Origin of the sequence: Shewanella sp. SR1, assembly GCF_020447145.1 — a bacterium.
Lineage (GTDB): Bacteria > Pseudomonadota > Gammaproteobacteria > Enterobacterales > Shewanellaceae > Shewanella > Shewanella baltica.
Map to the genome: position 1 here is coordinate 1 of NZ_JAJAEF010000016.1, position 57,671 is coordinate 57,671.

The 57,671-nt window shown below is 45.2% G+C and carries 50 protein-coding genes (1 of these 50 running past the window's edge); 28 read left to right on the forward strand and 22 right to left on the reverse strand.

Annotated elements, in window-relative coordinates; translation table 11 throughout:
- Nucleotides 1-287: 287 nt before the first annotated feature.
- On the forward strand, nucleotides 288-785 hold the full coding sequence (locus KV201_RS14845) for a hypothetical protein (RefSeq protein WP_071939038.1): 498 nt from the start codon (nucleotides 288-290) through the stop codon (nucleotides 783-785).
- Nucleotides 786-861: 76 nt separating this feature from the next.
- Here the strand turns inward: KV201_RS14845 and KV201_RS14850 are convergent, their stop codons facing one another.
- A complete protein-coding gene (locus tag KV201_RS14850) occupies nucleotides 862-1,410 on the reverse strand; it encodes a DUF1415 domain-containing protein (RefSeq protein ID WP_071939037.1) in 549 nt (182 codons plus the stop codon).
- Nucleotides 1,411-1,437: 27 nt separating this feature from the next.
- A complete protein-coding gene (locus tag KV201_RS14855) occupies nucleotides 1,438-2,031 on the reverse strand; it encodes a LysE family translocator (protein ID WP_011846408.1) in 594 nt (197 codons plus the stop codon).
- Between the two features lie 399 nt (nucleotides 2,032-2,430).
- On the opposite strand from KV201_RS14855, the gene KV201_RS14860 reads away from it, so the two are divergent.
- Nucleotides 2,431-3,150: a DUF4136 domain-containing protein gene (locus KV201_RS14860; protein ID WP_264175267.1), complete on the forward strand. Its 720-nt coding sequence runs from the start codon at nucleotides 2,431-2,433 to the stop codon at nucleotides 3,148-3,150.
- A 261-nt stretch (nucleotides 3,151-3,411) separates the two neighbouring features.
- Here the strand turns inward: KV201_RS14860 and KV201_RS14865 are convergent, their stop codons facing one another.
- Nucleotides 3,412-4,233, reverse strand: a complete 822-nt coding sequence (locus KV201_RS14865; RefSeq protein WP_006085311.1) for a DUF2797 domain-containing protein — start codon at nucleotides 4,231-4,233, stop codon at nucleotides 3,412-3,414.
- Between the two features lie 369 nt (nucleotides 4,234-4,602).
- Here KV201_RS14865 and KV201_RS14870 point away from each other — a divergent pair, with 369 nt between their 5' ends.
- Together KV201_RS14870 and KV201_RS14875 are read left to right on the forward strand one after the other, a co-directional pair.
- Nucleotides 4,603-5,757, forward strand: coding sequence for an alpha/beta hydrolase (locus KV201_RS14870; RefSeq protein ID WP_226059795.1), 1,155 nt, complete (start codon nucleotides 4,603-4,605; stop codon nucleotides 5,755-5,757).
- A gap of 100 nt (nucleotides 5,758-5,857) precedes the next feature.
- The gene (locus tag KV201_RS14875) at nucleotides 5,858-6,745 is read left to right on the forward strand and encodes a DMT family transporter (RefSeq protein WP_226059796.1); all 888 of its coding nucleotides are present in this window, start codon (nucleotides 5,858-5,860) and stop codon (nucleotides 6,743-6,745) included.
- Between the two features lie 145 nt (nucleotides 6,746-6,890).
- On the opposite strand, the gene KV201_RS14880 is transcribed toward KV201_RS14875, so the two are convergent.
- Entirely contained in the window at nucleotides 6,891-7,391 is a 501-nt protein-coding gene (locus KV201_RS14880) for a glycine cleavage system protein R (RefSeq protein WP_226059797.1), read from the reverse strand.
- A gap of 200 nt (nucleotides 7,392-7,591) precedes the next feature.
- On the opposite strand from KV201_RS14880, the gene KV201_RS14885 reads away from it, so the two are divergent.
- From KV201_RS14885 to KV201_RS14905, 5 genes are all read left to right on the forward strand, one after another.
- The gene (locus KV201_RS14885) at nucleotides 7,592-9,850 is read left to right on the forward strand and encodes an ABC transporter permease subunit (RefSeq protein WP_011846412.1); all 2,259 of its coding nucleotides are present in this window, start codon (nucleotides 7,592-7,594) and stop codon (nucleotides 9,848-9,850) included.
- A gap of 59 nt (nucleotides 9,851-9,909) precedes the next feature.
- Nucleotides 9,910-11,568: a phosphate ABC transporter permease PstA gene (pstA, locus tag KV201_RS14890; RefSeq protein WP_006081066.1), complete on the forward strand. Its 1,659-nt coding sequence runs from the start codon at nucleotides 9,910-9,912 to the stop codon at nucleotides 11,566-11,568.
- A gap of 33 nt (nucleotides 11,569-11,601) precedes the next feature.
- The gene (gene pstB, locus KV201_RS14895; RefSeq protein WP_226059798.1) at nucleotides 11,602-12,420 is read left to right on the forward strand and encodes a phosphate ABC transporter ATP-binding protein PstB; all 819 of its coding nucleotides are present in this window, start codon (nucleotides 11,602-11,604) and stop codon (nucleotides 12,418-12,420) included.
- Nucleotides 12,421-12,501: 81 nt separating this feature from the next.
- Nucleotides 12,502-13,212 carry a phosphate signaling complex protein PhoU gene (phoU, locus tag KV201_RS14900; RefSeq protein WP_006081068.1) on the forward strand — a complete coding sequence of 237 codons (711 nt, stop codon included), beginning with the start codon at nucleotides 12,502-12,504 and terminating at the stop codon, nucleotides 13,210-13,212.
- Between the two features lie 493 nt (nucleotides 13,213-13,705).
- A complete protein-coding gene (locus tag KV201_RS14905) occupies nucleotides 13,706-14,788 on the forward strand; it encodes a DUF3137 domain-containing protein (RefSeq protein ID WP_226059799.1) in 1,083 nt (360 codons plus the stop codon).
- Nucleotides 14,789-15,213: 425 nt separating this feature from the next.
- On the opposite strand, the gene KV201_RS14910 is transcribed toward KV201_RS14905, so the two are convergent.
- From KV201_RS14910 to KV201_RS14935, 6 genes are all read right to left on the reverse strand, one after another.
- Nucleotides 15,214-15,531, reverse strand: a complete 318-nt coding sequence (locus KV201_RS14910; RefSeq protein WP_011846416.1) for a hypothetical protein — start codon at nucleotides 15,529-15,531, stop codon at nucleotides 15,214-15,216.
- A 372-nt stretch (nucleotides 15,532-15,903) separates the two neighbouring features.
- On the reverse strand, nucleotides 15,904-16,881 hold the full coding sequence (locus KV201_RS14915) for a transposase (protein ID WP_226059800.1): 978 nt from the start codon (nucleotides 16,879-16,881) through the stop codon (nucleotides 15,904-15,906).
- Between the two features lie 295 nt (nucleotides 16,882-17,176).
- Nucleotides 17,177-17,548 carry a hypothetical protein gene (locus KV201_RS14920; RefSeq protein ID WP_226059801.1) on the reverse strand — a complete coding sequence of 124 codons (372 nt, stop codon included), beginning with the start codon at nucleotides 17,546-17,548 and terminating at the stop codon, nucleotides 17,177-17,179.
- 126 nt (nucleotides 17,549-17,674) lie between these two features.
- A complete protein-coding gene (locus KV201_RS14925; RefSeq protein ID WP_226059802.1) occupies nucleotides 17,675-18,037 on the reverse strand; it encodes a hypothetical protein in 363 nt (120 codons plus the stop codon).
- Nucleotides 18,038-18,064: 27 nt separating this feature from the next.
- Nucleotides 18,065-18,496, reverse strand: a complete 432-nt coding sequence (locus tag KV201_RS14930; protein WP_226059803.1) for a hypothetical protein — start codon at nucleotides 18,494-18,496, stop codon at nucleotides 18,065-18,067.
- Nucleotides 18,497-19,381: 885 nt separating this feature from the next.
- Entirely contained in the window at nucleotides 19,382-19,777 is a 396-nt protein-coding gene (locus KV201_RS14935; protein ID WP_006085321.1) for a VOC family protein, read from the reverse strand.
- Nucleotides 19,778-19,964: 187 nt separating this feature from the next.
- Between KV201_RS14935 and KV201_RS14940 the strand changes: the two genes are divergently transcribed.
- From KV201_RS14940 to KV201_RS14950, 3 genes are all read left to right on the forward strand, one after another.
- A complete protein-coding gene (locus KV201_RS14940; RefSeq protein ID WP_226059804.1) occupies nucleotides 19,965-20,546 on the forward strand; it encodes a DUF502 domain-containing protein in 582 nt (193 codons plus the stop codon).
- Nucleotides 20,547-20,943: 397 nt separating this feature from the next.
- Nucleotides 20,944-22,920: a BCCT family transporter gene (locus KV201_RS14945; RefSeq protein ID WP_006081074.1), complete on the forward strand. Its 1,977-nt coding sequence runs from the start codon at nucleotides 20,944-20,946 to the stop codon at nucleotides 22,918-22,920.
- Between the two features lie 165 nt (nucleotides 22,921-23,085).
- A complete protein-coding gene (locus KV201_RS14950; RefSeq protein WP_006081075.1) occupies nucleotides 23,086-23,448 on the forward strand; it encodes a YajD family HNH nuclease in 363 nt (120 codons plus the stop codon).
- A gap of 55 nt (nucleotides 23,449-23,503) precedes the next feature.
- Here the strand turns inward: KV201_RS14950 and KV201_RS14955 are convergent, their stop codons facing one another.
- Nucleotides 23,504-23,737, reverse strand: coding sequence for a DUF1289 domain-containing protein (locus KV201_RS14955; protein WP_006085323.1), 234 nt, complete (start codon nucleotides 23,735-23,737; stop codon nucleotides 23,504-23,506).
- A gap of 164 nt (nucleotides 23,738-23,901) precedes the next feature.
- On the opposite strand from KV201_RS14955, the gene KV201_RS14960 reads away from it, so the two are divergent.
- The 6 genes from KV201_RS14960 to KV201_RS14985 all read left to right on the forward strand — a co-directional run bounded on the left by KV201_RS14960 (nucleotide 23,902) and on the right by KV201_RS14985 (nucleotide 31,449).
- Nucleotides 23,902-25,260, forward strand: a complete 1,359-nt coding sequence (locus tag KV201_RS14960) for a methyltransferase (protein ID WP_226059805.1) — start codon at nucleotides 23,902-23,904, stop codon at nucleotides 25,258-25,260.
- A 253-nt stretch (nucleotides 25,261-25,513) separates the two neighbouring features.
- Nucleotides 25,514-26,563 carry a 3-oxoacyl-ACP synthase III gene (locus tag KV201_RS14965; protein WP_028760522.1) on the forward strand — a complete coding sequence of 350 codons (1,050 nt, stop codon included), beginning with the start codon at nucleotides 25,514-25,516 and terminating at the stop codon, nucleotides 26,561-26,563.
- A 168-nt stretch (nucleotides 26,564-26,731) separates the two neighbouring features.
- A complete protein-coding gene (locus tag KV201_RS14970; protein WP_226059806.1) occupies nucleotides 26,732-27,640 on the forward strand; it encodes an alpha/beta fold hydrolase in 909 nt (302 codons plus the stop codon).
- Nucleotides 27,640-29,490, forward strand: a complete 1,851-nt coding sequence (oleC, locus tag KV201_RS14975) for an olefin beta-lactone synthetase (protein ID WP_226059807.1) — start codon at nucleotides 27,640-27,642, stop codon at nucleotides 29,488-29,490. Before KV201_RS14970 ends, oleC begins: the two co-directional genes overlap by 1 nt.
- A gap of 441 nt (nucleotides 29,491-29,931) precedes the next feature.
- Nucleotides 29,932-31,131, forward strand: a complete 1,200-nt coding sequence (gene oleD / locus KV201_RS14980; RefSeq protein WP_226059808.1) for a 2-alkyl-3-oxoalkanoate reductase — start codon at nucleotides 29,932-29,934, stop codon at nucleotides 31,129-31,131.
- A gap of 78 nt (nucleotides 31,132-31,209) precedes the next feature.
- Complete coding sequence (locus KV201_RS14985; protein ID WP_226059809.1) at nucleotides 31,210-31,449, forward strand: DUF3624 domain-containing protein; 240 nt, start codon at nucleotides 31,210-31,212, stop codon at nucleotides 31,447-31,449.
- A gap of 38 nt (nucleotides 31,450-31,487) precedes the next feature.
- Here KV201_RS14985 and KV201_RS14990 read toward each other — a convergent pair whose 3' ends face one another.
- Nucleotides 31,488-33,107, reverse strand: coding sequence for a peptide MFS transporter (locus KV201_RS14990; protein ID WP_226059810.1), 1,620 nt, complete (start codon nucleotides 33,105-33,107; stop codon nucleotides 31,488-31,490).
- A gap of 544 nt (nucleotides 33,108-33,651) precedes the next feature.
- Between KV201_RS14990 and KV201_RS14995 the strand changes: the two genes are divergently transcribed.
- The 10 genes from KV201_RS14995 (at nucleotide 33,652) to KV201_RS15040 (ending at nucleotide 49,177) form a co-directional block, all read left to right on the forward strand.
- Nucleotides 33,652-34,224 (forward strand): hypothetical protein, encoded by a 573-nt coding sequence (locus KV201_RS14995; RefSeq protein WP_226059811.1) that lies wholly within the window; start codon nucleotides 33,652-33,654, stop codon nucleotides 34,222-34,224.
- 294 nt (nucleotides 34,225-34,518) lie between these two features.
- The gene (locus tag KV201_RS15000; RefSeq protein ID WP_006081085.1) at nucleotides 34,519-35,505 is read left to right on the forward strand and encodes a TerC family protein; all 987 of its coding nucleotides are present in this window, start codon (nucleotides 34,519-34,521) and stop codon (nucleotides 35,503-35,505) included.
- A gap of 234 nt (nucleotides 35,506-35,739) precedes the next feature.
- Nucleotides 35,740-37,278, forward strand: a complete 1,539-nt coding sequence (locus tag KV201_RS15005; protein WP_226059812.1) for a hypothetical protein — start codon at nucleotides 35,740-35,742, stop codon at nucleotides 37,276-37,278.
- A gap of 253 nt (nucleotides 37,279-37,531) precedes the next feature.
- The gene (locus tag KV201_RS15010; protein ID WP_226059813.1) at nucleotides 37,532-38,410 is read left to right on the forward strand and encodes an ABC transporter ATP-binding protein; all 879 of its coding nucleotides are present in this window, start codon (nucleotides 37,532-37,534) and stop codon (nucleotides 38,408-38,410) included.
- Nucleotides 38,411-38,422: 12 nt separating this feature from the next.
- Entirely contained in the window at nucleotides 38,423-41,980 is a 3,558-nt protein-coding gene (locus KV201_RS15015; protein WP_226059814.1) for a M1 family aminopeptidase, read from the forward strand.
- A 193-nt stretch (nucleotides 41,981-42,173) separates the two neighbouring features.
- The gene (locus tag KV201_RS15020) at nucleotides 42,174-43,895 is read left to right on the forward strand and encodes a phospho-sugar mutase (protein ID WP_226059815.1); all 1,722 of its coding nucleotides are present in this window, start codon (nucleotides 42,174-42,176) and stop codon (nucleotides 43,893-43,895) included.
- Between the two features lie 172 nt (nucleotides 43,896-44,067).
- The gene (locus KV201_RS15025; RefSeq protein WP_006081088.1) at nucleotides 44,068-44,451 is read left to right on the forward strand and encodes a VOC family protein; all 384 of its coding nucleotides are present in this window, start codon (nucleotides 44,068-44,070) and stop codon (nucleotides 44,449-44,451) included.
- A 101-nt stretch (nucleotides 44,452-44,552) separates the two neighbouring features.
- Nucleotides 44,553-45,002: a GyrI-like domain-containing protein gene (locus KV201_RS15030; protein WP_226059848.1), complete on the forward strand. Its 450-nt coding sequence runs from the start codon at nucleotides 44,553-44,555 to the stop codon at nucleotides 45,000-45,002.
- A 109-nt stretch (nucleotides 45,003-45,111) separates the two neighbouring features.
- On the forward strand, nucleotides 45,112-45,783 hold the full coding sequence (locus tag KV201_RS15035) for a YafY family protein (RefSeq protein WP_226059816.1): 672 nt from the start codon (nucleotides 45,112-45,114) through the stop codon (nucleotides 45,781-45,783).
- A gap of 487 nt (nucleotides 45,784-46,270) precedes the next feature.
- A complete protein-coding gene (locus KV201_RS15040) occupies nucleotides 46,271-49,177 on the forward strand; it encodes a TonB-dependent receptor (protein WP_226059817.1) in 2,907 nt (968 codons plus the stop codon).
- Nucleotides 49,178-49,504: 327 nt separating this feature from the next.
- Here the strand turns inward: KV201_RS15040 and KV201_RS15045 are convergent, their stop codons facing one another.
- The 10 genes from KV201_RS15045 to panP form a co-directional block, all read right to left on the reverse strand.
- The gene (locus tag KV201_RS15045; protein WP_226059818.1) at nucleotides 49,505-50,797 is read right to left on the reverse strand and encodes an aerolysin family beta-barrel pore-forming toxin; all 1,293 of its coding nucleotides are present in this window, start codon (nucleotides 50,795-50,797) and stop codon (nucleotides 49,505-49,507) included.
- 773 nt (nucleotides 50,798-51,570) lie between these two features.
- Nucleotides 51,571-51,873 carry an AzlD domain-containing protein gene (locus KV201_RS15050; RefSeq protein WP_226059819.1) on the reverse strand — a complete coding sequence of 101 codons (303 nt, stop codon included), beginning with the start codon at nucleotides 51,871-51,873 and terminating at the stop codon, nucleotides 51,571-51,573.
- Nucleotides 51,870-52,727 (reverse strand): AzlC family ABC transporter permease, encoded by an 858-nt coding sequence (locus KV201_RS15055; RefSeq protein WP_006081092.1) that lies wholly within the window; start codon nucleotides 52,725-52,727, stop codon nucleotides 51,870-51,872. The genes KV201_RS15050 and KV201_RS15055 overlap by 4 nt, the downstream gene beginning before the upstream one ends.
- A 214-nt stretch (nucleotides 52,728-52,941) precedes the next feature.
- Entirely contained in the window at nucleotides 52,942-53,778 is an 837-nt protein-coding gene (locus tag KV201_RS15060) for an AraC family transcriptional regulator (RefSeq protein ID WP_006081093.1), read from the reverse strand.
- Between the two features lie 253 nt (nucleotides 53,779-54,031).
- Complete coding sequence (locus KV201_RS15065) at nucleotides 54,032-54,688, reverse strand: Vat family streptogramin A O-acetyltransferase (RefSeq protein WP_226059820.1); 657 nt, start codon at nucleotides 54,686-54,688, stop codon at nucleotides 54,032-54,034.
- A gap of 130 nt (nucleotides 54,689-54,818) precedes the next feature.
- Nucleotides 54,819-55,127: a hypothetical protein gene (locus KV201_RS15070; RefSeq protein ID WP_226059821.1), complete on the reverse strand. Its 309-nt coding sequence runs from the start codon at nucleotides 55,125-55,127 to the stop codon at nucleotides 54,819-54,821.
- A gap of 354 nt (nucleotides 55,128-55,481) precedes the next feature.
- Complete coding sequence (locus KV201_RS15075; RefSeq protein WP_012588051.1) at nucleotides 55,482-55,934, reverse strand: hypothetical protein; 453 nt, start codon at nucleotides 55,932-55,934, stop codon at nucleotides 55,482-55,484.
- 311 nt (nucleotides 55,935-56,245) lie between these two features.
- Nucleotides 56,246-56,452, reverse strand: coding sequence for a hypothetical protein (locus KV201_RS15080; protein WP_226059822.1), 207 nt, complete (start codon nucleotides 56,450-56,452; stop codon nucleotides 56,246-56,248).
- A gap of 23 nt (nucleotides 56,453-56,475) precedes the next feature.
- On the reverse strand, nucleotides 56,476-57,072 hold the full coding sequence (locus tag KV201_RS15085) for an HAD-IB family hydrolase (RefSeq protein ID WP_226059823.1): 597 nt from the start codon (nucleotides 57,070-57,072) through the stop codon (nucleotides 56,476-56,478).
- Between the two features lie 411 nt (nucleotides 57,073-57,483).
- On the reverse strand, nucleotides 57,484-57,671 hold the 3' end of the coding sequence (panP, locus tag KV201_RS15090; RefSeq protein WP_226059824.1) for a pyridoxal-dependent aspartate 1-decarboxylase PanP. The gene runs 1,462 nt beyond the window's last position; 188 of the gene's 1,650 nt are visible here — the last part of the coding sequence; its start codon lies beyond the right edge, outside the window — the gene reads right to left on this strand; the stop codon is at nucleotides 57,484-57,486.

Sequence of the window (57,671 nt, forward strand, 5' to 3'; positions counted from 1 at the left end):
GACAAGCTAGCAAGAAATTACGCCAGTATGGTGTCACTGGCGTTTATGTTAATGTGGCTGCCGATGTATTGCTGAACAATATTTGTACAGCAAAGATCAACAGACCCTAGTGTCTATACAAATTAAATGCGGTTGCTTCACTCTTGTTATTTTAAGATACAGATTATCCAAGCATTAAAATTTCTACTTAAAGATGCTGTTGGAGCGTCTATGAGTTTTACTGGTAGTGCATTGTCGGGTAATGTTAATTCACTTGCTATAGGTATTTATGAAGAGTTGACAGAGTAATGTTAAAAAATAAAGATGATGAAATTGTTGGTTTTTTTCCAACGAAAAAATGGATAGCTGTTTTTTTAGTGGTAACTATGTTGCTGACTCTAGCTACTGCGATTTCTTGCATTACAGTTTTTTCTATGCATTTAGATGTTGGCCCTGAGTGGATGGTTGGTATTTTATCATTCATGGCCATTCTATTCAGCATGATAAACTTTGGCGTGACAAGAGGATCTTTTGTTTGCTGGAAAGTGCTGGAATACTATGCATTGCTATTATCAATTATCTCAATTCCTTCATTGTTAATGGCAAAAACAGCCGACTTATTGATGTTTTTTTCAATTAACAGTTTGATGCTATTCAGTGCTTTTTACCTCATCAGAAGTCATTCATATCAAAAGTTAGTTCAATATCAATTCGATCATTTCTCCGACATAAAAGAGGCAAAAGAAGCTGTAGAGGAAGAAATGAAGAGAAATAGGAAGCGTCAGAAAAGTCATAATACAAGATAAAATGCTTCGAAGATCCCTTGAAAGAGCACTGTTACCACAGTGACAGTTGGCCTCAGTTATTTCTGAGGCGCTTAAGCTATTTCCCCATGCACTCTGCTAACAACTTAACGAAAAAGTCGCTGCCTTTGCGTTCGCAAAAGGCGATGTTGCGTTCTGGGATGGTTTCGGGATCTGTGTAGCTGGCAAGAGCGAGCTCCATGCTGGCTTCGCGGATGATGTGCAGGGTTGGGTAGGGCGCGCGGTTGGTGAAGTTGGCTGCCCCGTCCTGTGGCTCACCATCGAAACAATAGTCTGGGTGGAAGGTGGCGAGTTGGTAAGTGCCTTCGTACTCGTGTTCGATAAGCGTATCGGTTGCCATGTCGACGAGGTCGAGATAGGCATAAAAACCCTCAAAACCTCGGGGCAGAATAAACAGCGTGGTTTCGGCTTCGGGGTGGGCGTCGAGGTATTGGCACTCTTCAATCAATGCCTTAAGCACGAGTTTGACTTTGGTTTGTTCCACCACCAGATACCGAATACTGCCGCGCTCGACTTCTTGTCTGGCGAAGGGGCAAATATTGTATTTCATGATCACTTTTTTGACCCAGTTGTCGGTTTGTTCAATGATCATGTCGATTTCGTTCATGGTGGTCGTGGCTCGTGCTGACAAAAATTAGGGGGCGATCATAGGGATGATAGACGCCACAAGCAAGACTGCCATCGTGATATTGAAGATCTTCTGTTGGCGCTGGTTCTTCAAAATGCGCTTAAGGGCCACGCCAAAACCAAGCCACACAATGGCGCAGGGGAAGGCGACACATAAAAATACCGTCGCGATAGTGATGACCTGCGGAGTTAAATCTTGCTGTACTGACGTGAATGTCGCAATTGCGCCCACCGCCATGATCCAGCCCTTAGGATTCACCCATTGAAACGCCGCAGCTTGGATAAAGCTGAAGGGTTTGGCAATGGCTTTGCCTTCCATCTTGCTACTGCTGTTGGCGATAAGCCAAGACAGATACAAAAGGTAACCTATGCCGACGACTTTAATCACTTGATGGATGATAGGATAGCTTTGGAAGAGCGCGCTTAAGCCCAAACCAATCGCGAGGATCATGGTTGGGAAGCCAAGGCTTATTCCCAGCAGATGCGGAATACTGCGTTTTACGCCGAAGTTAACCCCTGAGGTCATCAGCATAATGTTGTTCGGCCCTGGGGTTATCCCCGATGAGAAGGCGAATAGCGCGATAGCGAGTATTAACTCCATAGATAGATCTCACACCTTTCATTTTCGTTGTATGGCATTGTGATTAATGGCGATATTTCGGCTGCGACCGTCGCATCTGCCTGCGCAATATTGTGTGGCTAGCAGGCTTTTTACGGCGTTTGATTGCAGCGCAGGCGAGGCATTCTAGCGGTTAAATATTGCCGCGCCTATACGGCATAGCGAGTTTATAAACGAAAAAGAATAACAAAATAGGTTGAAGCACTAAGAGGCTCAATATTGAATGGAGAGTATTAGCGCAGGCTGGCGATTTCCCAGTGATGGCGAGAACATCAACCTATATTGGAATATGCTGATTTAACACTATGATGCATATCAACTTTCAGTTTTACCAATAGCGACTATCCTTAGACAGAATTTTATAAAATGAGGGAACAGTGCATGATCAATCCGCTGCATAACGCGTTACATCGAGAGCGAAGTGGAGAGCTTAATCGGGGCCTAAGTCGAAGGCTGGATCTAAGCCTAAGTCGAGGACTAAATCTAGATATTAGCCGAGTGCTCAATAGGTATTTAGCTGTGTTAGTGCTGCTCTTCACGGGCGTTTTAGGTCTTACAGGGTGCGTGACTGTGACGGATAACGCGGCGCAGCCGCTGCGAACCACAGTCGTGATGTCTGGCGATCTCAGTGAATTACCACCAACCGCCATGACGTACACTTGGCATCCCAAGTTTCAAAAAATTATCACAGACAAGCGCTTAGAGCCGCAGCAAGTGTTACAGCACATGCAAGATGTCTTAAAGCAAAGCTTGCAAAATAAAGGATATCGCTGGGTTGAAGACCCACAACTGGCGGATTTTCAGGTCGGGTTTGGTGTCGCCATGGGCACTGAAATGAGCGATGAGCAAATTCTGGCGGTAACAGGCTTGGTTGCTGGGCTTTCGACCGACGGTGTGAACACTAAAAAGTATGACAAAGGCACTGTGGTGATAGCACTGTTTAAGCCGACTAAAATAAAGGGCGGCGGTGACGAGCCCATTTGGCGTGTGCTTGCCCAAGGTTTTGGCAACATTAAAAAGATGGATGAGCTAACCGAAAACTTCGACAGTTTAATTGCCAGCATGGTGGCCAATATACCATCGGTTAATGTGGCTCCTTAGTCAGCGTTTTAGTCTTGCTTCGTTTCAGTGCTAGCCGAATGAGTCAGCATCTTGATAGGAGCATTCGTCAGATAAACGGGATTAGTAAACGGCATTAGTGCTTAATTGAGCGGCTCGGTCCCACATTTGTGGCGCTAGCTCCCATTTTTGAATGGTGAGGCATGGTATTTTAGTGACAGCCATCTCAATAAAGGGCGCGACAGTGAAAACTGCCGCGCTTTTTCATTTTAACGGGGTAAGTCCCGTTTCGATTTCAGGCTATCAGTCGTGCTCGACGCTGATTTCGTAGGATGAAAACTTACGAATGTTAATCACGCCGGTATCGAACATTAAATACTGACCTTTAATCCCCTGCAAAATCCCGCTCACCACCCCGTTTTTATCGAAGTTGTGGGAAGTGATCTTCTTAGGAAAAGTGTCGATGGGATAATGAATCGGCTGAATCGTTTCATCTAAACGCTCGATACTGTAATCGCCTTTTTGCATACCGATTTCATGCAACTTAGCCTCAATTTGCGGGATCAGTTCTGCAGCTTTCGCATTCAAATCGATATCGTCGGCGTGGCCCTTTAACATGGCTTGCCAATGGGTTTTATCGTTCACCAGTTTCGCCAATTCAACTTCGACCAGACCTGAGAGTTGTCTTGTCGACACTTTAAAAATCGGCAAACCTTGGGTGGCACCTTGGTCAATCCAACGGGTAGGCAGTTGCGTGTGGCGGGTGATGCCGACTTTAACGCCCGAAGTATTCGCCAAATACACATAATGCGGCACAAAACAGTGGCTCTGGGCCCACTCGGGTTCGCGGCAAGTGCCTTGGTCGTAATGGCAAGTTTCCGGCTTCATGATGCACATATCGCAACTCGCCAGCTTTTGCATACAGACAAAACAGTGGCCCTGCGAGTAACTCTTCTTGCTCTTTTTACCGCAGTTACAGCAGAAGATATTGCCCGTGTGGGTCAAGGTTAATTGCTTGCCTATCAATGGATTGAGCGGGAGTAACTCATCACCGACAACGAGTTGATATTGCACTTGTTGCGCGTCATCTAACTGTACGCGCATCTTCTTTAGCGTTCCTAACATGGTAATCCTAATGTGTTGCGTTCTGGTGCAGCTTAGTCGCTCATCATGCGGTCTAGTGCACGCTTTCGTTATATCGTCATTGCGTGGCCGTCAGTATACAAGATTATCCAAGCCAGTTTAGATAGGATTTTTCGATAAGTAAGGCGATAAGTGAATCGGTAAGTGAATCGATAAGTCAGTCAATAAGCGAGCCGATTAATGGCGTTAATGACCAGAGTCGATTGAATTAGTCGATTGAATGAGCTGATTGAGTGAGTCTTTGAAATTGTACTCAACTCCATAGTCTTAATTAGACTTTTTGAGGGTAATGATTTGAGTCTTATGATGAAAACCAGTAAGTTACCCAGCATTACAAATGGAGGTGTACTTATGCGGTTGGTTTTAGTGCTGATGTTTTTCTTTTCAACGGCTGTCTTCGCACAGAAGGATAAGACGGTAATTCATTCAGAAATCTTGAATGATGACATCAACTTACAAATCCATTTGCCAGATACCTATGCGCATTCCAACGATTTTAACTATCCGGTATTAATCGTATTAGATGGCTCTACCCAATTTGAGCATGTGGCGGCGAATGTCGGCTTTTTAAGTACTTATGCCATTATTCCGGAAATGATCACTGTTGGCGTGAGTTCGGATCAACGGATGAAGTATTTCACGCCGACTCAAATCGATAAATTTAAAGACAGCTCTGGTGGTGCTGAACAGTTCAGGCAATTTTTAGAGCAAGAGCTGCTCAGTACATTAGGTAAAAAATACCGCACCTCAGATTATCAAATACTCACGGGTCACTCCTTCGCTGGGCTGTTTACGAGTTATGTGGCTATGACGCCAAATAGCCAATTTGATGCGGTGATTTCAATCAGCCCCAGTTTATGGTGGGACAGTAATTGGCTAGTGCTTAAGTCGGCAGAGTTATTACCAGCTAAGCGTGCAAAACCACTGCGCTGGTTTTTGAGTATGGCAAGTGAACCCAATGAAATGGCGAGCGCATTTGCGGCGCAAATTAAGCTGTTGCAAGACGGCTTAGGCACAAACCCCACGGGTAGCACATCAAAGCCATTGCATTGGTTTTACAAACACTTCCCCGATGAAACCCACGACAGTACGCCGCTTGTTGGCAATATTGAGGCGTTAAAAACCCTTTTTGCCGGTTGGAATGCCGTCCCTGAAATTGCCGTTATGCCACTCAAGGACATAAAACACTTCTATCGACAAAAGAGCGCTGAGTTTGGCTATGAATTTCCACTCTTTGCTCAGCAATATAATGTTTATGGACTCAAAGCCACTTATGAACAAAAAACAGCTTGGGGCGTTGAAATTCTCGCAGAGGGGACGCGCGTGTTCCCTTATTCTGAGGTGTTATGGGACAGTTTAGCGACCGCCTATGATCTGGATGGGCAGCTTGAGCAGGCGATAAAAGCCTCCGATAAAGCCGTGCTACTGGCAAAACAAACGGATTCCGTGTTTTTAAATGAGATCCTCAGTCAAGCTAAACACTTGCAGTTGCGAGCGAAAAAGTAACCGCTCCAAGAGAGGACTTAACTACAAAGTTGCAACATGTTTGGACAAGTCTCACGCGGCTAGGTAATCTTGTGATCTTTTTGTTCGCTGAGAATTTATCTTGCCTGCCAACCTGTTATTACTGCTTGCCGCCGCGATTTGGGGCTTTGGATTTGTCGCCCAAACCTTAGGCATGGAACATCTTTCCCCCTTTGCGTTTAATGGTATTCGCTTTTTAATGGGGACGTTTAGCTTAGTGCCTTTGGTGTGGTACTTGCGTCGGCAAAATAAGCTGCATGTGAGTGCGCCAAAGGATTTAGTGCGCGGCAGTTTGCTGGTCGGGGTTTTACTGTTTGCGGGCGCGTCATTTCAACAGGTCGGTTTGCAATACACCACAGCAGCGAACGCGGGTTTTATCACTGGCTTATATATAGTGTTAGTGCCTGTGCTTGGGTTAGCACTAAAACATACAACAGGCTTGAATACTTGGCTTGGCTGCGCGATTGCCGCGGTCGGTTTGTATTTTTTAAGCGTTAAAGATGGCATGAGCATAGGTTATGGCGATGCCTTGCAGTTGGTGGGCGCCTTGTTTTGGGCATTGCACATTTTGGCGGTGGATCATTTTGCCAAGCGGATTTCGCCCGTGGTGTTAGCCATGATGCAGTTTTTTGTCTGCGGTGTGCTGAGTTTGATGGTGTCGGCGGTAATTGAAGTCACCACGCTCGATGGCGTGATGGCGGCTTGGGGTTCACTTTTCTATGCTGGGCTGATTTCGGTGGGGATTGCCTATACCTTGCAAGTGTTGGCGCAGAAAAATGCGCATCCTGCCCATGCGGCGATTATCCTCAGTTTAGAAACGGTATTTGCGGCCATTGGTGGCATTATCTTCCTCTATGAGAGTTTGAGTGTGCGGGCATTATTCGGCTGTGGCTTGATGTTGCTGGGGATGCTGATCTCCCAAGTGCCGCTGCGTTACTTAGTCAAATCTCGGCATCAAAAAGTGACTTAAACAAAAACGCCGCTGGCATCTGCTTAGTGGCGTTTCTATTTTGTGCATTTTTTAAAAAGCGTTTTAAGTGCCATTTAAGTGCTGTTTGAAAGTGCTATGGCAAATGTACTCACTAAATGTGCTAAGTGTTCGCTCGTCGTAAAGGTTAACGGCTTAATCTATCGAGCACGAGATCATCACCCAGAGCATAGAGGGATGCTACTAGTTGATCTTCTTGGGCGAGATCTGTGAGTCCAAGGCCGATAGTCGCCCGAAACAGAGCGATACCTGTGTGGCCAGCGGTTTCATATTGGCTACTAAACTGCTCGATATTGATGCCAAGGTCGTTGATCTTATTTGAGATATCGAGCACGAGTCCGGGTCTGTCATAGGCTACTAGGTTGTAGCTTAAGCGTTTGATGGGTTTAAGCGCGACCGAGGTTTTGGCATAGGTGAGGGTGAGGCTATCGATGCACTCCAGCGCCTCAATAAGCTCATCCATACGCAGTGAAGGCACTTCAAGTAACAGAATTGCGGCAAAGATACCGTCGATATGGCGCAATTCCGAGTCGAGCCAGTTGCCGCCATGACGGCTCACCGCATGGGCGATTTGTTCTACTAATCCTTTTCTATCAGGTGCTTGTAGTGTGATCAAATATCGTAGCATAGTGACTGACTCCTATTTTTTGTAAAAGGCACCTGTTTTAAAACGGGGTGTAACACAACTGTCATCTTTGCGTCATATAATCCAACGCACTTAGAATAAAGGATGTTGTTATTGCTCAGTTTACGTTCAAACAGTGTAAGCATAGCACTCGGCAAATCCTAGCGAAAAAACTCGCTGGCTATTAATAATAGAGGTTCTTAATGGAAAGTCAGGTCACTCAACCTGGTCCTGCATCGCACAGTATGCTTAAAGGCGGACGCTCGAATCGCAGGGCATTTAAGGATAAAGCGGCGCAAATCGGCGTCACTATCGGCGGCACTATGGTGTTTGTCGCCTTATTGTTGATCTTCTTTTATCTGTTGTATGTGATTAAACCCATTTTCGATAGTGCTGATGTCACGCCGGTTAAAACGGTGAGCTATCAACACGCGGATGTACCTACTTTAATGGTGGGCGCTGAAGAGCAAAATGAGGTGATGTACCGTGTGGCCGTTGATGGCCAAGTGGACTTCTATACCGTTGCCGACGGTAGCCTACTTTCTAGCTTTACACCGCCGTTGCCAGCGGGCGTGACTGTGACCAGTGCCGCCGTTGCCGTGCCGAGCGAACAGCGTTTTGCGCTGGGATTAAGTAATGGTCAGGTCCTAGTGGCTGGCCTAGAGTTTGGTTTAAGTTATCCAAACAACAAGCGCTTAATCACGCCTAAACTGCGTTATCCCGCAGGCGAAACCCCAATTACAGTCGATGAAACGGGCAGTGCGATTCATAAACTGACCTTCACCTACAGTTCAGACAAAATGAGCTTTGCCTATCAAGATGAGAGCGGCGTTTGGCGCCTGACTCGCCTCGAAGGGCAAGAGAACATGATGACTGAAGAAGTGGAGTGGGTGTCTACGACGTCACAAATTCAAGATGCACCGAAGAAAGTCTCCCATGAGCTGATGACGCCCGATCAACGTCAATTGATGTTGCAAACTGGCAATAAAATCTTCGTGTACGACATCCGTGATACTGACAGCTTAGATCTGCTGCAGGTGATTGATGTTGAACGTGCTAAAGCCCAAGTGAATAACGTGGCTTTGCTGGCGGGCGCGAGTTCGTTACTGGTCAGCTACGACACAGGTATTGTGGCCCAGTACTTCCAAGTCAGTGGTCCAAAAGGGCGTTTATATCAAGAAATCCGCCAGTTTGATGACTTACCGCCTATTGAGTCCATTACCTCTGAATTCTACCGTAAGAGTTTTGCGACTGTGAGCCCTGAGGGCGAGCTGACATTGCTCTACACCACGAGTCATCGTGAACTGTTTGACGAAAAATTCGACCTTAAAAACCCCGGTAAAATGGGCTTTACCCCACGCTCAAACGGCATAGTCGTTGAAGCGGACAAAAAGCTGCATATCTTCAGTGTGGAAAACTCACACCCAGAAGTGTCATGGAGCGCCATGTGGGACAAGGTATGGTATGAAGGTTATCCTGAGCCTAAATACGTATGGCAATCGACTTCGGGTTCTGATGATTTCGAAGCTAAGCTGAGCTTAATGCCATTGGCCTACGGCACAATGAAAGCGGCATTTTATGCCATGTTATTTGCTGTGCCTTTAGCCATTGCCGGTGCGATTTACACCGCTTACTTTATGTCGCCTAAGGTGCGCGGTTTAGTGAAACCGACCATCGAAATCATGGAAGCCTTACCAACGGTTATCTTAGGTTTCTTGGCGGGTCTGTGGTTAGCGCCGCTGATTGAAGAACATCTCCCCGGTATCTTGATTTTACTGACCCTGTTGCCGACCTCGATTCTCGCTTCGGCCTATGGCTGGAGTAAGTTACCTGCCATTTGGAAACAACGTTTACCCGAAGTGTATCAAGAGCTGATGTTGATCCCTGTGGTCTGTTTCGTGGGTTGGTTCTCTTTTGCGGTCAGCCCTATCATCGAAGTGGCGCTGTTTGATGGTAATACTCGTCAATTTATCACCAACGAACTGGGCATCACCTTCGACCAACGTAACGCGCTGGTAGTAGGTATCGCCATGGGCTTTGCGGTTATTCCAACGATTTTCTCTATCGCGGAAGATGCGATTTTCTCTGTGCCACGTCATTTATCGAACGGTAGCTTAGCCTTAGGTGCGACGCCTTGGCAGACACTGACTCGTGTGGTGTTGTTAACGGCAAGTCCGGGTATTTTCTCGGCCATCATGATGGGCCTAGGCCGCGCTGTGGGCGAGACCATGATCGTACTGATGGCCACCGGTAACACCGCCATTATGGAATGGAGCGTGTTCGAAGGGATGCGAACCTTGGCAGCAAACATTGCGGTTGAAATGCCTGAGTCGGCTATCGGTAGTTCGCATTACCGTGTGCTCTTCCTCGCGGCGTTCGTGCTATTCATCTTTACATTCTTCTTTAACACCATTGCAGAAGTGGTGAGACAGCGTCTACGTGAACGCTATAGCTCGCTGTAACGGGGATAAGACAATGACATTAAATACTATTTCGCCAGTGACCTTGAGAGGTTTGTGCAATGGGTAAGTGGGTAAAATCAGGCTCGCCATGGATATGGATGACGGGCGGTGCGGTGAGCATCAGTTTGATTGCCGTCTTAGGCTTATTACTGTTAATCGCTTGGCGTGGCTTAAGTTACTTTTGGCCAGCAACGGTTTACCAGTGGGAACTCGAAGATAACACGGGTGTACGTTCGACCTTAATTGGTGAAGTTTACGATAGGGAAGAAGTACCGACTGAGCGTTTGATTGCTGCGGGCCATGTTTTTAAAGAGCATCCTGGCGAGTTCGTGACCCGTTACTTAGTGAAAACCGGTAACCGCGAATTTGTAGGGCTAGATTTCCGCTGGATATTAGGCACTGACATTTTGAGCCGTTCAACGCCAAGCGATGTCGCCATGATTGAGCGGGCTAAAAACGGTAACTTCTACGGTTATCCAATCGCAGTGATTGAAAATGGCAAGCGTCTGGATTTAGTCAACGATGCGATTGAATCCTCCTTAATGGAGCATATCGACCGCGCTGTGGCCTTATCGGACAAAGCGGTAGATTTGCAGAAGCAAGACATTGGCTCGATTAACTACGCCATTGAAAAACTGCGTTTACAGGAGCGTCGTTACGAGCTTGATGGCGAACTGACCGACAGCAATAAAGCTGACTTAGTGGCCAAGCGAGCGCAACTGCAAAAAGATTACTTAGTGCTTGAAAAAGAGTTATTTGCCCTGCGTGATGACGCGGCACGAGATTCAGTAATCGTGCGTGATATGCGCGGTGAAGAAGTTGAGCTTAAGCTAGATACAGTGCTGGATGTGACCTATGTGAACCACTTAAGCCTAATTGGCAAAATTGGTAAATGGTTCGTCGGTATCGGCCGTTTTGTGAGTGACGACCCGCGTGAAGCCAACACTGAAGGCGGCGTTTTTCCGGCGATTTTCGGTACTGTGTTTATGGTGATGTTGATGGCCGTTATCGTGACGCCATTTGGTGTGGTCGCGGCGGTTTATTTACATGAATACGCTAAGAAAGGCCCAATCACTAAGATGATCCGTATTGCGGTAATCAACTTAGCGGGTGTGCCATCAATCGTGTATGGCGTGTTTGGTTTAGGTTTCTTCGTCTACATGATGGGCGGCTCTATCGACCAACTGTTTTACGCTGAAGCATTACCGTCACCGACCTTTGGTTCGCCAGGGGTGATTTGGTCGGCATTGACCTTAGCGATTTTGACTCTGCCTGTGGTTATCGTTTCGACCGAAGAAGGTTTGAGCCGAATCCCAAGTGCGGTGCGTCAAGGTAGTTTGGCACTGGGCGCAACGAAAGCTGAGACACTGTGGCGCATTGTGATCCCAATGGCGAGCCCAGCTATCATGACGGGTTTGATTTTAGCGGTCGCCCGCGCCGCCGGTGAAGTGGCACCATTGATGTTGGTGGGTGTAGTGAAATTAGCCCCAACATTACCACTGGACTTTAACTTCCCGTTTGTGCATTTAGAACGTAAGTTCATGCACTTAGGGTTCCATATTTATGATGTGGGCTTCCAGAGTCCTAACGTTGAAGCGGCACGTCCTCTGGTGTATGCGACTTCCTTCTTGCTGGTGTCTGTGATTGTGGCACTCAACTTGACGGCCATTGGCGTACGTAACCACTTGCGTGAAAAATATCGTTCGCTTGAGCACTAATCAGCGATTATCCTGAAAGTATTAGGACTGAATATGATTTCTATAGATTCGACAGCAATGAAAACCAACAACTTTGATTTAGCGAACTTAAGCCAGACCGACACCGCGTTGGAGATCCGTAACTTAGACTTGCGCTATGGCAGTAAACAAGCGCTGTTTAATGTATCGATGAAGATCCCCAAGAAGCAAGTGACCGCCTTTATCGGCCCCAGTGGTTGTGGTAAATCGACGCTGCTGCGTTGTATTAACCGCATGAACGACTTGGTGGATAACTGCCATATTGACGGTGAAACTTTGCTGCACGGCCAGAATATTTACGACAAGAAAATCGACGTCGCGGCCCTACGCCGTAACGTGGGCATGGTGTTCCAGCGCCCGAATCCGTTTCCTAAGTCGATTTATGAAAACGTCGTTTATGGTTTGAGATTGCAAGGGCTGAATAATCGTCGTGAACTCGACGAAGCGGCCGAGCGTTCACTGCGCGGCGCGGCGATTTGGGACGAAGTGAAAGACAGATTGCACGATAACGCTTTTGGTTTATCTGGCGGTCAGCAACAACGTCTGGTGATTGCCCGTGCCATTGCCATTGAGCCAGAAGTATTATTACTCGATGAACCCACATCGGCACTCGATCCTATTTCGACATTGACGATTGAAGAGCTGATAACCGAGCTTAAGACTAAATACACTGTGGTTATCGTGACTCACAACATGCAACAGGCGGCGCGGGTATCGGATCAAACGGCCTTTATGTATATGGGTGAATTGATTGAATACGCTGATACCAATACGATTTTCACCACGCCGAAAAAACGTAAGACCGAAGATTACATCACAGGGCGTTACGGTTAATTAGCTCGGTCGCTATCGGATAAAGCCGCAACCGCAGGCTTTGAGCATGCTTGGTAAACAGTTAAGTAAAAGGTTGGCTAAATGGAAAACATGAATTTAAGTAAGCACATCTCAGGACAGTTTACCGCTGAGCTGGATGATATCCGTAACCGCGTACTCGCTATGGGTGGCTTGGTTGAACGTCAGCTTGAGCAAGCCATTGACGCGCTCAGCGCACTTGATGCGGAACTCGCGCAGCGTGTTATCGAGGGCGATCACAAGGTTAATGGCATGGAAGTGTCTATCGACGAAGAGTGCACGCGTATTATCGCCAAGCGTCAACCTGCGGCCAGCGATTTACGCCTGATTATCGCCATCTCAAAAACTATCGCCGATCTTGAGCGTATTGGTGATGCCTGCGTGCGTATCGCTAAAGCAGCGTTAGATAAGCGTTTGAATAATCAACAACCTTTGTTAGTTAGCATTGAAAATATGGGCCGTCACGCGACCCGTATGTTGCATGCGACCTTAGATGCTTTGGCCCGTATGGATGCCGATACTGCGTTAGAGCTGCACAAAGAAGATGCTAAGCTTGACCGTGAATACGAAGGGATTATCCGCCAGTTAATGACCTATATGATGGAAGATCCGCGTTCTATCCCAGACGTCTTAGACGTACTGTGGGCGGCACGTGCGGTTGAGCGTGTTGGCGACCGTTGTAAAAATATCTGTGAATACATCATCTACTACGTGAAAGGCAAAGACGTTCGCCATACTTCCTACGAAGATATGGAAAAGGACATGAAAGGCTAACACACGCATTAATCTGCTGTTTTAATGCCTGAATACAACGCTCCGCAGTCTCTGTGGAGCGTTTTGCTTTTAGGATGCTGAGCTAGGACCGTTGATTAGGATAGTGAGCTAGGATCGTGAGATAGAGAAGCGAGCTAGGATTTTGGGCTATGGATTGTGAAATTGGATAGCTAAGTTGGATAGCTAAATTGGATTGTGAACTGGCATTCTGGATCAGTACCGCGAATAAAGAAGGTCATTTTTGTGTTTACAATAAATTAACCTTTGTTTAATCTGATGCTTGCAACAAGCTTTAGCTGCTGGAAAAGGGCGGTAGACCTAGATAGTGAAAGCAGTCGAAGCCTAAGTGCTAGCGTTTTGTGTTTAGCTGTGGGATTGATATCACAGCACGTTAACCTCAGAATTTAACCGCCACCCTATTTGTTACCGCTAAGGTTTGGGGTTAGCAGCGCAACGGAATGGGCGCTGTGTCGGCGATAACATGGATAAGTTGATGAGCCCATTATTGTATTCTTTAAAGCAAGGTTTCGAAGCTCTTAAAAGTATTCGAAATCATATTTCTGAAGCGAATTTACCCGCTGATTTCCCCCGCGCTGAATTACCGCCACTGTCCGAGGACGCTAAAGCCGAGCTATTGCAGCTATTAGCGCCGCTAGAAGCCTATCGAATTGAAAAGCTTGAAACTAAACTCTCCCGTAAAAAATGGGCGAAGCGTCTAGGTTGGCTATTGTGCCTGCCCGCACTGGCCTTTGATTTAATCTCGTTAGCCTCTAACCATGACCCAACCATTTTGAGCCTGATCGTCCTCGCCGGCATTTTGATGTGGGTTCATCTGCCTGAAATGCAATATAAGCGCCATTACAAATATAAAATCTTGCCTGTTTTACTCAAAAAACTAGGGGACTACCGTTATAGCCCCGACTCCTGTGTCAACCTTGATTCAGTGGCAAATTTCGAACTTATGCCCCGTTTTAGCAAGCAACAATCAGAGGATCATATTCGCGGCAAGGTAGAGGATATCAGCTTCGAATTTTGCGAATTAACCTTAAAATCCCGCGGCAGTAAGTCAGACAAGATCCAATTTAAAGGTGGGGTCGTGATCATGACGATGCCCTTTAGCTTTGAATCTCATACCGTCGTCAGCCAAGACTATGGCTCCCTTGGTAACACCATGGCAGGCATAAAGAAACCCAGAGTGAAACTCGAAAGCGTGACCTTTGAAGCCATGTTTGAAGTGTATTCCCACGACCAACATTACGCGCGATATCTGTTGTCTCCAGCCGTAATGGAACGCCTCGTTGAACTGGAACAGTTATTCCGTAAAACGGCGCGCGGGTCGGGGCTGAGTATCGAATTTAAAGCCAATAAAGTGCTGATCATGGCGAGCTATTTTGGCAATTTATTTGATACCGTCGATATCAATTTACCCACCCATGATATGTCGAAAATTCCGCAGTTACAGCAGGAGTTAGTCTTGATTACTGGCATCATCAAACAGCTAAAATTGGATTATCTTGCAGCGCAAAATCTGGCGACACAGCACACACTTGAGAGGATTAAGACGTTAGCGGGTTAACTAGAGCAGTTCTTTTCTCTGTATTTTGAAGTGTACTTTGAGCAGGCTTTTATTCGTCGTGAGAAGAGGTTGCTACAGAGGACTTAGCGTTTGCAGGTATCCACACATGAAGGCTTGCCATGGCATTAACTCACCGACGCACAGCAAGTCCGTCCTTGGATGCTCGACCGCCCCGTCCATGGGGCGGACGGTCGTCTCGCTAATCACCATGGCTCACCTTTCTAGCATTCGCGTAACCTGTAGATTTACAAGACATACGCAACGCATTGTTGGACATTTCTCAGTCAGATTATTAGCTCGAATTAGTGAGTTTCGGATTAAGATTTATATGTCTAACGTCTCACTAAGAGGCACAAAATTGTTGGTTAAACTTAGTGACGAAGGAGCAAAAAGCCAACTGTTTTTTGTCCTATTTTAGTACCTTATCAGCTCAAATATTGCGCATACCCTAAACATAACAAAATTAACCAACATATTGATATTAATCCTGATAGCAACAAAGATGGCCTGACAGGTTCGCTACTAAATAGAGTTTTAATTACTTCAAAAATACTAGTTAAACCAATAACAGGAAAACTAATAATTGTTAGTATTACCCTTAAACTTGGATCTGCAAAAAACAAAGACCAAGCTGTAGACTCACCATTTTCGGATTGTTCAAGTTTTAATGCCGTGTACTGAATATAAATTGGCAAACTAAAAACAATAAGTACTAGAGCTAAAGAGAAGTACAGTTGATACATATGCTAGATATCCTTTTCAAGCTAACGTCTTAGTATTTATGCGTTGCGCTGTTTGCAGGGCATAAATCACTTCTTGGCTCAATCTCAAATATGGCCGCTGCCACATCCATATCAATTGGTATAAATGATGCTATAGGAATTTGTTTTTTTTTAAATCTGGCCATCCATTTTAGATCAACAACATAATGCACTTTTGGTTTGTCTACAACTTGTACGAGCTAAAATTGCTTAAATGAGAGTCATCAAAAGTTGAAGAGCTGAAGCTGAGGCATAAAAATGAGCTAATTCATTAAAAAATGGTGTATTTAAGACATGCTAACCCACCCAATAAAACAAATGGGCAGTGATTGGTTTGGTTAAGCAGTATTACAGTTAGTTGCTGTGAAAGTGCTGACAGCTTGCCGCAAAGTGCCGTCGTCGCTTTTCTAGATGTTCACAGTAATCAGTGAGTTCTTGCAGCGTACCCACCGGACCATGAAATAGCTTGCCAAATTCAGTGGACAGCTTGAGCCAATTCTCATGGGGGATATTTAATCTTGTCAGTAACTTAGCGCTATTTGCACTTATTGTCCCACGTTTATCATTGCGGATGATTCGGCCTGTATCATCCACTAATTCGAGATAATCCGTTAAGGAAAACGCAATGCCATTGGGCTGGTTCACGCGCTCATTACCGATAAAAGGTAGTAAATTTTTAGGTTGTTCACCTTTTAATGCGGCCCGAATGCGCAGCTGAATACTGGTATGGTCGGATTGTTCTAGCGTATCAGCCAGTTGCGCTCTGATGGGATTTAAATCAACGTAAGACATGCAGGCTAAAACGGCAGCTTCATCAAGTAAGGCTTGGGATTTAAAGCGTCCTTCCCAAAAACGACCAGTACAGTTATCTTCTTGATTTGCTTGTCTTGCTATCGTTTCATTAAGGCAGCGCATAAACCATGAAATATCGCATAATCGACTGCGATAAATGGCGATTGAATGCCTTAATCTGTTGACCTCATGCGCCTCAACAAGCTCTCCTTGCGCAAATTTTTGCGTTAACTCATCGCCTTTAAACAGCTTATGCCATTGCTCAAGTACTTCGCGGTCAGTCCAACAATTTGCACTGTCGATATCGACCCGCAGCACCACATGCAGATGATTCGACATTACCGCAAAGGCTGCCACATCAATGGCAAAAACGGCTTCAAGTTCAAACAGTAGTGACTCAACCCAACCACGGCGATGGTCATAGTTTTTTCCAGAATAGGCATCATCGCCACACAAAAACGCACGCCGAACAACGCGGCTACAGCAATGGTAATATGGAGTGTCTTCAACACTTATCTGAGTTCTGCGAGGGCGCGGCATACAAACCTCCTTGTTTAATGCTTAACCCAAGCATAGTCGGAGGTTAACAACTGCGCCATTAAGGCTGGGTGTCCAGTTAACCGTTTTCCAGTTAACCGTTTACCACTGCGAGGGCGCGGCATACAAATCTCCTTGTTCAATGCTTAACCAAAGCATAGTCGAGGTTAACTACTGAGCTATTAAGGCTGGGTGTCCAGTTAATTCTCTTATAACGTTTAAGCTAAGGGGCGCCGCTTTAGCGGAGTCTCGTTGAGTGAAACGAACGAAACAAACTTGAGCGCCTTGTTATAAGCCATTAAATACAATCCAGTTGTGTATAGCAGCCAAGTACAAGAGCGAAGAAGGGCCAAACGAAACAGTTTATTAATCCCAGTCCTGCAGCCCAAAAATGCTTGATATTTGTACTAAAATGCTTTGTAAACAAAGCGATAAAATACAATACAACTACCGGGATTAGATAGGCAAGAATACTAAAAGCCACTAGTGAGACAGGTTGATTGTCTCTCACGTAATCGGCCACACCCATATATGAATAGAAAAAACCTGCGATTACACCCAATGCAGAAATTCCTGCTGCTGTTACCTTGCCAAAGCGATTCAAAGCTAAATAAAGTAACTCTACCCAGCAAAAAGTAACAATAAAGACGGTAAAGAATAGAGTCGCCAAATGTGATTCCCTATGGCTTATAACGCCGCCATATGGGGCGCAAAAATGCTTGGCTATACTTTGCGACGAAGGAGCGCAGCCAAGTGTTTTGCGTCCCTGCCATAATGGCCTTGTTATACATCCCAATTAAAGCCCGCGCTGCCATCGCTTTGGATAGATGCCTTTAAAAGCGATATTGATAAGCTCTTGCTTATCGATATGTCCTTTTTTGAACTTCATTCCATAAAAAATGAAAGCAAATAATGCGCAAAAGGCATATAAAGAAAAGCAAAGAACTAAAAGGCACACAGTGAACATCATCAATACTGTGCCACTATCATAGCTACGAATTGGTACATCTGACTGAATCCCAAAGCTTGAGGCTATAGCAAAAAACAACGGATATACTACCGAAAACCCAATCAGACAACCAAAACCACCAATCTTTGCAGACTGCGAGTAAAAGTAAGGTTTTAATTTTCTTTGGCTATTGATAGTTCGAATTAGCACAACCACTTCCCTAGGATGTATAACGCTTCAAGAACCGGTGCGGCTTGCCGCATCCGTGTTGCTTGACTTGTTATGTGGCAATTTGGTTAAAGCCATGACTTTACTACCAATAATGGCAGAAAGTCCAATAACTAAAGCTGCAATTGGTAAATCTATAAACCATGTTGGGGAAACATAGAACTCTCCCATTAATATAGAAACAACGGCAAAACCGAATAATTCAGATAGTGAAAAAACCGCTAACAAATGAAGCAATATCCAGTTCCTTTGGGTTTTAGCGTAGAAAGATAAGACCAATAAGCTCACTAGAATTGTCGGGATGTAATGGTACATCAACAAATTCGATGGAGATCGGCTTGCCAAGTTATCTACGTCGTTTAACATCGTTGAAGCAGTACTTACTGCTGTTTGGATTACAAAGAGAATCAACGAATATTTAAGAATACTAAGAAAGTTCAAGATGGCTCCTTGCCATATAACATTTTATTAGTGCGCATGCGCGTTTACCTCATTAGACCAGTGAAAACGCGCACACTTAACTACCTGTATGCAAAGAATTTATCAGCTTTTTATCAAATACACCATCCGGAAAAACGTGCATGCGCGTTTTCCAAACCTATTAACTAATTTTGGAAAAGTATATACAAATAATTTTAAAGGGTTTTGTTAATTTTAGGCTGGATAAACGCGCAAACTAATGAGTGTAAAAACACTCAAAAGCATCTAAATTTAAATACGACTGTATACCTATATATTGTTAGTCGCTTTACGGTAGGGCCAAACATTGGGTAAATAGATGAGATTTTGTAGGGCAATTCATTCGTCAGTTTTCGATTCACTAAATAAATGCTAGCAAGCTTTGGATCAATAGCTTTTTAGCTGAATGAAAAGCGAGAGGGTTAGTGAGGATTGGCATTGTTGTAACAGTGACCGTTGGCGGCATGGATGCAGCCGTCGAGCCCTCAGGAACGAGTTTATGGCGAGTCACTGGGGAAACAATGACAATTCATGCTGCACAACTGACGATAAAGTTATCTTGCTTTGGGGCAATAGCAGTTTAGCTACCAGTACAAACAGCGAGAGGGGTCGTGAGGATTGGCATTGTTGCTACAGTGACCATTGACGACATTAATGTCGTCGTTGAGCCTATAGGGATACTTTCTTAAATGAAAGGGCGGCGAGTCAACTGGAGAAACCATGACAATGAATGCCATCTAACTGTCGAGAGTCTTATCGCAAACAACAGTGAACCAGTATAACGTCAGCTGCAGTTCTGCTCGCCGCGTGCTAGCAGAACTGACCGATTACACTTTCCTAACTTCGCTTACCTTTACCCAAATTCGCTCACCCTGTGCAGGCGGGTAGGTATTCTGATAACTCAAGCAGGTTACAATCGGGGTCGCGGATATAGACTGAGTTTATCCGGCCTGTGGCGCCGGTTCGTAGCACTGGTCCTTCAATGATTTCAATCTGAAGAGCGTTTAAATGCGCGATCACTTCTTCTATGTTATGGCTGACTACAAAACACAGATCGGCACTGCCGGGCGTGGCTGCTGCAGCTTTAGGTTCAAATTCGGCGCCAGCTTGGTGCAGATTAATCTTTTGGTCGCCAAAACTTAACGCAATACGCTGATTGCCAAATACCACTTTCTTCATCCCGAGCACGGTTTGATAAAATTCGACGCTGACGGCGATGTCTTTTACGGTTAAGACCAAATGATCTAAGCGGGTTACGCGCATTTTACTTTCCTTAGAATGGCTCAGAGTGGGCTCTGATTTTGAACGCTATCTCTATGCTTGAGACGAATAAGAGTCAGATACCTTACATCATGTGCTGGTGCAAAAGTGACTCTGTGGTAGCATTTGTGGCGTTTTTTTGCGTAAATATTTTGTGCCTATTATATCCCTATGACCGAATGAGAGTGTGATGAAGAAAACCTTAGCCCGCGGCTTAATGAATCTATTACCTATGGCCTTGAGTTTGTGGCTGTTTTGGTCGCTGTTTGTATCGTTAGATGGTTTAGGAATTGTGATTTTAGAGTTGGTCGGGATTAACCAACATTTTGTCGGCGCCGGTTTTATACTGGTGGTGGCATTAGTTTTTGCTGTGGGCCTGTTGTTTTCAGTCAGCCCGATTGTGTGGCTTTATGGCTGGCTTGAGCGCCAGTTGATGCGCTTCCCACTGTTTAAGTCGGTTTATGGCAGTATCCGTGATATTGCCTCTTTGATGAATCGAGATGGCAAGCCGACCAGCCAAAAGACGGTGTTAGTTAAACAGGCGAATGGCAGTTTTGTGGTGGGATTTATCATGACAGATACGCCGCCGCAGCCATTGTTAGATGCGTTGCCTGAGGGCGATTGGGTGCCTGTGTTGTTCCAATTGAGTTACCAAATGGCGGGCGTGACGAGCTTGATCAAACGGGACGATCTAATCATGGTCGACTGGTCGTTTGAAGAGGCGATGCGCTTTAATTTAACCGCTGGCATTTCGCAAACACCGACTAAGTAATCAGATGTTGGTTCAAGCGATTTAGCGTTTAAAATTAAATTTGATGATTTTTGTGGTATAATTTTTTGGCGACCAATATGGTCGCCATTTTTTGTGCTGAATATTCTAATTATAAATTTGTTTTATGCTAAAGGCATGCTTTGACTGCCTTAGTGGTGTTCACGCTATTTATCCATCAATCATCGGCTGTCAAAGTCGTGTGTTGTTAATCCCGTTTTTCAGATCCTGTCACGTTTAGCCATAGCGAGTCGTTGCATTGATCTGTGGGATTGAGCCCATACTGGTCATAGATGAGCCCCGCAGCATTAAACATATTTTGAGTATAAGTTTTGTTCTATCTCTCCGTTGGTGCGCTGAGATATTTGGAGAGTGAACCCGCTAGAAATAGGGAGAGTCAATGTCGATCAAGTCGAGTATTAATCCGCCGGTATTTTATTCGTCGGTCTTTTTCATCATCTTGATGGTGATGATTTGTGCAGTATGGCCCACAGAGGCTAACACCGTTTTTAGATCAATACAGTCATGGATAGAAGTGAAAGCCGGTTGGCTTTACATTCTGAGCGTGGCGTTTTTCCTGATTTTTATCATCTTCGTCATGGTCAGTCGCTTCGGCGATATCAAACTCGGGCCAGATCATTCTGTGCCGGATTACAGCTATAAAAGCTGGATTGCCATGTTGTTTTCGGCAGGTATGGGTATTGGCCTGATGTTCTTTGGGGTTGCCGAACCTGTGATGCACTATCTGGCGCCGCCAGATGCTACACCTGAGAGTCTCGCCGCCGCAAAAGAGGCGATGAAGATTACTTTCTTCCATTGGGGACTGCATGCTTGGGCGATTTATGCCGTAGTGGCATTGAGTCTGGCCTACTTCTCCTATCGTCATAAGTTACCGCTACTGCCACGAAGTGCCCTTTATCCCTTAATTGGTGAACGCATTTATGGTCCTATTGGCCATATTGTCGATACCTTTGCCGTGCTCGGCACTATGTTTGGGGTGGCGACATCACTGGGCTTTGGGGTGTTGCAGGTTAACTCGGGTCTGAGTTATCTATTTGAAGGTTTACCTAATAATGCTGTAGTGCAAGTGTGCTTGATCATCGGCATTACCTTGCTCGCGACGCTGTCGGTGTTTTCTGGCCTCGACAAAGGCGTCAAGCGTTTAAGCGAACTCAATCTTGGCCTCGCGATTATCTTATTACTTATCGTCTTGATCTTGGGTCCTACTGTCATGCTGTTACAGGCCTTTGTGCAAAACACTGGCAGTTACTTAAGTGATTTAGTTGGCAAAACCTTTAACTTGTACGCCTATCAACATAAGGAAGATTGGCTTGGTGGTTGGACCTTGCTCTATTGGGGCTGGTGGATTTCTTGGTCACCTTTTGTCGGTACCTTTATTGCGCGTGTGAGCCGCGGTCGTACCATCCGTGAGTTTTTGATTGGTGTGTTATTTGTGCCATCGGCGCTGACCTTCCTATGGATGACAGTGTTTGGTAACTCTGCGATTGATTCGATTATGAATCAAGGCGCAACCTACCTTGCCGAGGCGGTGAATACCGATGTGTCAGTGGCCTTGTTTGTGTTTTTCGAGCACATGCCGTTCCCGACCTTACTTTCAGGGATTGCGATTTGTTTAGTCGTGACCTTCTTTGTGACATCGTCGGATTCGGGATCCTTAGTGATTGATAATCTAACCTCGGGCGGCGATAACAATGCGCCTGTATGGCAGAGGATTTTCTGGGCCCTGTTGCAAGGGGTTGTGGCCTCGGTATTGTTGTTAGCTGGTGGTTTACAGGCGCTGCAAACGGCGGCTATCGCCAGCGCCATGCCGTTCCTCGTGGTGATGTTATTCATGTGTCTGGGATTATTTAAAGCCCTGAAGAATGACTGGCTTAAGATCAACAGCGTGCAATTACACAATACCAGTGTGCAGTACGCCAAAACCAACATGAGCTGGGAAGAACGCATTGGCGTGCTCGTGTCGCATCCTACCCATGAAGAAGCGCAAGTGTTCTTGAATAATGTTGCGACGCCTGCTTTGTCTAAGGTGTGTCAACACTTTATGGCCAAAGGCATAGTGGCCGATCTCGAATACTTAGATGGCCGCGTACGTTTGGTGATCAGCAACGAGGTGAACTTGCCCTTTGTGTACGGAGTACGAACGCGTTGTTTTGACATCACTAACCCGATAGGGACTGAAATCGAGCAGGGCAATACCTTGTATTACCGCGCCGAAGTGTACCTTGAACAAGGTGGTCAGCATTACGATGTGATGGGGTATACCGAAGAGCAAATCCTCGCGGATGTGGTGACTCAGTATGAAAAATACTTACACTACTTGCATCTGTCGAATGCCGATCATGCCCACATAAGCTAAGTAATGTAAGTTAAGCAAGGTAAGCCAGTAACGTAAGTCGGCTTAGCCATTTACGTCTACAAATCGCGCACCATTAACCCGCAAAGTGCGGGAGATATTGCCCCAAGTGATAACTCGGATTATCCTTGGGGCAATTTTTTTAGGGTTTGTTTTAGGGATTACACTATGTCGTCAGTGCCAGGCCAGAGTAAGTTAGACAAAGTATTAGCCGATGCGCGGGAGTACAAAGCTAAGCGTGAGGGCGGTTACCGTGAGCAGGCGTTAAAACTTTATCCTTGGGTATGTGGCCGTTGTACACGCGAGTTTACCCCGAAAAACTTAAGTGAACTGACAGTGCATCATCGCGATCATAACCACGATAACAACCCGTCAGACGGTTCAAACTGGGAGTTATTGTGCCTGTACTGCCACGATAACGAACATTCTCGTTTCGAAGAACTGATCCGCTATGGCAGCACCACAGAAACGAAACAAGCGGCGGCGACCTACAATCCCTTTGCCGACTTGAAATCAATGCTGAAAAAATAGTCGTGTAGGCTTTAGCTGGATGAGATTGTGCAGAGGGTAGCGTTAGCGGACGGGTTTAGTCCTTGTCGGTTAAACGCGCCTCGGCAGCTAACCATTTATCACGGCTTAAAATATGCTGATTTTCACTGCCTTCAAATAAAGCTTTACGGGCGGGGAGTTGCTGACAAATGGCCGCCTGTTGCGCTTCGCTACTCGTGCGCCAACTGACGATTTCATCGATATGTCGAAAGCAGCCCATGCAGTAGTCTTCGTCATTTAAACCGCAGCGTGCGACGCAAGGTGAAAGCATAGGTGTCCTTTGGAGCCTTATGGCTAGTTAACCGAGTCTTCTCAGTTAACGATATGGTTGAGTGTTTAAAGGCCGCGATACTAACATTTTTTCGCATAAAGTCATCTTTAGGGCGCATTCCCTTGGCCTAAGGTGAGACAAGTATTTTTTACACTGGGCATGACGTGAACCAAGATAATCTGCAGCAACAATTCACTTACTCACAGCAATTTAGCAAGCTTAATCAGTTGCTTGAAAAGAGTGCTGCCCTGTGGCTAGTGCGTGCATTTGAAGTGAACGCTTTGCCTTGGGCACAGGATTTTCCGCAGTTGGCCGAAGCTGTGTGGGCGCTGGCTGACGATGAGCTTGATGGACTCGATGCCGAACAATCTTTGCTGGTCAAGGCGCTGTCACCGGCATTAAGCCAAGATCTTAGGGCATTAGGCCAAGATTGGGACTTGTCATTACTTACCGCAGCCATTGCTGATATTGCGATTACCGATACCACAAAGGTAGATACAGCGCAGGACCGCGGTTTGTCCTTTGATGATGAAGCGCACTTTAGTGCTCACATTAAAGGCCGAAAATGGCAGCAAATTACCGCCTTTGTGCAGCATTTACCCCAGCTTAATTTACCTGTGCTGGAATGGTGTGCGGGTAAAGGGCATTTGGGCCGCTTGATTGCTAAAGCCCGCGGCGCCGATGTGCTGAGTTTAGAGTGGCAGGCGCCGCTGTGTGAAGCAGGGCAGGCCTTTGCTGATAAGTGGCAGTTATCGCAGACCTTTATTTGCGCCGATGCCTTTGCTATTGGTGCAGAACATGCTGCGACAAACACATCTACAACGACATCTATAACCACAGTTGAAGCACAAGCTGAACATGCCTCAAATGCCAATCCGTTAACTGCACGGCAGCAAGCGGTTGCTTTGCATGCCTGCGGAGATTTGCATGTTCGGCTGTTAACATTGGCGGCCGAGGCGGGCACGCAGGCATTGGCGATTTCTCCTTGTTGCTATCATTTAATTCAAGCGAGCCATTATCAGCCGTTATCGGCTCTTGCTCAGCAGAGCAGCCTAAAGCTCAGTCGCCATGATTTACAGTTACCGCTGCAGCAGAGTGTGATAGCTAATCCCAAACAGCAGGCGCTACGCCATCAAGAAATCGCGTGGCGCTTAGGCTTTGATGCACTGCAACGTGAATGTCGACAAATCGACGAATATTTGCCTTTACCCTCGTTAAAGCTGAGTCAGTTGAGCGGCAGTTTTACGGATTTTTGCCTGTGGGCGGCCGAGACTAAGGCCGTTAATCTTGCAAAAAACAGGGATTTTGAAGCTTGGCTTGACGTTGGGCGACAAAGACAACAATTAACTCGCCGTATTGATTTAGTCGCGCATTTATTCCGCAGCGCACTGGAGCAGTGGCTGATCTTAGATCGCGCTTGTTTTTTGCAGGAACAAGGATATGGTGTTTGCGTGGGTGAATTTTGTCCAAACAGCGTCACACTAAGAAATACGCTGATTTTAGCGCAAAAAATGGCGGTATAATTTTGCGCGTCTAAAAATATGCTGTACTGTGATGTTTTTTATGAATTATTTCTATATTAGCGCATTTAAGTTTAGTGATAGTGAATTCAGGGCCGTCGTGTTTGGAACCTGCGCTGTGAGACAAGTCTTACACTCAAGATGGTTTTTTATTGAATCATCGGGCTTTTCTTGTTCAAATGTCGCATTAATGACGAATAACAACTGAAAGCTGACCTGCTGGTCAGTCATTCTAGTGAGCGAATAAAACAGTTTCATGAAATATTCCCGCGTATTTATTAATAGCCTGGCCTATGAACTGGCGCCTGTTGTGGTTTCCAGTAGTGAGCTAGAGTCTCGTCTTGCTCCTTTGTATCAAAAGTTCCGTATTCCTATGGGACAGCTTGCCGCATTGACTGGGATTACCGAACGCCGCTGGTGGCCAAAAGGACATCAATTGTCCGACGGTGCGATTAAAGCTGCCCGTAAAGCCATGGTTGAAACTGGGATTGATGTCGCCGATTTAGGTGCTGTTGTCTATACCGGCGTGTGCCGAGACCAACATGAGCCCGCGACCGCGTGTCGTATTGCTGCCGAATTGGGGGTGTCAAAAGACACTGCGATTTACGATATCAGCAATGCTTGCCTTGGGGTGTTATCGGGCATTTTAGATATCGCGAACCGTATTGAGTTGGGTCAAATCAAGGCGGGTATGGTGGTGTCCTGTGAGTCGGCGCGGGATATTGTCGATGTCACTATCGATAACATGCTGGCCGATCCGACCATGCAGAATTTTGCCCAGTCACTGGCGACCTTAACCGGTGGTTCTGGTGCCGTGGCGGTGATCCTTACCGACGGCAGCTTGCCGCTGACAAATGTGCGTCAGCATCAATTGCTGGGGGCATCGCACTTATCGGCGCCTGAGCATCATCAGTTGTGTCAATGGGGTTTGCAGGAAGTGGGGCACAATCTGTACCGTGAGTTTATGCGTACCGATGCCGTTACCTTGCTTAAAGAAGGCGTTGAATTGGCGAAGCACACTTGGGAGCATTTCCTTGAGCAGCGTAATTGGCTGGTTGAGCAAGTGGACAAAGTGATTTGCCATCAAGTAGGCGCTTCAAATCGTAAGCAAGTACTGAGTGCGCTCAATATTCCCCCCGAAAAAGAGTTTCCAACGTATCAGCTACTGGGCAATATGGGCACAGTGTCGTTACCTGTGACCGCTGCGATGGCGCACGATCAAGGCTTTTTACAAGCGGGCGATCAAGTGAGCTTTTTAGGCATAGGCAGTGGATTGAATTGCATGATGTTAGGTATTAAGTGGTAGGGTGCAGTGCACCTTTTCACGCCTTTGCTTGATGGCTGGCATACATTCGAGTCAACCCAGTAAGTCCATGATTCAGTTGATAGCTTAGTCTTTAGTTCTGTCGATAAGCTAAGCCAGCTGTACATAACCCGTTATTCGCTCTCATAAAGAATCAAGATAGGAAGCGTCATGTTAGACACTCTGTTGCCTTTTAAACGTCATTTTCTTAGCCGTAATGGCAACAAGCTACATTATATCAACGAGGGTCAAGGCGAGCCTGTGGTGATGGTTCACGGTAATCCTAGCTGGTCGTTTTACTACCGCAATCTTGTTAGCGCCTTAAAAGACACTCACCAATGCATAGTGCCGGATCATATCGGCTGTGGCCTGTCGGATAAGCCAGACGATAGCGGTTATGACTATACCCTTAAGAATCGTATCGACGATCTCGAAGCCCTGCTCGATAGCCTGAATGTGAAAGAAAACATTACCTTAGTTGTACACGACTGGGGCGGCATGATAGGTATGGGTTATGCGGCGCGTTATCCTGAGCGCATTAAACGCCTAGTGATATTGAACACGGGCGCTTTCCATTTGCCCGAGACTAAACCGTTTCCTTGGCCGCTGTGGATCTGTCGTAATACCCTGTTAGGCACAGTGTTGGTACGCGGTTTCAATGCCTTTTCGTCTATTGCTTCCTATGTGGGTGTTAAGCGCCAGCCGATGTCGAAATACATTCGCGAGGCGTATGTCGCGCCGTTTAACTCTTGGGCTAATCGCATTTCGACGCTGCGTTTTGTGCAGGATATTCCACTGCGTGAAGGCGATAGAAATTATCAATTAGTCTCTGATATTGCTGCTAGTTTACCTAAATTTGCTAAAGTGCCGACCCTGATCTGCTGGGGTCTCAAGGACTTTGTGTTCGATAAGCACTTTTTAGCAAAATGGCGTCAGCACATGCCCCATGCGACCGTGCATGAGTTTGCCGATTGTGGTCACTACATTTTGGAAGATGCCTGCGATGAAGTGATTGCCCATATCAAGGGCTTTATGGCCGACGACCAAGCAGCGGCGCCGTCCGAACAGGCCGTGAGTTAATGTCGACCTTGCTTGAGACTGAAGTGACTCCTTTGCTGGCTGCTGTAGTGACGCCGTTGGATACGTCACTTTTAACGGGTACTTCTGCGTCAGCAATGGCCAGTGACGCCAATATTTGTCGTCATCTCAAGCAAGCCGCCCATGCCATTCCCCACCATCTTGCGGTAGCAGTACAAAGCGCTCAGGGCGCTTCTGTGGCGAATTTGCGTTACAGCGAGTTGGACTTTCTCAATCTAGATAGACAAAGCGATGCGATAGCCTTTGCGCTAAACGCCCATGGTATTGAGCGTGGCATGAAAGCTGTGCTTATGGTCACGCCGAGTCTGGATTTTTTTGCACTCACCTTTGCGCTGTTTAAAGCGGGGATTATTCCTATCCTCGTTGATCCCGGCATGGGGATTAACAATCTTAAGCAGTGTTTTGCCGAAGCCGCGCCCGATGCTTTTATCGGTATTCCCAAAGCCCATATCGCCAGACGTTTATTTGGTTGGGGTAAGGGCAGCATTAAGTCATTGCTCAATGTTGATGGCGGTAAAACTGGCTTAGCGGCAAGATTAATACGCATCGCTACTGGCGCCATCAGTTTATCGACTCTGCTGCAAAACAGCTCTTCACGACACTCATCTTCGCAACACGCCTCGGCGCAAAATGCTGAATATCCCATGGTGATGCTCAAATCTGATGAGATGGCGGCGATTTTATTCACCAGTGGCAGTACCGGCACGCCTAAAGGCGTAGTGTATAGCCATGGGATGTTTGAGGCGCAAATCCAAGCATTAAAAAACGATTATGGCATTTGCCATGGTGAGCGCGATTTAGCGACGTTTCCGCTGTTTTCACTCTTTGGCCCCGCGCTTGGAATGGCGTCTATCGTTCCAGAAATGGATGCCAGCAAGCCTATTACCGCCAATCCTGAATTTCTGTTTGCCGCGATTGAGAAATATCAATGCAGCAACATCTTTGTTAATCCCGCCTTGCTTGAACGTTTAGGCCGCGCAGGTGAACAAAAACAGCATAAACTGCCCAGCGTGCAGCGGGTCATTTCTGCGGGTGCGCCAGCGACCATTGCCTCCATCGCCCGATTTAGCAAGATGTTGAGCCAAGGTGTGCCGATTTTAAATTCCTACGGTGCAACCGAATCTTTGCCGATCAGCATGATTGCTAGCGATGCGTTATTTACCACCACAGATATCACAGATAACGGCGGCGGCATTTGTGTCGGCGGCGCTATCGATGGCGTGACGATTCGCATCATCGGCATCAGCGAAGCCGTTATCCCCGAGTGGGATGAGGCCTTAGTACTGAATAACGGTGAAATCGGCGAAATCGTGGTGCAGGGGCCTATGGTGAGTCAGTCTTATTATCTAAAAGATAGTCAACGCGATAGCGCGACTGCGGCGGCCAAGATGTGGGACTCCGCCACCAATAGTTTTAGGCATCGCATGGGCGATCTCGGGTATCTCGATGATCAAGGCCGACTGTGGATGTGCGGTCGCAAGGCCCACAGAGTCGATGCCACCCGTAAAGGCCAGTTGGTAAAGCGTTATTATTCTATTCCCTGCGAGCGCATTTTTAATACCCATCCCAATGTGAAGCGCTCTGCCTTAGTTGGTGTGAAAGTGGCGAACGAGATAGAGCCTTTGATCTGTATCGAACTCGACCAATCATTGGTGTGCAATAAGAGCCAGCAGCTTTATCAAGATTTGATTACCATCGCTGAGCAATTTGCCCAGACGCAGGGCATAAGACGTTTTCTTATCCATCCTGATTTCCCTGTGGATGTGCGGCATAATGCCAAGATTTTTAGAGAAAAATTAGCCGTTTGGGCACAATCGCAAACGAAAGGTTGATTTATACCCAAACAGCCTGAAAATGCAGGATTCAGCGGGTGGTTAACGTACTTTAGGCAATGCCATCCATGGCGATTGCGGCTATTGGCAGACCTAGTGGACTAAGTTAAAAATAGTCAACACAGCATAAAGTGCGTTACCCCGTGATTAACATCAGCCGCCGGGACGGAGCGCCTAGGGCACTTCACTTCCGTGTTGCATCAATTCAAAAGGTGGCCGACATTTCATCATTGATGCGCCTTGAATTGAAGCACCCTAGGTGCTCTGAAACTCGTATTTTCAGGTAGCTTGGGTATATACTCCGCGGCTTTTTTCCTGCATTTTTTACGTTATATTCTGTGTTCATTTGAACAAACTCGCTTATTTTTAAGCCCTTGTGCTTATTTTAAACTTCTTACACCTACTTTAAGTTCATGTAAATGTGCTGAAATGGATACCTAAATGACGATAAACCCAATCAAGAGCACGACGCTTGCGCAATTTGATGCGGCTGAAAAAACTGCACTCGCGCAGCTCGCCCTTAAGGTACAACACGCCTTTGTTACGGGAGCGGGGGGATTTTTAGGTAAAGCGATTTGTTTGAGATTGTTAGCCGCGGGCATTAAGGTCACAGGTTTTGCCCGTGGGCATTATCCCGAACTTGAAGCGCTGGGCGTAGTCATGTTGCAAGGGGATTTAGTCAATAAAGACCAGTTGCAACAGTCGATGCAAGGCTGCGATATCGTGTTCCATGTGGCGTCTAAAGCTGGCGTTTGGGGCGATAGGGACAGTTATTTTTGCCCGAATGTGAAGGGCGCCGCAAATGTGATTGCTGCTTGTAAGACATTAAAAATAAATAAGTTAGTCTACACAAGTACCCCGAGTGTGACCTTTGCAGGGCAGGATGAATCTGGCATAGATGAATCCACTCCCTATGCGACATCCTTTCTTAATTATTACGCCCATTCCAAAGCCATCGCCGAAAAGATGATGCTTGATGCTAATCAAGTGGGTGACGTATCGGTTGAAAGTGCCGCTATAACTCAAGCAACTCAAGCCACGACAGCCACTATTTCAGACATTAATTCAGCTAGCACTCAAGTCTCTATTCCGAACACATCTCAAGTCACTGCACCCTACGCGTTAAAAACCGTCGCGCTCAGGCCACATTTGATCTGGGGTCCTGGCGATCCCCATCTTGTACCTCGAGTACTGGCGCGCGGCCGTTTAGATAAGCTTAAACTGGTTGGCCGTGAAGATAAGCTGGTCGATACCATCTACATAGACAACGCCGCCTATGCCCATGTGCTGGCCGCGCTAGAACTGTGCCAAGCAAAGCCTAAGTGTCAGGGGAAAGCTTATTTTTTGAGTAACGATGAACCCATCACTATGGCCAAAATGCTCAATCTAATTCTGGCTTGCGATGCTTTGCCGCCAGTCACTAAGCGCGTGCCGCAATCTGTAGCATATGTGGCAGGCGCCGTGTTGGAAACTGTGTATTTTCTACTAAAGAAGCAAGAAGAGCCCATGATGACGCGCTTTGTAGCACGGCAGTTATCCTGCAGCCATTATTTTGATATCAGCGCCGCCAAGCGAGATTTAGGCTATCGTGCACTTATCTCTATCAATGAAGGGATGGCAAGACTTAAAACGTCGCTATAGTGTTATTAGAAGTGTGCTTGATATTCAATATGCCAGCTCTTATTTGCACTCTTATTTGGATAGTCTAGTTGGAGACTTATGAGTTGCGGTGATTGTAAAACGTCGATTTTTAGGCAAAAAATTGGTCGCTGCAAACGTTGTATGTGGCAACTTACAGCTTTGTCGGCTATCGGTTGGCCGCTGTGGTGGTGGCTTTATTATGACGCGCCGCGGGAAGTGAACTCGATTGCCTTACTGTTTTTCTGCACCGCTTTTACGGGGTTATTAGCTTTACATCTTATTGTCTTGGCTTACCGTCGCCTCAGAGGGCGAGAGTAAGCCAAGTTTCCTTTCCTTTTAAACTCTTGGGCTTAGACTTAACTTGTCGCTGTTTTTTCGTGCATCATTTTCTTCATTAATGGCGCAAGGGCAAAGAAGACTAACGCCATTACTACGCCAATTTGCGCCGAGAAGATAAACAGTTGCTCATATAGCGCCATCGCACTCGGTACGTCACTTATTACGCCGCCTTGGGTATCAATCGCGGCGAGCTTGTTTAATTCTGCGGCTAAGATTTCAGAGTATGAAGTGCCGAGGAACCAAGCGCCCATCATCAGGCTAACCACGCGTTTTACCGACAGCTGAGTTACGGCAGATAAGCCAATGGGCGACAGCAGTAACTCGCCGATTTCTAATACAAAATAAGCCGCGACTAAAAACCAAATACTCACTAAGCCACTGCTTAGCGGCATTTGGATCCCGAGCACTAGCACCATAAAGGATAAACCTGCGAACAAAATACCGAGTGCGGTTTTAACCGGTTTGCTCGGATCGCAATGTTTACGGGCGAGGGCAGGCCAGAGCCAAGCAAAGATGGGCGATAAACTGATCACAAAGAAGGCGCCGAGGAAGGTTAACTGTCCCGCGCTCCATTCGAGGCCTAGCATGTTGCGGTCCATCACGCGGTCCGAAAATGCTACCCATGAGCCGTAGGTTTGCTCATATAAGCCGAAGAAGACCAAACCTGCAATGATGAACAGCAGTAAGGCCGACATCTGTTGACGTTCAATCGGGTTGCAGTGTTTCACCATAAACCAGCCAATCCCGAGGGCGAGCACCAGAGATACTGAGTGCAAGAACCAGATCACTGGACTCACGGCGGGTAATAAACTGCTAATAGAAAGCACAAGGGAGTGGGTTTGAATTAAGCCCCAGACCAGCACTACGCTGCCGATGGCGCTTAAATAAATCCATTGCTCAGTGGTGATGCCGGCGGTTTTCTTTAAAATTCTTGCGGGATCTCTGGGTTCGGCGAAGCCCTGCAGGTGTTTCTTACCCCGAATAAACACCAATAAACCCGCTAACATGCCTAAACCTGCCAAACCAAAGCCGTACTTCCAGCCATAGGTTTCACCTAAATAAGCACAAATCAGCGGGGCCAAGGTGGCGCCTAAATTGATGCCAGCGTAGAAAATGGTAAAGCCTGAATCCCGCTTTGGAGATGACTCGGGATACAGCTGACCGACTATGGTGGAAATATTGGGTTTTAAAAAGCCCACACCGACAATGATCAAGGCGAGGGATAAATAGAACACCTGCAGTGCTTGTTCATCGCGCTGAACTTCACCGGCGACGATAACCGCTTGATGGCCTTCAAAGGCCATGCCTAAGTGGCCGAGGACCAACAAAATACCACCGAAGATCACCGCTTTACGCATGCCGATATAGCGGTCGGCCAATAAACCTCCCACCACGGGCATGGCGTACACTAAGGCACCGTATGCGCCAATGACGTTATAGCCAAATTCGTCGGTAAACAGATGATATTTAATCAGATAAAGAAACAGTAACGCCTTCATGCCGTAGAAGGAAAAGCGTTCCCACATTTCGGTAAAAAAGCAGACAAACAAGCCCTTAGGATGCCCAAAGAGCATTTCGGGCGGGGGCGAACCCTGTGGGCCTTGCATAGCGTGCGGAGGATGTTGTTCTGTTGACACTTAAGACTCCCATTGCTGGCGCTTCATGCACCAAGCTTCGATTGATTCATTTTATCGTAATGAATTTTATTAATTATTTTTCATTATTAGTGGTTATTGCAGCCTTGTTGATTGCTAAAAGACGCCGCAGTAGCTGCAGTTAATCACACTCGGATGCTATGGAACAGCCAAGGGACTTGAAACTGATGAATATTTTGCTTAATTCACCATTTTGCCGTTCTTTGAAACTGTGGTTAACCTGCTTCTGAGTCAGACTGAGTGGCTCAATTAATTCATTTTCAGTTAATCAATGAGTGCTAAATAGTGGCCAGAATTCGACTGAGTTAGTTTTTAAAGATGGCTTTAGGGCTTTGATTCTTTGCAGATTTGATGTTTAAGGCGTCGTTTAGCGAGCCGCTTAAGGTATTGCTAAAGATTTTGTTTAGCTCTTGTTTATCCCTTGTTTTAAGCGCGTGCTTGATATCGATTCTGTGCTGTTGAAGATACCCCCACAACATGAGAACTTAGCGCTAGCGGCTTTGTACTTTTATAAAGGGATATTTTCATGGGATTTTCTATTAGTGCCATTAGTGCTGTTAGTGTAATGGGGGCGATTCGTCATAGTGTGAAGGCTTTTACCTTGTTAGCTGTACTCACCAGTGCGAGTGGCTTTATTGGGATACAAAATGTTTATGCTGATACTGCCAGTTCAGTAGTGATGAGTGCTGAAACAGCGAGCGCTGAAGCGAGTGTCGATACGGCCACTGGATCAGCAGCGCAAGTTCTTGCGTTAGTGGGAAGTTGGCAACTAGTCTCAGGTCGCTATTTAAATGAAAAGCACGAATGGGTGGATTATCAGATCCTCAATTTGAGTGCAATTAAAGTGATATCAGCGCGGCACTTTAGTTTTACCACCATGAAGAATGTGGACGGTGTCAGCCAGTTCTGGGCAGCGGGCTCTGGGACTTATCAGGCAACGGCGACTGAGTATACAGAGCGGCCAGAGCTGAACCCTTTTGGTGCCACTAAAGGTGCGGAGTTTGTGTTTAGTTATGCCATTAAGGGTCAAGAGTTACATACTCAAAGAGTTGAAAATGGTGAGTTAAAAGAAGTCGAAGTTTGGCAGCGACTCGACTAGAAATCGCAAACAACCGTTTGTTAGCGTTAGGACGTTATTACGCCCGAAAGCAAGGTAACGAGTCGACTTCGCTCTGCGTCGGAGACTTGCGTATCGGTTGCACAACAGTGTTGAATGAAATAGGTATTAGATGCCAATGGCGGTGGATATAAGCTCAATTTTAATCAATTAGCTTTTGATGTTAAGAATGATTTATCTGGATAGTCACTGTTTTGATACCTAGGATTCCTATGGGTTTTCAGACTCAGTTATGCTGATTTCGCTCAGCCGTTATGTTGGTTATTAAGGAGACTTATGGAGTTTTTTACCACCCTATTTGTGGGTTACCCGCTTTGGGTTTGGTTGATGTTTTTCGGTTTTGTGCTGGCATTATTGGCCTTCGATCTTGGCGTATTACACAAGGAGCAGCATGAAATTACCGTGGCCGAAAGTTTAAAGCTTTCAGCCTTTTATATCTGTATGGGCTTACTGTTTGGGGCTTGGCTCTGGTGGTACAAGGGCTCAACGGCGGGTATGGAATACCTGACGGGTTATCTGATTGAAAAATCGCTGTCTATGGATAACGTCTTTGTTATCGCCTTAATCTTCAGTAGTTTAGGCATTCCGCGTTTATACCAACACAGAGTGCTCTTCTGGGGTATTTTGGGTGTAATAGTGCTACGCGCGATTATGATTGGCCTTGGCGCAGTGCTCGTTGCCCAGTATCAAGGCGTACTGGTGTTATTTGGACTCTTCTTGATTTTCACTGGCGTGAAAATGCTCTTCTCCAATGACGAGCACAGTGATATCCAAGATAATAAGTTTTACAAATGGTTACGCACTAAGATGCGCTTTACGCCGACACTGCATCAGGAGAAGTTCTGGGTACGGGGTGAAGATCATCAGTTATCAAAAGGATGGTGGGCGACGCCGTTATTTTTAGCGTTGATCTTAGTGGAAACCGCAGATTTAGTGTTTGCGGTCGACAGTATTCCAGCCATTTTTGCGATTACCCAAGATCCTTTCATCGTTTATACCTCGAATATCTTCGCGATTTTGGGGTTACGTGCCTTGTATTTTGCCTTGGCGGCCATGGTGCACCGTTTCGAGTACCTTAAATACGCGTTGTCGGTGGTATTAGTGTTTATCGGGGTAAAAGTGGGCTTAGTGTATTTCAATCACGAGGGCATAGTGGACTTTACTATTCCAACCGCACTGTCTCTTGGGGTGACGTTCGGCCTGTTAGTTGCCGGGGTCTTGTTTTCGCTGTGGAAAACGCGCGGCCAAGAAATCGATAAATAGGGAAATAGAGAAATAGTTTGCGCGACTCGTGGCGAGTCCAATAACGAATCTCTTGGCCGTTTAGCCCATGCTAAACGGCCTTTTTTATATTCTTACTATCCGAATCGTTGAGCTTTACAGAGGATGTTAAAAAATGAGGATACTAAAAATTAGTCTATGCTTACTTTGAGTCGCCGCTGGTGCCGAGACTCACAAAGGGAGTTTTTAGGACTAATACTCTTCAAGGACGATATTATGAAACTTAACATTGCCGCCATACTCATGCTCTCAGTTTGTTCATTGACCACTGTCAGTGCAAAAGCTGCAGACAAACAAGCAACTGATACAGCATCTAATGTAACTTCCACTTGTACTGGAGCATACCCAAGTTACTTCCAAGACCCCGCGTTCAATAAAACAGGTATGTGGGACAATCAAGTCATCATCAACCAAGCTTATTCGGGCTGGAAGGGACCCATTTTTAGCTTGAGCGATGCCTATTCGAGTGCGCAGCAAGATAATGCTGCACCTTGGCTTGAATTCAATCCCTTCGATAAAAGTCTGAGTGAGACAGATAAAAATACCCAAGCGTGGAAATACCTTTGGGCTGTGATGAAGTACATTCAAGAGGGGAACATCGACAAAGGCGATATCAGTAAGGACTGGGATTTGTGTAATAACAAGGTTCGCTCTTGGTACCATATTCCCTATCAGACCTATGATCCTATGAGTGGGCGGGAATTTATCCACGGCTTGACCCGCGAAGCCCCCGTCACTATGGAGATAAAAGGCCAAGGCTCCCTTAAAACCACTATGTGGGCGGTGGGGTTTTATAATCCTCAGGCGGCTAATAGCATTGGCAAGGTATGGACGGGAGCGCCGTCACCTGTGATGCCGCAGCAAAATTTTGTATTTAATGAAGGCAGTGTGATCGGCAAATTACTGTTCACCACAGCAACGCCCAATAATTATCCTTTCCTCGAAAACGTACCCGTTTGGCAAGCCAATATCAGCGCCAGTGATTTCTGCGAATGTAAAAATGCCGATGGCAGTGCTTGCAGTTTCCAACAGGAAACAGAGCAATGCCCGCGCTCTGTCGCCGATGTGTACTTATTACAGTTTGACATCGCAGTGCGTGACAGCCGCTCGCCCGTGGGCTGGGCCTATGGCACTTTTGTCGCCGATGGTCAGTTTAAAGCGAAAGAGAAAAATCCTTGGGATCGTATCTCTCCACTGGGATTAATGTGGGGTAATGATACGCCGCCTGCCACAGTGGGAGCGGCAGCATTCCCTCAAAACCCAATCACAGGGCTTAAGGATAGCGCTGTATTTCAAGAGGTCGTTGGTCGCTTGAATGAGCACACCAATGCGGGACACTTAGGGTGTAACGGACGTTTAAATGGCCCTGCGGATAACGCATTAAGTAGCTGTTTATCTTGCCATCAAACCGCATCCGTTCCTGATAGCACTAATAATACTCCGGCAATCATGTACCAATTTGCCTCGTATCAAGAGCCGGGCAGTGGTCAATGCTTAACATCGCCCAGCGCCCTCGATTTATCGATTGACCAAGTGTATTTCAAAACCTTTATGTGCTCAGCATCCTTTGTTGGACCAAGCAACATAGTCCCCGTACCTAAATATGCCCAAGGGCAAAAAGAGTGGATTTCAACTGACTTTTCATTGCAGCTCAGCATCAGTCTCACCCAGTGGCAAGAATGGCAAGAAGACCAAGATAACCTGAAAAAGAACATCAAAGTGCGCGTATTCGAGGGCACTTTACCTTCTCGCTAATGTTGAAGTTTATGTAACTAATTGTATTTAGTACGCCATCTCAGATTTGACGGCATATTTCTACTTTTATATTGTATTTCAATAACAAGGGGCTCAAATAGAGTCCCTTTTGCTATTTTAGTGATTCACAATATACAGTTTGTTTTTCTGGCTAGCATTCTGTAAGTGCATGAATATCTTGATAACTACTGTAAGGGTTAAGTTTATGTGATAGTTTGTCGGTATTTTGAACTCACAGAAGCAAGAGGGAAGCATGCTGACTATTTCTAATCTCACTAAAACTTATGATAACGGTGTTAAAGCACTCGATGGTGTTGATTTAACGATTTCCAAAGGGATGTTTGGTTTACTTGGACCCAATGGCGCGGGCAAGTCATCACTGATGCGTACCATTGCCGCCCTGCAAAGTGCAGATAGCGGTAGCATAGTATTTGACGGTATTGATGTATTAGCCGACCCTCAAGCGCTGCGTAAAACCTTAGGTTATTTACCCCAAGACTTTAATGTTTATCCGCGTATTAGCGCCTATGACCTGTTAGATCATTTAGCCATTCTTAAGGGGATTAATCAGAGCAAGCTGCGTAAAGAAGCGGTTGAAGGATTACTGGCTCACACCAATCTTTATCAGCATAAAAATAAAGCCGTGAGTGGTTTCTCTGGCGGTATGCGTCAGCGCTTTGGTATTGCTCAGGCCTTACTTGGTGATCCTAAGTTATTGATTGTTGATGAGCCTACCGCGGGTCTTGATCCTGAAGAACGTAACCGTTTCCATAACTTGCTGGTGAGTTTAGGCGAGGAAAAAGTGGTGATCCTCTCGACGCATATTGTTGAGGATGTGTCTGAACTCTGCGCCAATATGGCGGTATTAGCATCGGGTAAGATCTTGCTTCAAGGCAATCCCCACCAATTAGTGAGTGAGTTAACGGAAAAGATTTGGACTAAGACTGTGAGTCAAGCGCAGGCGCAGGAGCTCGAAGCGCAATTGCCTGTGATTTCTAAGCGTTTATTCGCGGGCCGCACAGTACTGAATGTGATGGCAGAGACCTGCCCCGAAGGATTTATCCCAGCGACAGCTGGGCTTGAAGATCTGTATTTTTCTACCTTACACAGTCATCGCCGTCAGGCTGCCTAAGGAGATATCAATATGTTGTTATCAATGCTTAGGTTTGAGTGGCGTTATTATTTACGTCAGCCATCCTTTTATGTTGTTTCTTTTCTATTGTTTTTAATGAGTTTTCTATCTGTCGCATCTAACAATATCCAAATTGGTAGTGGCGGCGAGGTGATGAAAGACAGCCCATTTGGTATTACCCAAACTATGTTGATCATGGGATTAATTTCCATGTTTGCCGTGGTGAATTTTGTGGGCAGCACGGCTATCCGCAATCATCAGCATTTGATGGAAGAGCTGATTTATAGCAAACCCCTATCGCCATTTGCATATCAATTTGGCCGCTTTTTAGGCAGCTTTGTTGTAGTGATGATGGTATTCGCGTTTATTCCCATAGGGTTAATGCTCGGTTCCTTTATGCCATGGGTCGATGCGAGCCGCTTTGGGCCTTTTGTGTTATCGAATTATCTTGTGCCGTATTTTTTGCTCGCCATGCCGAGTTTGCTGCTTATCTCCACTCTGTTCTATGCGATGGCAAGTCGTTTTCGTTCCTTAATGGCGCTTTATCTGACTGCAGTGGCTATGTTGGTGCTCTATACCCTAACGGGCGAAATGGCGAGTCAGCCGCAATATCGCACCATAGCTGCCTTGCTTGATCCCTTTGCGCTGCGCACCTTTGCCGAAGTGACTCGTTATTGGACCATTAGTGAGAAGAATAACCAGTTAATTGAATTCTCTGGGCTAGTGCTGCAAAACCGCGCGCTATGGTTTGGGATTGCCTGCGTGTTACTGGCCGTTTCCGGGATTTTTCGTCAGCCGAGCTTGACCAAGAAGCGTGAGAAAAAATCTGATAAAGCGGGAATAGTGCCCAGCTTAGTGCCTTTGGCACAGTTGGCTATGGCAACTGAACCTAATGGTCGTCAGCAATTTTGGACGCGCGTTAAATTTGAAGTACGCCAAGTGCTGTTTACCGCGCCATTTGTGGTATTAGGCGTGCTGACGATTTTCAACTTAGTCGGCCCCATGTTCGATGATTTTGGTTGGTATGGCACATCTAACTGGCCATTAACCCAAGATATGGTGGATAACATTGCCGGCGCGACGGGGTTATTGATGGTGATAGTGCTGATTTATTACAGTGCAGAAATCGTCTGGCGTGAACGCAGTTCAGGAATGGGGGATATCGTCGACAGTGTTCCCGTATCAAACTTAAGTTTTTGGGGCTCTAAGCTAGTATCTGTGATCATAGTGATGACCTTGCTGTACGTGCTCGCCATGTGTACCACCATCGCCTTCCAACTGATAAAAGGTCAAGCCAATCTTGAGATTGCTCAGTACCTTATTCGATTGGGATTTTATTACCTCTTGCCGCTGTTGATGACTGCTGTGCTGGCATTTTTCCTGCAAGTGCTTAGCCCAAATAAGTACGCAGGTATGGGTTTATTTGTTGCTTATTATCTAACGACGTTTGTCATGGCAAGCTGGGGATTTGGCCATAGCCTGTATAACTTTGGTCAATCGCCAACCTTAACTTACTCCGATATGAACGGCTACGGCTGGGGCTTATTAAGCCATGCACTCTATATGATTTACTGGGGGGCTTTTAGCTTTATCCTGTTTGTTTTAGGTTATGGTTTGTATCATCGCGGACCGCAGCAGAGTCTTAAAACGCGTCTGAGCTTACTGGGCTATCAGCTTGGTTTTAGTGGTAAAGCCATTGTTAGTGTTGCCTTAGTGGTGTTTTTGGGTATGGGTAGTTATTTGTTCTACCAGACCAAAGTGGTGAATCAGTTCCTCACTCAAGATGAGATCACAGATCTGCAAGCCGATTATGAGAAGGCCTTTAAGCAATACCAAGACATGCCGATTTTAGTGACCACTAAGGTCAATGCGAATGTCGATATTTTCCCTGAAGATCGCAAAATTGTCGCTAAGGTGATGTTTGAATGGCAAAACAAGTCGGCTAAACCGATCGAGAAGATGCTAGTGCAGTTGCCCGAACACACTCAGGCAGATACGGTAAAAATCAATATTCCTAATGCTAACTTAGGTGAGTTTGATAGCCGCTATCGTAATACTTGGCTGACCTTTTCGACGCCAGTGCAGCCTGGGCAAGTGGTGCAAGGGGATATCCAACTAGTACGCGAGTCGGTGGGTGTTGCTGAATCTGGCTTTGATATGTCAGTGGTTGAAAATGGCACCTTCATCAATAACTTTGAGCTATTGCCGCTCTTTGGTTATCAAGATGGCTATGAGCTGATGGATCGCCACGAGCGCCAAAAGCGCGATTTAGCCGAAAAAGCACGTGCGAATAAACTTGAAGACAGCCGCTATTACACGCAAAACTTCTTTGGCGTCGATGGCGATTTCATTCAATTTGAAGCCACTATTTCGACAAGTGCTGATCAAATTGCATTAGCACCAGGATATTTGCAAAAACAGTGGCAGCAGGATGGGCGTCAGTATTTCCATTATTCGATGGACAGCCCTATGGTGAACTTCTATGCCATTATTTCGGGCCGTTATCAGGTAGAAAAAACCGAGCATAATGGTGTCGCCGTTGAGGTCTATTACCACGCAGATCACCCTTGGAACGTTGCCCGCATGATAGAGTCAGTTAAAGATTCTATCGATTACTACACACAAGCATTTGGGCCTTATCAGCACAAACAAATGCGGATCATGGAGTTTCCGGGTTACCGTAGTTTTGCACAAAGTTTCGCTAATACAGTGCCTTACTCTGAACGTATTGGTTTTATCACTGATTTACGCAACGAGGATAATATCGATCCTGTGTATTACGTCACCGCCCATGAAGTGGCGCATCAATGGTGGGGACATCAAGTGGGTGCTGCTGACGTACAGGGTAGCGCTGTGATATCCGAAAGCTTGTCACAGTATTCGGCGCTTATGGTGTTGGAGAAAAAGTACGGCGATAAAATGATCCGTAAATTCTTGAAATATGAATTAGATAGATATTTACGTGGCCGTTCATCCGAGTCCATAAAAGAGATGCCTTTGCTGCGCAGTGAAAATCAGCAGTACATTCATTATCAGAAAGGCTCAGTGGTGATGATGGCGATTAAAGATGTGTTAGGTGAAGCGAAACTCAACGCTAATCTCAAGGCATTTTTAGCGCGTTATCAGTATCGTAACGATCCTTTCCCAACCACATTGGATTTGGTGAGTTACCTTGAGCAAGGGGCAGATGAAGCGCAGGCTCGCTTTATCGATGAGTCTTTTAATGAGATCACGCTCTACGACCTCAGGTTAACCAATGCGGTAATGACGACTCTGCCTGATGGCAAGACGCAAGTTGAGCTGACCGTCTATGCCAGCCGCAAGGTGGCCAGTGGTAAAGGTGAAGAAACCGAACAACCTTTAGATGCCATGATTGATATCGGTGCTTTTAGTGCTGATCCCGATAAGCTGAAGGACGATAAACAGGTGTTATTAATTGAGAAGCACAGACTTGTTAGTGGCGAAAACAAGTTGACGATCACTTTGGCTGATAAACCCAGTTATGTGGGAGTCGATCCCTTTGTGAAACTCATCGACAGAGATGCGAAGGACAATATCTTTAAGTTGTAAATCAGTTATCAAACAAGCTCGTTAACACCTACGCACTATCCGGCATGAATGGTCAGATAGTGCGTTTTTTATGCTCAGCCTTAGTTTATGCCGAAATTAAGCCTCAGCTCATTTTGAAATTAATGCAAATTAGCTTGTTCTTCGCCGCTGTTTTTCCTAATGTGATTGCAAATGATTTTCAATGAGGCGTGTTATGAATACCCATCTGCAGTTACAGGTAAACCATTGGCTTGAAAATGATCCTGACCCTCGCACTCAATCCCAATTACAAACCCTAGTCGATAGTGGCAATGAAGCCGAACTCGCGGCGCGCTTTGCCGGTCGCTTAGAGTTTGGCACCGCAGGATTACGCGGTGTGGTCGGCGCGGGACCTATGGGGATGAACCGTCTGGTGATCCGTCAAACCTCGGCAGGCCTTGGTGCTTATCTACTTGATCAGATTAAAGATGCCGCCGAGCGTGGTGTGGTGATTGGTTACGATGGTCGCCACGACTCATTCAATTTTGCTCATGATGCGGCGAGTGTGCTGACCGCTATGGACATTAAGGTGCGCTTAACGTCTAAAGTGGCGCCGACACCGCTGGTAGCCTTTGGGGTGAAACATTTTAATGCGGCAGCAGGCATTGTAGTGACCGCGAGTCATAACCCGCCGCAATACAATGGCTATAAAGTGTATTGGGAGAATGGCGCGCAGATTATTCCGCCCCACGATTCTGGCATTGCCGCGCAAATTGAGCGCGCCGCGAATCAAGCGATTCCGTTTTTAGAACATGATGAGGCGGTAAAACAGGGTAAGTTGATTCTGTTGCAGGACGATTTTTACCAAAGCTATCGCCATGGCGTGCAGCAAGCTGAGGTGCTGCAAAACCATACGGCTCCAGAAAAGGTCAGTTTAGCCTATACCGCCATGCACGGCGTGGGCGCTGAAATGGCTGAAACCGTATTGAAAGATGCGGGTTTCACCCAAGTTTATTCGGTTGCCTCCCAACGTGAACCCGATGGCGATTTCCCGACGGTGAACTTCCCCAATCCGGAAGAAAAGGGCGCGATGGATTTAGTGATCGCCGAGGCGAAAAAACACGGCGCTATGCTCGCCTGTGCTAACGATCCCGATGCCGACCGTTTTGCGGTCGCTGTGCGCCGTGAGGATGGCGAATACCAGATGCTAACGGGCGATCAAGTTGGTGTGCTCTTTGGGCATTACTTGTTATCTCATGCTAAAGATAATCAGCGACTTACGGGTACCACGATAGTGTCATCGAGTCTGTTATCTAAGATTGCTCAAGGGTTTGGCACGCAAAGCTTTACCACGCTCACCGGCTTTAAGTGGTTGATGAATGTGGGTATCGCGAAAACGTCCCCTGAGGATCAATTCCTGTTTGCCTATGAAGAAGCCCTTGGCTACACAGTTGGCAACATGGTGTGGGACAAAGATGGCTTGTCGGCGCTGGTGGCATTTGCCCAATTAACTGCCGAGCTGGTGGCGAAGGGGCAAACGATTTGGGACAGACTCGAGCAAATTTACCGTGAGCATGGCTTCCATCTCAATGCACAGGTGAGTATTGCACTAAAACCTGACACGCCTAATATTGGCGCCTATTTACGCAAACATCCCCCCGTGAAGATTGGTGAGCAAGACGTGCTCTCAACCGATGATTTAAAAGCTCTTGAGCGTCGTTTTGCCGATGGTAGCGTTGAGAAAATCGACTTGCCACCGAGCGATGTATTAACCTATTGCCTAGCGGGTGGCGCTCGGGTGATCGTTAGGCCATCTGGTACTGAACCTAAAATTAAGTGCTACTACGAAGTGGTCGAAACTATGGTCGATACAGATACCTTAGCCAGTGCCCAAGCGAGAGCGAGCAAAGCCATGGATGATTTTATTCAGGCGCACCAAGCCAGTTTGCCAAAGTAACGCTTTTAACTGCTAAGCCAAAAACCTTAACATTCACTTTTATTAAAAGGCTACTGACATCATGCTGTCAGTAGCCTTGTTTTATTCTTGTTGTCGCCCGTTAATGATTCAGTCCTGAATTTTATAAATAAGGTTTGAATCATTGATATTTTTCAACAAGGAGAAAGTGAAAATGTTATCTATTGCACCGTTAGTTTGGGGTGAAATTCCTGTCAGTGACATGAACCGTGCCGTTGCTTTTTATCAGCAGCATTTTGGGGTTGAGTTTAAACGTGACGATATGGAAGACATGGAATATGCGACGATAGTCACCGAAGATGCGAGTGCGGCGAGCATAGGGTTAGTCAAATGCAGCATGAGTCAGCCATCGATGCAAGGCAGCACTGTATATCTGCATTTCAGCGCACAATTGCAACCTTTAGTGGATAAACTTATCGCAGCAGAGGTGACGATTATCCTGCCAGTCACACCGATAAAAGATGGTGAGTGTGGTTATATCGCGTTATTTGCCGATAGCGAAGGTAACAAAGTGGGTCTGTGGTCTAAGGATAAGTAGTCGTAAGTGATTAATGTATTAGCGTCGTGGCCTTAAGGCACGACGCTAAAATCACGCAATTAACTAAAGTATGGGTTTAGATTTCTATGGAAGAAACAAAGATGGACGTGGTTTATATTGATGCTCGACCGCTACTTGGACTGAGTACCCGCACGAACAATCGGGCCGAAATGTCCGCCGATAGCGCTAAAATTGGCGGTTTATGGCAAGCCTTTTTTGAATCATCCCAGCTCACCGCTATGCTCAATTCGCCCATGTATGGCGTGTATTATGACTATGAGTCAGACATGAATGGCGAGTTTGCTGTGCTGGTGGGCAAGGCAATTGATGCCCCTGTTGAGGCAAACCACTTCACGTCGCTGGATCTTGAAGCCGGTAAATACCTTAAATTCACCGGTCAAGGTGACATGCCCCAGTGTGTTATCGATCTTTGGGGACAAGTGTGGGGCTATTTTAGTGCTAACGATTGTCCGCATCAGCGCCGTTATCAAACTGATTTTGAAGTCTATCTCAGCGCCACTGAGGTTGAGATTTATATCGGGATTTTATGATTTAAATCGTAAATTATCACTCAAGTGAGTATCAGGATATGTCAGTGATTTATGTAAACTCACAATGCTTAATCAACGGATAGGCAACTAAAGGATTGAATCAGAGTCAATGCGCCGCGCCGACCGCCTATTTCAAATAGTGCAAATTCTTAAACATAAACGCCTGACCACAGCCCAAGAGTTGGCTGAACGGTTAGAGGTGTCCACGCGCACGATTTACCGTGACGTGCAGGATTTGTGTCTAAGTGGCATTCCCATTGAAGGGGAGGCGGGTGTCGGCTATTTGTTGCGCCACGAGGTCAATGTTCCGCCCTTGATGTTTAACGAAGCCGAACTCGAAGCGATTCAAGTTGGCATGCGTATGGTGCAAACTTGGGGTGGCAAGGAGCTTGGTAGCGCCGCGAGGCAGGCGATGATTAAAGTCGAAGCCGTACTACCAAAACGACTACAAGCCTATCAATCCTTGATGTTTTCACCGGATTTTTACCTCGAATCCAATGAGTTCCAATTCCTCGATCCGCTGCGTAACTCAGCTCAGCGCCGCGAATACGTCAAACTCTTCTATCAAGACGTCAAACTCGATGTCACCGAGCGGGAAGTGCGCCCGCTCGCCATCTATTTTTGGCGTGGCACTTGGACCTTACTGACTTGGTGTGAGCTACGTTCGGCTTTTCGTAATTTCAGGGTCGATCGCATCACAGGCCTTGTGCGGCTGAACCGTCATTTTCCGATAACTTCAGGGCAAGAATTAGATGATTTCATTGTAATGACTAAATATTGATTAGTTTATCGCTCTCGCTGCCATTAAGTGCTAACTATAAAAAATTGTAAGAATTTATATTTAAATTTTTTCAGTTTATTTTAAGTTAATACTTATTTTGATTGTGCTCAGTTTTAAGGCTTTGAAGATATTTAATAACTTCAAAAAACTTCACCTATTACCAATAAATTTGTAAAGTAGTGTTAATGACAATGTAAGTCTTTAGTCTGATTTTTCGTGACTCCAATTATTTTCATCATCAAGTTTTACCTTTGGATTGTTTTTATGTGTTTGATATTTATGGGTTTAATATAATGTCGTCCTGCTTGATGAAATTAAATTGTTAATTGATTTGAAATTTATGTTTGTAAAATGTTTTAACTCCTTCGTTATTGTTGCATTATATATTTAAGTGAAAATTTTAGTTGTCCAGTTATCTAGATGATAACTGGATTTTCACTTTGAAGAAAAATATAAGAATATTTTGATGTTTAAAGGGAGATATAACATGTTTAAGGGTTCTAAATTAGCTTGTTCAATTAAGCTAGCCTGTGCATTCGGAGTTGTTGCATCTTGCACTTTTCCTGTAATTGCAGAGGAAACACAAGCAAATGATCAAATAGAAAAAGTTGCTGTAACAGGCTCTCGTATTGCTAAACCAGAATTAACTCAACCATCCCCAATCGTTAGTATTGGAGCTGAAGAATTGGCTAAGTTTGGTAACTCTGACCTTGCCAGTATACTTTCTGAGTTACCTTCTATTGGCGCGACTAATACTATTATTGGTAACAATAATAGTAATGAGAGCGCGGGTGTGAGCTCTGCTGACTTACGACGTTTAGGTGCAAACCGTACTCTTGTGCTCGTTAATGGCAAGCGACATGTAGCGGGCGAACCTGGTTCAGCTCAGGTTGATTTATCGACCATTCCAGCAAGCATGATTTCAAGAGTTGAAATCGTGACTGGTGGTGCCTCAGCTATTTATGGTTCCGATGCAGTATCTGGTGTTATTAACATTATCTTAAAAGAAAACTATCAAGGTTTTGAGTTTAATGCCAGGACTTCAGGTTCATTAGAAGGTGTCGGTACACAAGAGCATTCTTTTGACATGCTAACCGGTGCTGATATTGCCGATGGCCGCGGTAATGTGACTTTCTTCGCTGGTTATGACCGTACTAAAGAAGTGATGTCACGTGATATTCGCCAGTTTGATTCATGGGGAACAATTATCAACCCTGATAGTAAAGGGGAAGATGATGGAATTCCTGATAGATTACGTGTGCCAAAAGTCTATTCAGAAATGATTAGCGCTACGGGCGTTATCAATGCCTTTGGTGGTGCAGGTGGTCGTTGGGCATTTGATCAGGCTGGTAACCCTCTAGTGCAAGTTGAACGTGACGGTGACAATAGTTTCGCATTTGGTTCTTTCCCTAATGGTTGTGATACCTGTTTCGATACAGAGTCCTATGAAAACTATATTCCAGGAGTTGAACGTATTACTGTTGGATCATCATTTAATTTTGATTTAAATGATAATATTCAACTTTATAGCGACTTTAAGTACGTTAAGGCGGATATTCGTCAGCAGTTCCAGCCATCATTCCGTTTTGGTGATGACACCGTAAATGTTGTAGATAATGCCTTTTTGGATGAAGGTTTACGTAAAACGTTATTGGATGCCGGTCAGACAGAAGTTGTTTTTGCAAAGTTTTTTGATGAGTTAGGCAACCGCAGTGCTGAGAATACCCGTGAGTTGTTCCGTTATGTAGGTGGATTTAAAGGTGGTTTTACTTTAAGTGAAACAATTTTTAATTATGATACTTACTTCGTATATGGTGAAACTCGAAATCAACGTAAAACATTGAATGATTTAATACCAGATAATTTTGTTGCTGCGTTAGATTCGGTTATCGATCCTGCAACAGGTTTAGCTGCGTGTCGAAGTCAAGTGCCTAGTGCGCAGGGGCCTGGGTATAAAGATCCTGCATCTGTAAATGGTGGTGATTGTGTTGCTTATAATCCTTTTGGTTTAGGTCAAGCATCCGCGGAAGCCCGTGATTGGATATCTGCTGACGTTACACGTGAAGATAAAATTACTCAGCAAGTAATTGGTGGAACATTAGCAACCGATTCAGCCGAGCTATTTGAACTTCAAGGTGGCCCAGTTGCTATGGTTGTTGGTTTCGAATATCGCGAAGAGACTTCTGCTTCCGTTACCGATGAATTTACTAAGGCTGGATTTTTAACGAATGCTGCAACACCAGACTCTTATGGTGAATACGATGTAATGGAATACTTCCTTGAAGTAAACGTTCCATTAATCAAAGATTTAGCATTTGCTCACGAGTTAAGTGTTGATGGTGCTTATCGCCATGCTGATTACTCACACTCAGGGAAAACTGAAGCTTGGAAAGTTGGGTTGTTTTATGCTCCATTTGAACAACTGAGTTTACGTGGTACTTACGGTGAGGCTGTACGTGCTCCTAATATAGCCGAGGCATTTAGCCCTCGTTCACCAGGATTTGCTCGTGTCTCTGATCCATGTGATGCCGACAATATTAATGATGATCCAGATCGCATTGCAAACTGTGCAGCTCTTGGCGTTCCTGTAGGCTTCCAAGCTAATGATAACGTCTCTGTTGATATTATCTCTGGAGGTAATCCTGATTTAGATCCGGAAACATCAACTTCCTTTACTGGTGGTATTGTTTGGGAACCTACTTTTGTTGATAAATTAGCGTTCACAATTGATTATTATGATATTGAAATCAAAGATGCTATTACATCAATTGCAGCACAGGTAGTTGCTGATAACTGTGTTGATGCAACAGGCTCTCCAGATAGCACTTTCTGTTCTCAAGTTGACCGAGATCCTACTACTCATGACATTACTTTGGTTCGTTCTGGATATTTAAATACTTCAGCGCTTTATACTAGGGGTATTGAGTTTCAAGCAAGCTACGGTTTGGATTTAGCTAGCTTTAACGCACCTGGTGAATTGAAGTTTAATTTACTTGCAAACCAATTGCTTGAACTTGAACAGTTAGAGTTCCAGAATCGTCCTGATGAAGTGAATGATGAAAAAGGCGAAGTGGGAGATCCAGAATTACAATTCCGATTAAGTGCTGATTACCGTTTAGATGATTTAACTGTAAGTTGGTCAACACGTTATATTGATCGTGTTGTTACTTATGATGTTTCTAAAAATGGCGGTTCACCTGAGGATTTAGCTCCTGGATATATTGGTTCTATGACTACACATGATTTATCTGCAACTTATCATTTAAGTGATAACGTTATGATAAATGGTGGTATTCGCAACCTATTTGACTCTTTACCACCAGGTTATACTAATGATGCTTTGTATGATCTAGTAGGTCGTAGAGCTTTCCTAGGCATAAAAGTAAACATGTAATTTAAGCGGTTATAGGTTTTTTCTAAAATGCAATCCTTATGGATTGCATTTTTTTACCGATTAGATTAAACATGAGTTGTGTTTTGCGTACATCTTTGCTGGTAAAGTAGACGCACTATATGAGCAGGACTTAAAGATAAGCCACTCGAATGAGTGGCTTTTTAATGGAGTTTTTAGCTATATTTTTATGCAAGCGCTATTAAACTATCTGAACACCTAAAGGTCATTTGAGCCATAGATTGGCGGTGTAATAACTTGTGAGCGATAAAGTATCTAGCCAAAAGCTTTTACATTCTCAAGTTAATTGAACGATTAAACTCACCGTTTTTAATTATTTAACATGACTTCGCTTGATTGCGAAATATTCAGTTTTTTGATTAAACCATCTTCATCATTATTTTGGATCTCGCCGACGGCAACTTGAATATTACGACTCAGTCCTAATTTTTGAGCGCTTTTAGGACGATTAGCAATATCTTCATCAGTTAGCGGATAGGATTCACTGGCATCAATATTAAATTGACTCGAATCTATTGCGGTAAATTTACCGCTGATAGGTGCGCCATGTTGTCTAACTATATTCGCCAATTGCCACTCAAAGCCACTTTTTGACTGTGCAGAACTAATCGCAGCAGGCCAATCCCATACACCATAACCGTTTATATCTTGATGAAGATATTGATCGACTAAGGCTTCTGGTCCATTAAGATTATTCGCATTCGCTCCGCCAAAGGTGTAAGGAAAATTAGGTCTGTTTGTTGGATGATTAATATGCGCATTACCTCCCCATTTTAAGAAGTTCTCATATTTTATATCGTACATCATATATAAACTTGAGGTGTATGGAACATCCGCCTTTTGTTTAAACAGAGTGATTGAGATATAACGTTTGCTGCGAGGCGGCATAATTGCTCGGTACTGTGCTTGACTAGAAATCGTTGTACTTTTACCGTTGGTTTCACTCCAACCTTGGCTGGCGGAAAATTCGGCACTGATTTCAGAACTCGCTCCGCCTATTCCTGGAATACCCACTTCATATTTATTGGTTACGCCAATTTTCTCGGAGAAAGAGAAATTATCGGTTTTGGCCCAGCTAGTGGTGTAATCATAGTTTAGGGTGGCTACACCGGTATCTTCGGTATCGCCCCAGTTGTAAATCACTACTGGAGCGGTATAAATAGCTTCACGATCATAAACTTGAGGTGAACCTAACTTTAGGTTTTGAGGATTAGTCACGAAATGGATATTTTGTAAATTCACCTTCAAACGTTCATTCGCTCTGTAGCCGCTTGCATAAGGATCATTGCCGTTATAGCGGGCTTTAAGACTGTATTCGTTGCTCGATTCTCTTCTGACTTCGATGTCTTCACCAACATACTGGGATGCCGTACCGCCAGCCCATGCATATCCAAGATGGTGTCCCAAGGAGAATAACGAGCTGATAAACGAGGGATCGTTAATCGCATCATTTTTAAGCGAATCAAGATCAGGGGCAGCGTGTTCTACCATTGACAGTTTTGGAATAGTATTCGGAATAGCAGCTTCGGCCAACAAAGAAACAGTTCCAAGTGCGGTTAAACAGGATAAAGTTAATATACTCAGGCTAGATTTTGTTCTCATGATTGTTCCTTTATTTTAATAAAATATGTCCTTTCATTGAGAGCGCCGATGGCAATTATATGTAGTCCTAAATCATATAAATAATCATTACTGCTAGGCACATCTAAAAACTAGCACTTTTATTTTTATTAAACAAAGTAAAATTAGATTAATTTAAATGGTGTTTAGTTTAAGTTAAAATTGTTAATTACTTTATTTTTAAACGGTATTTAAAACTTTATAATATAGTGTATTTACTTTAATTTTTAATAGGTTAATTTTTGTGCGTGGATTAATATTAATGGCATGGCGTATTTAATATTTATGCTGACTTTTTTATAAAAAACTTTTTAAATGGACTCTTTATGCCGAGATTTATATAAATAGTTATACTGAGAGTTATATCGAAAGCTATACCGAGATAAATACTGTAATAGATGCAGTAAATAACATGTTTGAGCGGAAGTCTTTAGGCAATGAATAGTGTGAATATGACTAGGTTAAGTATTTTTTATTTTTGGTTTGAGTCTTTGTTATTGCTGATAAATATCATCTTTCTCCATTATCGTCGATGTATGAAAGGCCGTTAAAGCCGCTACTGTTGTTGTAGAACCATAAGGGCATAGAAACATCAAGATTATGGAAGATAAAGATAATGTGAAAATGATTTTCTAAGAGACGACGTCTCAGATGGGATGAGATTGTGTAAAAGAGTCGTAGAGGCGGTTAAGTGCTTGATGCAAGAGTCAGTGCCACTGAGGGCACTGACTCTTTGTTTACTTAATGTTGTTTGCTTAATGGATAAAGAAAAACAGTCCCATACTCAACACTGTAGTCAGCAAGGTATTACGGGTGACGAGTGCGAGTATCGTCGCGACTACGGCGCAGATGAGATAGCTGTTGTCTAAGCTCAGATCGAGCTGGCCTTCTTGCACAAACACTATGGGCGCGAAGATAGCGGTCAATACTGCAGGGGCTGAGTAACTTAAAAAAGTTTGGGTGCCCTTACTTAATCGCAGCGGTAATTTAGGTTCGAGCAGTAAATGACGACTAATAAACACAACCGCTGTCATTGAGAAAATCATTAACCAAATCATGCTTTTTCTCCTGATGCAGATTTTGTCTCAATTTCAGTTTCGTTCTGACTTTTAGTCCCAGTGCCTATGTCAGCCTCTGTCTGGGCCTGTGTGTTTGCATGCTCAGTTGCGGATTGTTCCGCGCGTTCCGCTTCCTTGGTTACTTTGGCGTAAAGTACGCCAGTTGTCATTCCGGCTATGGCGGCGATCAGTAATCCCGCTTGAATTTCAAATAAGGCGCATACCACTGCAAGGGTGAGCGAGACTAATACACAGACGAGAATCGACGGTTTTTTTACCGTGGGCACGACCAGTGCGATAAAGGTGGCGGCGATGGCGAAATCTAGCCCAAGTTCGCCTAAGTTCTCGATAGCATTGCCTGCCACTATGCCAAGCAAGGTCGCTATGTTCCAGCCGATATAAAAACTCAAGCCGCCGCCAAGGGCGTACCAGCGATCGAACTTATGCAACTTGCCTTGATTGGCGATGGCAAACAGTTCATCTGTGAGCAAAAAGCCCAATGTCAGACGCCACTTTAATGGTAAGGGACTGATTTGACTGCGCATCGCCATCGCATATAACAGATGTCGCGAGGTGATGAGTAGCGTCGTAATTAAGATACTCCACAGACCAATACCGGCTTTGACCATGCCGAGCGCCACTAACTGAGCCGCGCCCGCGAAGATAATGGCTGACATGGCTTGGCTTTCAATGGGCGTGAGTCCAACCTCAATGGCGAAGGAGCCCGCTAAAATTCCCCAAGGAACCACTGCTATTGTCAGCGGCATCATGGCCAAGGTGCCTTTTAAAAAAGCCTTGGCTTTTGTGGGATGCGCGGGAGAAACATCAGATTCTAAAAGCTTGTCGGTTGTCACTTTGGCTCCTAAAAATAGCGGCGACACTAGGGTCGCTGTTAAACAATGAATGCTTGGATAAGGTTTGCTTGCTCTGTTATTACCGCTCAGTTAAGACTATTTAGTGACTATTTCTTAGAGACTAGTGTTTAGTCATGGCAGGCCTGTTATTAGCGGCCTGTTATTAGGGATAGAAAGCAAGCATGAGCATGGCAGATTAACCTAAAGTGGTTGTTTAGGCTTGGATAATATTGCGGCCTATTTCTTTGGCAAATTGCCCCGGAGTTACGCCGACTGTCTTTTTAAAATGCCGATTCAAATGGCTTTGATCGTGAAAACCACAATCGAGAGCGACATCAAGCAGTCGTGTGCCTTGTTTGATCTTCCCCTTGGCCAGTCTGACTCTGGCCTGAATTTGGTAAGCGTGGGGCGGTAAGCCGTAATAACGCTGAAATTGCTTGAGTAAATAATAGGGGCTTAATCCCGCAAGCATTGCCAGTTCTTCAAGGGATATATCGGCTGCGGGATGATCGTCGATAAAGGATTTCACCAGCGCTAATGAAGGCTTGGCCATTGCCGCGAGGTTGTCGCTTGGACGATGCTTGCCATGGCGCGCCATCAACTGCGTCAAGCTTGAATAGACTAAGCTTTCGCGCAGTAAGCGATTATCCGATGTATCTAAGGTAGTAAAGGTGAGGCGCAGCAGTTCGGCTAATTCAGGATCGTACACTACGGGCTCAGGGAAATAAGGCGCACCGCTGTTTGCTGCTCGCTCACTGTTAATACCGGCAAACTGCGCAGGGACTGGATACATGGCGCGATAGGACCAGCCGCCCTCAGTCGCGCTACAGCCATTATGCACTTCATCGGCATTGACGAGAATGATGCTGTGTTTTGGCGCCACATGGTTGCCACCGGTGCGATAAAAACGCTGCGCACCCGTTTCAATCACGCCGACTGTGTAACCTTCGTGGGTATGCCGACTAAAATTTTGTTTATGGTAATGGGCATTGAGTAACTCGAGGCCACCTAATTCATCGGCAATCTGGTAGGCCGCATGTTCTGTGTTCATCAAGCCTCCTTTCTTGAATGGATGAATGTGCGGGTTATGTCTGATAGTAACCCAGAAATCCTCAGCGCTTTTGTACAAAATTGCGCATATTGGATTTTGTTTTGCGCTTAATGACTGTTTATTAATCATTATTGCTAATATTGGTCACTTGATATTAGCCAGTTGATATATTAGCCGCTCGAGATATTAGTCACTTGAGATATTAGCCAGTTGATATTTTTGAGGGCTCAGTCTTGCTCGCGACTGGCTTTGCTTAGGTCGCCTGCTGTAATTGAGTCAGATCCGCGTCCGCGATGGCGTGTAGATACTGAGTGATTTTCTCTATCGGCCAATCCCACCAAGCGATGGCAATGAGCTCATCTATCACATCTTGCTCGAACCTGAGCTTGATGACAGTGGCAGGATTACCACCAACCACAGCGTAGGGCGGCACATCTTTTGTCACCACGGATTGACTGGCAACAATTGCGCCGTGGCCAATCTTCACTCCAGGCATGATAGTGGCGTTATAGCCAATCCACACATCGTTACCGATACAGGTGTCGCCTTTATGGGGTAAATCGGCGGGATTAGGCATTACCTTTTCCCAGCCATTGCCAAAGATATAAAAGGGATAAGTCGAGAAGCCTGACACTTGATGATTGGCGCCATTCATAATGAATTTCACGTCTTTAGCAATGGCGCAGAATTTACCGATAATCAGTTTATCGCCAATAAAGTCAAAGTGATAAAGCACATTCGACTCGAACCTTTCAGGTCCCGCAGGATCGTCATAATAGGTATAATCGCCGACGATAATGTTCTCGCGGGTAATAAAGTTTTTAAGAAATCCAACCTGAGGGAAGCCTTTCATCGGCGCTTTATCGTTGGGATTTGGGCCTAATTGGGAATGGGTTGTTGTGTCAGGCATAACTGTCTCCATCGTTAAAGTACGTCTTAACTCGTGCATTCTTTTATGCGATTGATGTGCGAATTTGTGGTGCCTATTTGCGATGTTGATTGTGGTGCCTGTGGTGGTGTTGATAGCCGGATGAGTCGGACTAGTACTCGCCCGTCACCACAAGTGTATTTTCAATAGGTTCAACCACTAAGGCAAGCGTAGTTTTGTCTCGCTTAAAGCCGACAGAGCAAATCGCCATCGCGCCGCTACCACAGATGATTTCAGGGTAATCTTCTGTCATAGACGCTTCATCTTCCGCTATGGGCGTTAACACCCAGCCAGCAGCCAATAAACTCGATTTCACCTCAGCATACTTTTTACCCCATAACGCGCTGGTGTCCTGTGCTTGAGCAAATAGAGGCAATGTGCCAAGGCTTAACATGATCAGTGGGAGAATGATTTTTCGCATATAAAATATCTTATTCCTATATGATTCCGGTTGGTCGCTTAGCGCTTGTGAGCGTGTTAACAGCAAATATTATTCATAGTTCCTATGCGCATTATCCCTATGTGCATTAGTTGGGGAAATCATGGCTGTTCTTGTTTATTCGTTTTATCAAATATTTTTTCATACAGTATCCGCGTCGATATAAAAATAACAACGAACACACCCGTATCAATAACAAATTTTAATGGATCAAAAGGGTCGCTAAAAATTTCGTAGTGAAAATCGAAGTATTTGAATAATAATTTGGAGCCAATAAAAGCAAAGATAAAAGAGGTAAAGAACTTCAATGGTTTTCCCTTAAAATATGTTGATAAATTAACCATTCTTTTTGGCGCGTTTGTACTCTTGTTGGGATTGATAAATCCCCAGTATGATCAGGCCAAATACGAAATAGAACATTTTTTGCGCTGAAAACTCGAGTGTCAGCGTAGGATGTTCTAGGTGGCGGTATAGAATACTGTGAGAAATTACCTCTGTTATCGTCAGAATAAATGGATAGCTAATTAATGCGATAGACGATATTTTTGCGAATTTGTACGTTTGAGGTTGTTTAATGAATTTTGCAATAAATAGTAACCCAAATGATAGCGTCAGATTGCTTATCCATAAAATAGCCGCCGTAATTCGTACTTGAGTATGACTGGCTTGTTCCGCATCGGGATAAACCTCTAATATCTCCTGCAAGTAGCTTGCTGGGCTCACTAATCCCCAAACAGGGTAAAGGCATAGCAGCACGGCAGTGAGCATTAAAATATATCTGATAAACATCCTTTTTCTCCGACAGATTCTGCTTAGAAAGCTATACTTGTTATAAAAATTATTACCTTAGCATTGTTTTTTACAAGTGGCGATGCTTTAGCTAAAACTAAATTATTGTGACAAAATCCTTGTTGTTGGATTGCATACTATTTTTTAGGCGCCAACAGCAGAATAGATAAGTAGCAAAGATAGCGGGATCGAAAATAGACCAATTAAACGGAATTTATTGTTGAAGTATTGAGCAGACCATAGCGCAAACTTTCTATGTAACCTTGGATGCGTTAATGCTAAGCCCATTCCGACACAGAACAACACAATACCTATCGCAAAAAGGTCTGTGGAAACTGAGTATCGGTTGAGTAATGGGTAAAAATGAGACCCGCAATAATTCGGCTGATCACCTCAGCAATATGGAAGTAGGGCTGCTCGCTAAATGAAATAATCCCCTTAGAGAAAGACTCAGGCTTTACAGCCATCACTAGACTTAATAACAACATCATTAAACCAAAAGCAGCAATGAAGTACATAGTGATCCCTTGGTATTATTTTTCTAGTAAGTGACTTCATTCCAGTTCATATATTTTTCGTGTGCAAGTTGTAACATTGCCTGATCTTCTGCTGTGTCACCATAGGCGTAAATACGTTCATAGCTGTTTAAGTCGAAAGTATGTCTGACTTTTATTGCCTTTGTCTCACAACTGACATCACATGTTGCATAATACCCCGATAAAATGCCATTTTTTACCTCTAACTCACTACTGATTAACGTTAATCCGAGCGGAGTACACCAGTGTTTTAAATAGACATCGAGTGACGCTGAAACAACTACGACGGTATCGCCATTTTCTTGGTGCCAGCGGATTTTGTTTAGCGCATGTGGCATGACATGTTTGGGGATCACTTCTTGGGCATAGGTAGCAGCCATAGTATTTAATTGCTGGTAATCACGACCACGGAAGGCAAGATAGCTAACAATCGGTCTTAGTTTTCGTGCCGGAAACCAGCCAATTCTATACAGTGAATAAAGCGGTAATAATAAACAGCCCGCGACGACAGTTCGTCTTTTAGAAGCCGTAAATCGTATAAATTTAGTGTACATATCCGCATCGGTTATTGTGCCGTCAAAATCAAATAATGCGAGATTCATGTATTTTCCGAGCCTGCTTTGATATTAAGTGTAGGTGCTATCATTAACCATCTCTTTTCTTTTATTTCAAATGCTTACCTAGTCTAACTCATGCGCCGTGAGTCAGAAAAACGTTATCAGGTACAACACAAGTTAGTCGAGCAACAGGATACACATGACTGAATGAATAAAGCATATTTATGTAAGTGACCGTTTGTGGCATGGATGCCACGGTCGAGCTTACAGGGATGTACTCGCAGCGAGTCACTGGAATAAATGTACTTTATTATTAACGTCTAAGTGGGGATACAGAGGCTTTTACATCATTCTTCGGTGATTAATGATCTCGCCGAATCGTTCAATCCTTCAGATTTCGGCGAATGATGGGATAGCCACAAATAGTATTGGGGCTATTCCATCATTCACAACTCGCTATTGGGCAACCATCGCCATGAGTGCGGGTAAAAACTCGTTATCTAGTGCGGCGATTTCACTTTGCTCGATTAGCACTTGATTGAGAATGTCATGGCTGGTGAGGGGGTTGGCGAGTACTACGCGAAACACCACAGTCGCTTGCCTAAAGTAGCGGGCAGGCTGAATGCGGGTGCGGGAGACGAAGG

Excerpts from the sequence above, each read along its gene's own strand:
- KV201_RS14845 (WP_071939038.1), top strand. The coding sequence starts at position 288 with ATGTTAAAAAATAAAGATGATGAAATTGTTGGTTTTTTTCCAACGAAA.
- KV201_RS14850 (WP_071939037.1), bottom strand. The coding sequence starts at position 1,410 with ATGAACGAAATCGACATGATCATTGAACAAACCGACAACTGGGTCAAA.
- KV201_RS14855 (WP_011846408.1), bottom strand. The coding sequence starts at position 2,031 with ATGGAGTTAATACTCGCTATCGCGCTATTCGCCTTCTCATCGGGGATA.
- KV201_RS14860 (WP_264175267.1), top strand. The coding sequence starts at position 2,431 with ATGATCAATCCGCTGCATAACGCGTTACATCGAGAGCGAAGTGGAGAG.
- KV201_RS14865 (WP_006085311.1), bottom strand. The coding sequence starts at position 4,233 with ATGTTAGGAACGCTAAAGAAGATGCGCGTACAGTTAGATGACGCGCAA.
- KV201_RS14870 (WP_226059795.1), top strand. The coding sequence starts at position 4,603 with ATGCGGTTGGTTTTAGTGCTGATGTTTTTCTTTTCAACGGCTGTCTTC.
- KV201_RS14880 (WP_226059797.1), bottom strand. The coding sequence starts at position 7,391 with ATGCTACGATATTTGATCACACTACAAGCACCTGATAGAAAAGGATTA.
- KV201_RS14885 (WP_011846412.1), top strand. The coding sequence starts at position 7,592 with ATGGAAAGTCAGGTCACTCAACCTGGTCCTGCATCGCACAGTATGCTT.
- pstA (WP_006081066.1), top strand. The coding sequence starts at position 9,910 with ATGGGTAAGTGGGTAAAATCAGGCTCGCCATGGATATGGATGACGGGC.
- pstB (WP_226059798.1), top strand. The coding sequence starts at position 11,602 with ATGATTTCTATAGATTCGACAGCAATGAAAACCAACAACTTTGATTTA.
- phoU (WP_006081068.1), top strand. The coding sequence starts at position 12,502 with ATGGAAAACATGAATTTAAGTAAGCACATCTCAGGACAGTTTACCGCT.
- KV201_RS14905 (WP_226059799.1), top strand. The coding sequence starts at position 13,706 with ATGAGCCCATTATTGTATTCTTTAAAGCAAGGTTTCGAAGCTCTTAAA.
- KV201_RS14910 (WP_011846416.1), bottom strand. The coding sequence starts at position 15,531 with ATGTATCAACTGTACTTCTCTTTAGCTCTAGTACTTATTGTTTTTAGT.
- KV201_RS14915 (WP_226059800.1), bottom strand. The coding sequence starts at position 16,881 with ATGCCGCGCCCTCGCAGAACTCAGATAAGTGTTGAAGACACTCCATAT.
- KV201_RS14935 (WP_006085321.1), bottom strand. The coding sequence starts at position 19,777 with ATGCGCGTAACCCGCTTAGATCATTTGGTCTTAACCGTAAAAGACATC.
- KV201_RS14940 (WP_226059804.1), top strand. The coding sequence starts at position 19,965 with ATGAAGAAAACCTTAGCCCGCGGCTTAATGAATCTATTACCTATGGCC.
- KV201_RS14945 (WP_006081074.1), top strand. The coding sequence starts at position 20,944 with ATGTCGATCAAGTCGAGTATTAATCCGCCGGTATTTTATTCGTCGGTC.
- KV201_RS14950 (WP_006081075.1), top strand. The coding sequence starts at position 23,086 with ATGTCGTCAGTGCCAGGCCAGAGTAAGTTAGACAAAGTATTAGCCGAT.
- KV201_RS14955 (WP_006085323.1), bottom strand. The coding sequence starts at position 23,737 with ATGCTTTCACCTTGCGTCGCACGCTGCGGTTTAAATGACGAAGACTAC.
- KV201_RS14965 (WP_028760522.1), top strand. The coding sequence starts at position 25,514 with ATGAAATATTCCCGCGTATTTATTAATAGCCTGGCCTATGAACTGGCG.
- KV201_RS14970 (WP_226059806.1), top strand. The coding sequence starts at position 26,732 with ATGTTAGACACTCTGTTGCCTTTTAAACGTCATTTTCTTAGCCGTAAT.
- oleC (WP_226059807.1), top strand. The coding sequence starts at position 27,640 with ATGTCGACCTTGCTTGAGACTGAAGTGACTCCTTTGCTGGCTGCTGTA.
- oleD (WP_226059808.1), top strand. The coding sequence starts at position 29,932 with ATGACGATAAACCCAATCAAGAGCACGACGCTTGCGCAATTTGATGCG.
- KV201_RS14985 (WP_226059809.1), top strand. The coding sequence starts at position 31,210 with ATGAGTTGCGGTGATTGTAAAACGTCGATTTTTAGGCAAAAAATTGGT.
- KV201_RS14995 (WP_226059811.1), top strand. The coding sequence starts at position 33,652 with ATGGGATTTTCTATTAGTGCCATTAGTGCTGTTAGTGTAATGGGGGCG.
- KV201_RS15000 (WP_006081085.1), top strand. The coding sequence starts at position 34,519 with ATGGAGTTTTTTACCACCCTATTTGTGGGTTACCCGCTTTGGGTTTGG.
- KV201_RS15005 (WP_226059812.1), top strand. The coding sequence starts at position 35,740 with ATGAAACTTAACATTGCCGCCATACTCATGCTCTCAGTTTGTTCATTG.
- KV201_RS15010 (WP_226059813.1), top strand. The coding sequence starts at position 37,532 with ATGCTGACTATTTCTAATCTCACTAAAACTTATGATAACGGTGTTAAA.
- KV201_RS15015 (WP_226059814.1), top strand. The coding sequence starts at position 38,423 with ATGTTGTTATCAATGCTTAGGTTTGAGTGGCGTTATTATTTACGTCAG.
- KV201_RS15020 (WP_226059815.1), top strand. The coding sequence starts at position 42,174 with ATGAATACCCATCTGCAGTTACAGGTAAACCATTGGCTTGAAAATGAT.
- KV201_RS15025 (WP_006081088.1), top strand. The coding sequence starts at position 44,068 with ATGTTATCTATTGCACCGTTAGTTTGGGGTGAAATTCCTGTCAGTGAC.
- KV201_RS15030 (WP_226059848.1), top strand. The coding sequence starts at position 44,553 with ATGGACGTGGTTTATATTGATGCTCGACCGCTACTTGGACTGAGTACC.
- KV201_RS15035 (WP_226059816.1), top strand. The coding sequence starts at position 45,112 with ATGCGCCGCGCCGACCGCCTATTTCAAATAGTGCAAATTCTTAAACAT.
- KV201_RS15040 (WP_226059817.1), top strand. The coding sequence starts at position 46,271 with ATGTTTAAGGGTTCTAAATTAGCTTGTTCAATTAAGCTAGCCTGTGCA.
- KV201_RS15045 (WP_226059818.1), bottom strand. The coding sequence starts at position 50,797 with ATGAGAACAAAATCTAGCCTGAGTATATTAACTTTATCCTGTTTAACC.
- KV201_RS15050 (WP_226059819.1), bottom strand. The coding sequence starts at position 51,873 with ATGATTTGGTTAATGATTTTCTCAATGACAGCGGTTGTGTTTATTAGT.
- KV201_RS15060 (WP_006081093.1), bottom strand. The coding sequence starts at position 53,778 with ATGAACACAGAACATGCGGCCTACCAGATTGCCGATGAATTAGGTGGC.
- KV201_RS15065 (WP_226059820.1), bottom strand. The coding sequence starts at position 54,688 with ATGCCTGACACAACAACCCATTCCCAATTAGGCCCAAATCCCAACGAT.
- KV201_RS15070 (WP_226059821.1), bottom strand. The coding sequence starts at position 55,127 with ATGCGAAAAATCATTCTCCCACTGATCATGTTAAGCCTTGGCACATTG.
- KV201_RS15075 (WP_012588051.1), bottom strand. The coding sequence starts at position 55,934 with ATGTTTATCAGATATATTTTAATGCTCACTGCCGTGCTGCTATGCCTT.
- KV201_RS15080 (WP_226059822.1), bottom strand. The coding sequence starts at position 56,452 with ATGTACTTCATTGCTGCTTTTGGTTTAATGATGTTGTTATTAAGTCTA.
- KV201_RS15085 (WP_226059823.1), bottom strand. The coding sequence starts at position 57,072 with ATGAATCTCGCATTATTTGATTTTGACGGCACAATAACCGATGCGGAT.